Source organism: Pseudoalteromonas sp. FUC4 (assembly GCF_008370255.1).
Classification (GTDB): Bacteria; Pseudomonadota; Gammaproteobacteria; order Enterobacterales; family Alteromonadaceae; genus Pseudoalteromonas.
This window is the reverse complement of record NZ_SEUI01000001.1, coordinates 346,029-403,699: the sequence shown is the minus strand read 5'-3', so window position 1 is coordinate 403,699 and position 57,671 is coordinate 346,029. Positions and strand designations below refer to the sequence as shown.

General features: G+C 38.8%; 47 protein-coding genes and 1 pseudogene (2 of these 48 cut by a window edge). 15 read left to right on the top strand and 33 right to left on the bottom strand.

Annotated features, from left to right (window positions below; genetic code table 11):
* Both recN and EU510_RS01820 read left to right on the top strand, forming a co-directional pair.
* Positions 1 to 784 carry the final stretch of a DNA repair protein RecN gene (gene recN, locus EU510_RS01825; RefSeq protein ID WP_149592001.1) on the top strand. Its footprint begins 905 nt before the window's first position, so only the last 784 of its 1,689 coding nucleotides appear in the window; its start codon lies beyond the left edge, outside the window; it ends in the stop codon at positions 782 to 784.
* Between the two features lie 19 nt (positions 785 to 803).
* Entirely contained in the window at positions 804 to 1,127 is a 324-nt protein-coding gene (locus EU510_RS01820; protein ID WP_149592000.1) for a hypothetical protein, read from the top strand.
* A gap of 12 nt (positions 1,128 to 1,139) precedes the next feature.
* On the opposite strand, the gene EU510_RS01815 is transcribed toward EU510_RS01820, so the two are convergent.
* The 3 genes from EU510_RS01815 to gltB form a co-directional block, all read right to left on the bottom strand.
* Positions 1,140 to 2,081, bottom strand: a complete 942-nt coding sequence (locus tag EU510_RS01815) for a GGDEF domain-containing protein (RefSeq protein ID WP_149591999.1) — start codon at positions 2,079 to 2,081, stop codon at positions 1,140 to 1,142.
* A 447-nt stretch (positions 2,082 to 2,528) separates the two neighbouring features.
* Positions 2,529 to 3,944 carry an FAD-dependent oxidoreductase gene (locus tag EU510_RS01810; RefSeq protein ID WP_149591998.1) on the bottom strand — a complete coding sequence of 472 codons (1,416 nt, stop codon included), beginning with the start codon at positions 3,942 to 3,944 and terminating at the stop codon, positions 2,529 to 2,531.
* Between the two features lie 9 nt (positions 3,945 to 3,953).
* Complete coding sequence (gene gltB / locus EU510_RS01805) at positions 3,954 to 8,411, bottom strand: glutamate synthase large subunit (RefSeq protein ID WP_149591997.1); 4,458 nt, start codon at positions 8,409 to 8,411, stop codon at positions 3,954 to 3,956.
* 617 nt (positions 8,412 to 9,028) lie between these two features.
* Here gltB and EU510_RS01800 point away from each other — a divergent pair.
* Positions 9,029 to 9,652, top strand: a pseudogene (locus EU510_RS01800) (sensor histidine kinase); the annotation flags it as partial.
* A 90-nt stretch (positions 9,653 to 9,742) separates the two neighbouring features.
* Here the strand turns inward: EU510_RS01800 and EU510_RS01795 are convergent.
* A complete protein-coding gene (locus tag EU510_RS01795) occupies positions 9,743 to 10,081 on the bottom strand; it encodes a Grx4 family monothiol glutaredoxin (protein ID WP_004335359.1) in 339 nt (112 codons plus the stop codon).
* A gap of 266 nt (positions 10,082 to 10,347) precedes the next feature.
* Here EU510_RS01795 and EU510_RS01790 point away from each other — a divergent pair, with 266 nt between their 5' ends.
* The 4 genes from EU510_RS01790 (at position 10,348) to EU510_RS01775 (ending at position 15,911) form a co-directional block, all read left to right on the top strand.
* Complete coding sequence (locus EU510_RS01790; RefSeq protein ID WP_002960323.1) at positions 10,348 to 10,929, top strand: superoxide dismutase; 582 nt, start codon at positions 10,348 to 10,350, stop codon at positions 10,927 to 10,929.
* 210 nt (positions 10,930 to 11,139) lie between these two features.
* Positions 11,140 to 13,062, top strand: a complete 1,923-nt coding sequence (locus tag EU510_RS01785) for a PrkA family serine protein kinase (protein ID WP_149591996.1) — start codon at positions 11,140 to 11,142, stop codon at positions 13,060 to 13,062.
* Between the two features lie 31 nt (positions 13,063 to 13,093).
* A complete protein-coding gene (locus tag EU510_RS01780) occupies positions 13,094 to 14,377 on the top strand; it encodes a YeaH/YhbH family protein (RefSeq protein WP_149591995.1) in 1,284 nt (427 codons plus the stop codon).
* A gap of 19 nt (positions 14,378 to 14,396) precedes the next feature.
* A complete protein-coding gene (locus EU510_RS01775; RefSeq protein ID WP_149591994.1) occupies positions 14,397 to 15,911 on the top strand; it encodes a SpoVR family protein in 1,515 nt (504 codons plus the stop codon).
* 115 nt (positions 15,912 to 16,026) lie between these two features.
* Here EU510_RS01775 and EU510_RS01770 read toward each other — a convergent pair whose 3' ends face one another.
* Together EU510_RS01770 and EU510_RS01765 are read right to left on the bottom strand one after the other, a co-directional pair.
* Entirely contained in the window at positions 16,027 to 16,998 is a 972-nt protein-coding gene (locus EU510_RS01770) for a diguanylate cyclase (protein ID WP_149591993.1), read from the bottom strand.
* A 3-nt stretch (positions 16,999 to 17,001) separates the two neighbouring features.
* On the bottom strand, positions 17,002 to 18,006 hold the full coding sequence (locus tag EU510_RS01765; protein WP_010553397.1) for a response regulator: 1,005 nt from the start codon (positions 18,004 to 18,006) through the stop codon (positions 17,002 to 17,004).
* A gap of 232 nt (positions 18,007 to 18,238) precedes the next feature.
* On the opposite strand from EU510_RS01765, the gene tpx reads away from it, so the two are divergent.
* Positions 18,239 to 18,820: a thiol peroxidase gene (gene tpx / locus EU510_RS01760; protein WP_149591992.1), complete on the top strand. Its 582-nt coding sequence runs from the start codon at positions 18,239 to 18,241 to the stop codon at positions 18,818 to 18,820.
* Positions 18,821 to 18,906: 86 nt separating this feature from the next.
* Here the strand turns inward: tpx and adk are convergent, their stop codons facing one another.
* The 12 genes from adk to EU510_RS01705 form a co-directional block, all read right to left on the bottom strand.
* A complete protein-coding gene (adk, locus tag EU510_RS01755; protein ID WP_149591991.1) occupies positions 18,907 to 19,551 on the bottom strand; it encodes an adenylate kinase in 645 nt (214 codons plus the stop codon).
* 191 nt (positions 19,552 to 19,742) lie between these two features.
* The gene (gene htpG, locus EU510_RS01750; RefSeq protein WP_149591990.1) at positions 19,743 to 21,656 is read right to left on the bottom strand and encodes a molecular chaperone HtpG; all 1,914 of its coding nucleotides are present in this window, start codon (positions 21,654 to 21,656) and stop codon (positions 19,743 to 19,745) included.
* A 118-nt stretch (positions 21,657 to 21,774) separates the two neighbouring features.
* The gene (locus EU510_RS01745) at positions 21,775 to 22,512 is read right to left on the bottom strand and encodes an RluA family pseudouridine synthase (RefSeq protein ID WP_149591989.1); all 738 of its coding nucleotides are present in this window, start codon (positions 22,510 to 22,512) and stop codon (positions 21,775 to 21,777) included.
* A 4-nt stretch (positions 22,513 to 22,516) separates the two neighbouring features.
* Entirely contained in the window at positions 22,517 to 24,418 is a 1,902-nt protein-coding gene (locus EU510_RS01740; RefSeq protein ID WP_149591988.1) for an MFS transporter, read from the bottom strand.
* A 406-nt stretch (positions 24,419 to 24,824) separates the two neighbouring features.
* On the bottom strand, positions 24,825 to 25,433 hold the full coding sequence (gene recR, locus EU510_RS01735) for a recombination mediator RecR (RefSeq protein ID WP_149591987.1): 609 nt from the start codon (positions 25,431 to 25,433) through the stop codon (positions 24,825 to 24,827).
* Between the two features lie 7 nt (positions 25,434 to 25,440).
* Positions 25,441 to 25,767 (bottom strand): YbaB/EbfC family nucleoid-associated protein, encoded by a 327-nt coding sequence (locus EU510_RS01730; RefSeq protein WP_002962306.1) that lies wholly within the window; start codon positions 25,765 to 25,767, stop codon positions 25,441 to 25,443.
* A gap of 60 nt (positions 25,768 to 25,827) precedes the next feature.
* Complete coding sequence (gene dnaX / locus EU510_RS01725; protein WP_149591986.1) at positions 25,828 to 28,353, bottom strand: DNA polymerase III subunit gamma/tau; 2,526 nt, start codon at positions 28,351 to 28,353, stop codon at positions 25,828 to 25,830.
* Positions 28,354 to 28,356: 3 nt separating this feature from the next.
* A complete protein-coding gene (apt, locus tag EU510_RS01720) occupies positions 28,357 to 28,902 on the bottom strand; it encodes an adenine phosphoribosyltransferase (RefSeq protein ID WP_007375861.1) in 546 nt (181 codons plus the stop codon).
* 171 nt (positions 28,903 to 29,073) lie between these two features.
* Positions 29,074 to 29,196 carry a hypothetical protein gene (locus tag EU510_RS19965; protein WP_002962301.1) on the bottom strand — a complete coding sequence of 41 codons (123 nt, stop codon included), beginning with the start codon at positions 29,194 to 29,196 and terminating at the stop codon, positions 29,074 to 29,076.
* Positions 29,197 to 29,268: 72 nt separating this feature from the next.
* Positions 29,269 to 30,021 (bottom strand): DUF2063 domain-containing protein, encoded by a 753-nt coding sequence (locus EU510_RS01715; protein WP_149591985.1) that lies wholly within the window; start codon positions 30,019 to 30,021, stop codon positions 29,269 to 29,271.
* A 36-nt stretch (positions 30,022 to 30,057) separates the two neighbouring features.
* Positions 30,058 to 30,915 (bottom strand): DUF692 domain-containing protein, encoded by an 858-nt coding sequence (locus EU510_RS01710; protein ID WP_149591984.1) that lies wholly within the window; start codon positions 30,913 to 30,915, stop codon positions 30,058 to 30,060.
* Positions 30,916 to 30,982: 67 nt separating this feature from the next.
* On the bottom strand, positions 30,983 to 31,480 hold the full coding sequence (locus tag EU510_RS01705) for a hypothetical protein (protein ID WP_149591983.1): 498 nt from the start codon (positions 31,478 to 31,480) through the stop codon (positions 30,983 to 30,985).
* A gap of 226 nt (positions 31,481 to 31,706) precedes the next feature.
* Here EU510_RS01705 and EU510_RS01700 point away from each other — a divergent pair, with 226 nt between their 5' ends.
* Complete coding sequence (locus EU510_RS01700) at positions 31,707 to 32,687, top strand: tRNA-dihydrouridine synthase (RefSeq protein WP_149591982.1); 981 nt, start codon at positions 31,707 to 31,709, stop codon at positions 32,685 to 32,687.
* Positions 32,688 to 32,748: 61 nt separating this feature from the next.
* Positions 32,749 to 33,075, top strand: coding sequence for a TraR/DksA family transcriptional regulator (locus EU510_RS01695; protein ID WP_149591981.1), 327 nt, complete (start codon positions 32,749 to 32,751; stop codon positions 33,073 to 33,075).
* 16 nt (positions 33,076 to 33,091) lie between these two features.
* Here EU510_RS01695 and EU510_RS01690 read toward each other — a convergent pair whose 3' ends face one another.
* From EU510_RS01690 to pyrC, 9 genes are all read right to left on the bottom strand, one after another.
* Positions 33,092 to 34,135, bottom strand: coding sequence for a hypothetical protein (locus EU510_RS01690; RefSeq protein ID WP_149591980.1), 1,044 nt, complete (start codon positions 34,133 to 34,135; stop codon positions 33,092 to 33,094).
* A 61-nt stretch (positions 34,136 to 34,196) separates the two neighbouring features.
* Positions 34,197 to 35,456 carry a tetratricopeptide repeat protein gene (locus EU510_RS01685; RefSeq protein ID WP_149591979.1) on the bottom strand — a complete coding sequence of 420 codons (1,260 nt, stop codon included), beginning with the start codon at positions 35,454 to 35,456 and terminating at the stop codon, positions 34,197 to 34,199.
* Between the two features lie 11 nt (positions 35,457 to 35,467).
* On the bottom strand, positions 35,468 to 36,085 hold the full coding sequence (locus EU510_RS01680) for an energy transducer TonB (protein WP_007583869.1): 618 nt from the start codon (positions 36,083 to 36,085) through the stop codon (positions 35,468 to 35,470).
* The gene (locus EU510_RS01675) at positions 36,085 to 36,489 is read right to left on the bottom strand and encodes an ExbD/TolR family protein (protein WP_002961710.1); all 405 of its coding nucleotides are present in this window, start codon (positions 36,487 to 36,489) and stop codon (positions 36,085 to 36,087) included. Before EU510_RS01675 ends, EU510_RS01680 begins: the two co-directional genes overlap by 1 nt.
* A 14-nt stretch (positions 36,490 to 36,503) precedes the next feature.
* Positions 36,504 to 37,028: a MotA/TolQ/ExbB proton channel family protein gene (locus EU510_RS01670; protein WP_002961709.1), complete on the bottom strand. Its 525-nt coding sequence runs from the start codon at positions 37,026 to 37,028 to the stop codon at positions 36,504 to 36,506.
* Positions 37,028 to 38,392 carry a MotA/TolQ/ExbB proton channel family protein gene (locus tag EU510_RS01665; protein ID WP_149591978.1) on the bottom strand — a complete coding sequence of 455 codons (1,365 nt, stop codon included), beginning with the start codon at positions 38,390 to 38,392 and terminating at the stop codon, positions 37,028 to 37,030. Before EU510_RS01665 ends, EU510_RS01670 begins: the two co-directional genes overlap by 1 nt.
* A 6-nt stretch (positions 38,393 to 38,398) precedes the next feature.
* Positions 38,399 to 39,169, bottom strand: coding sequence for a DUF3450 domain-containing protein (locus tag EU510_RS01660; protein ID WP_024590812.1), 771 nt, complete (start codon positions 39,167 to 39,169; stop codon positions 38,399 to 38,401).
* A gap of 1,230 nt (positions 39,170 to 40,399) precedes the next feature.
* Positions 40,400 to 40,603 (bottom strand): cold-shock protein, encoded by a 204-nt coding sequence (locus EU510_RS01655; RefSeq protein ID WP_002961702.1) that lies wholly within the window; start codon positions 40,601 to 40,603, stop codon positions 40,400 to 40,402.
* Positions 40,604 to 41,045: 442 nt separating this feature from the next.
* Complete coding sequence (gene pyrC / locus EU510_RS01650) at positions 41,046 to 42,098, bottom strand: dihydroorotase (protein ID WP_149591977.1); 1,053 nt, start codon at positions 42,096 to 42,098, stop codon at positions 41,046 to 41,048.
* A gap of 294 nt (positions 42,099 to 42,392) precedes the next feature.
* Between pyrC and EU510_RS01645 the strand changes: the two genes are divergently transcribed.
* From EU510_RS01645 to EU510_RS01635, 3 genes are all read left to right on the top strand, one after another.
* A complete protein-coding gene (locus EU510_RS01645; RefSeq protein WP_149591976.1) occupies positions 42,393 to 44,762 on the top strand; it encodes an EAL domain-containing protein in 2,370 nt (789 codons plus the stop codon).
* A 614-nt stretch (positions 44,763 to 45,376) separates the two neighbouring features.
* Positions 45,377 to 46,264 carry a LysR family transcriptional regulator gene (locus EU510_RS01640; RefSeq protein ID WP_002961689.1) on the top strand — a complete coding sequence of 296 codons (888 nt, stop codon included), beginning with the start codon at positions 45,377 to 45,379 and terminating at the stop codon, positions 46,262 to 46,264.
* Positions 46,265 to 46,318: 54 nt separating this feature from the next.
* A complete protein-coding gene (locus EU510_RS01635) occupies positions 46,319 to 47,083 on the top strand; it encodes a YdcF family protein (RefSeq protein ID WP_149591975.1) in 765 nt (254 codons plus the stop codon).
* Between the two features lie 80 nt (positions 47,084 to 47,163).
* On the opposite strand, the gene EU510_RS01630 is transcribed toward EU510_RS01635, so the two are convergent.
* Complete coding sequence (locus tag EU510_RS01630; protein ID WP_024598325.1) at positions 47,164 to 47,916, bottom strand: Nif3-like dinuclear metal center hexameric protein; 753 nt, start codon at positions 47,914 to 47,916, stop codon at positions 47,164 to 47,166.
* Positions 47,917 to 48,066: 150 nt separating this feature from the next.
* On the opposite strand from EU510_RS01630, the gene EU510_RS01625 reads away from it, so the two are divergent.
* Complete coding sequence (locus tag EU510_RS01625) at positions 48,067 to 48,408, top strand: hypothetical protein (protein ID WP_002961684.1); 342 nt, start codon at positions 48,067 to 48,069, stop codon at positions 48,406 to 48,408.
* A gap of 138 nt (positions 48,409 to 48,546) precedes the next feature.
* Here EU510_RS01625 and EU510_RS01620 read toward each other — a convergent pair whose 3' ends face one another.
* The 5 genes from EU510_RS01620 to EU510_RS01600 all read right to left on the bottom strand — a co-directional run bounded on the left by EU510_RS01620 (position 48,547) and on the right by EU510_RS01600 (position 56,654).
* Positions 48,547 to 51,726 carry an amidohydrolase family protein gene (locus EU510_RS01620; RefSeq protein WP_149591974.1) on the bottom strand — a complete coding sequence of 1,060 codons (3,180 nt, stop codon included), beginning with the start codon at positions 51,724 to 51,726 and terminating at the stop codon, positions 48,547 to 48,549.
* 105 nt (positions 51,727 to 51,831) lie between these two features.
* On the bottom strand, positions 51,832 to 52,656 hold the full coding sequence (locus EU510_RS01615; protein ID WP_149591973.1) for a M90 family metallopeptidase: 825 nt from the start codon (positions 52,654 to 52,656) through the stop codon (positions 51,832 to 51,834).
* A 176-nt stretch (positions 52,657 to 52,832) separates the two neighbouring features.
* On the bottom strand, positions 52,833 to 53,471 hold the full coding sequence (locus tag EU510_RS01610; protein WP_149592675.1) for a chloramphenicol acetyltransferase: 639 nt from the start codon (positions 53,469 to 53,471) through the stop codon (positions 52,833 to 52,835).
* A 185-nt stretch (positions 53,472 to 53,656) separates the two neighbouring features.
* Positions 53,657 to 54,697, bottom strand: a complete 1,041-nt coding sequence (locus EU510_RS01605) for a Leu/Phe/Val dehydrogenase (protein ID WP_149591972.1) — start codon at positions 54,695 to 54,697, stop codon at positions 53,657 to 53,659.
* A 430-nt stretch (positions 54,698 to 55,127) separates the two neighbouring features.
* Complete coding sequence (locus tag EU510_RS01600) at positions 55,128 to 56,654, bottom strand: fumarate hydratase (RefSeq protein WP_007375888.1); 1,527 nt, start codon at positions 56,652 to 56,654, stop codon at positions 55,128 to 55,130.
* A gap of 155 nt (positions 56,655 to 56,809) precedes the next feature.
* Between EU510_RS01600 and pabB the strand changes: the two genes are divergently transcribed.
* On the top strand, positions 56,810 to 57,671 hold the 5' portion of the coding sequence (gene pabB / locus EU510_RS01595; RefSeq protein ID WP_149591971.1) for an aminodeoxychorismate synthase component I. 497 nt of this gene lie beyond the right edge of the window; the window shows 862 of its 1,359 coding nt (coding positions 1-862); its start codon is at positions 56,810 to 56,812; the stop codon falls past the right edge of the window.

Genomic DNA, 57,671 nt, shown 5'->3' with positions numbered 1-57,671 from the left:
AGAGAATAGGTTAAGTGGTGCGATGGATTTAGCACGCAAGCACCATATAAAGCCACAGCAATTGGTTGAATTTCATCAATCAATTGCTCAAGAGCTAGAGTCGATAAGTAATAATAGTAATCGCTTAGAGCAACTAGAGTCAGAAATAGAAAACGCGTTACTTACTTATAAGCAAGCGGCTGATCAGCTAAGTAAAAGCCGCTGCGAGTATGCTAATACACTTAACACACTAATAAGTGAAAGCATGGCTAATTTATCAATGGAAAACGGTGTTTTTGAAATATCCCTAACTCAAGAAAGTAATCGTACACCAAACTGCTTAGGCTTTGATAACGTCTCGTTTTTAGTATCAACTAATCCGGGGCAGCCACTTCAACCATTAGCTAAAGTAGCATCAGGTGGTGAGCTTTCTCGTATAAGCCTTGCTATACAGGTAATTATTGCTCAAAAAGTAACAACTCCAACACTTATTTTTGATGAGGTTGATGTCGGTATATCAGGCCCTACTGCATCAGCTGTAGGTAAATTATTACGCCAGTTAGGTAAATCTACCCAAGTGATTTGTGTTACTCATTTACCACAAGTAGCTAGTAGTGCGCATCAGCAGTTTTTTGTAGCTAAAGAAATATCACAAGGGGAGACGTTTACTCATATGCTGCCTTTGAATAAAGATGGCCGTATTAATGAAATAGCCCGTTTACTTGGTGGCGACAATGTAAGCAAAACCGCTAAAGCAAATGCTAAAGAACTAATAATGGCTCACGCTCAATGTGTTAGTAAATAACGTCTTCAAGGATTAAATAATGCACAATATCTTAGTTGATTTTTGTATAATTTTAAGCTGGTTGTTATTAGTACTAAGCACCTGTTTAATTATATTTAGTAAATATAAACATACTTGTTTTAAACAACGTTTATTTAGCTTTTTAAATAGCTTTTTAGTTTTTCAACTAGCCGTTGTGGCCTATTACTTTTCTAACGAAAAGGTAAGTGGGCTAAGTGATTTAAGCATTAGTTATTGGGCTTTAATAACAATGCAAGTTACGTGTAATGTAGTTTGTTATTTGAGCGTAAAACGCAGAAAAGCTAAAATAAAGCCATCCCTTGATTCGTTTTCAATGGACTAATTCGCATAACAATTAAGAGGAGCAAGTTCTATTTTTTCCTTGCTCTTTTGCTTTATAAAGTAGTTCATCAGCTAACTTAATATCTAGGTCGATAGAACGCTCAACGCCCGCTGAGATTGCACCAATACTTATTGTTAACTTTACACTATGTGAAAGCTGTTTCACTGCTGAACTTTTAAGAGAATGATGGATTTTTTCTGCAATTTTTTCTGCATCTTCAATGGCTGCATTTGGGATAGCAATTAAAAACTCTTCACCGCCCCATCGTGAAGCAATCGCATCTTTGGGGATACTTCTCTCAAACGTTTTAGCTAAGTGAATAAGTGCTTCATCTCCAAAATCATGACCAAATTGATCATTAATTTTTTTAAAATTATCTACATCAGCTAATAAAATAACGAATGGAATATGATTTTTTGTTAGTTCAGTTTTAAAAGTAACCAGTTTATTCATAGCATAACGGCGGTTTGGCAGATTTGTGAGTGGATCTATAGTGGCTAGAAATTCATTTTTTTTACTTAAAGCGATTAATTTACTGCTGTACTTTTCTCTTGAGAACTCATAGTAACCACTCAGCGATGCGACAATTATAAAAGCGAGTATAATTCTAATCGGAAACTGTTCAGGGTTATAGTCGTATATATTAAATGTATCAGCGCAATAGAAACCGAGAACAATCGCCGATAAAAATAAAACAATATCAAACGTCCCTCGTTTAAGCCCTCGAATTGAGTAAGTAACAGGAGAAACTACAAATATCCATATAGGCCCTGTACCTTGTGCTCCTCCTGTAAGTACCAGATAAAACATCAATGCATATAGGTTATATAAAACTACAGTTGCAGACTTCTCTACACCTCTGCCTATATTAAACGCCGATAAGTAAACAAACGAAGAAACAACCAAAGTAAATGCTAATAAATAGCTGTTGTTAATAGATGCCAAGCTAGCCATCGAAAATGTAGCTATAAACCCTGTCGAAGAGAAAAATCGAACAATGAGCTTCCTTTCTGAATTGTTTGAGTATTCGTACATAATTTCTATTTATTTTATTTATATATAAAAGCCAACTTATAGATAAAAAGTAAGCAAACCGTAAACAGCATGGGATAATGAACCTACTTTATATTTAAATCAACTACTAAGATTGTTATTTAGGCTGATAACTGTATGTATATTATACATCTCTTATCCTCTGTTTTGTATAAATACTGATATTGTGGTGTAGAAACCAAAAATGTTTAAAATTCACTTAGGAGTGATAGGTACTATATGGAAGCAACAGATGATATTAATATAGTACCGTTTGTTACTCATTACGTTGATATTACATTCTAATAAAACAAATAAAAAAGCAAGCCACATGGCTTGCTTCTAAAATTTTTTATACAAAATAAACAATTAAACTTTTAAGTAATCCATAATACCTTCTGCAGCATTACGTCCTTCAAAAATAGCGGTTACCACTAAATCTGAACCACGCACAATATCGCCACCAGCAAATATTTTAGGGTTCGTTGTTTGATGTGTAAATTCACCTTGTTCTGGTGCATTAATGCCGCCCCAGTGGTTTATTTCTACATCGTATTTTTCTAACCAACCCATTTTGTGAGGCTGGAAACCAAATGCCATAATAACTTGGTCAGCTTCTATCACATGCTCTGAACCAGGTACTTCTTCAGCACGACTTCTGCCTTTTGCGTCAGGTTCACCTAATTTAGTTTTAACCATTTTAACGCCGGTTACTTTACCTTTATCGTTCAATACAATGCCTTTAGGCTGAACGTTATAGGTAAATATAACGCCTTCTTCTTTGGCGTTTTTAACTTCGCGTTTAGAACCTGGCATATTTTCTTTATCACGGCGATAAGCACACGTTACTTTTGCTGCATTTTGACGAATAGACGTACGTACACAGTCCATCGCCGTATCACCACCACCAAGTACAACTACTTTTTGGTTAGCCATATCAATACACGGCTGCTTAGTCTCGTCATAGCCCATCACACGGTTAGTGTTACCAATCAAGAATGGGAGTGCATCGTGAACACCTGGTGCATCTTCATTTTCTAGACCTGCACGCATACTTTGATACGTGCCAACTCCTAAAAACACGGCGTCGTAATCAGCTAAAATTTGATCAAGCGTAATATCAACACCTACTTCAACATTTAACTTAAACTCCACGCCCATTTCAGTGAAAATTTCACGGCGCTTTTGCATCACTTCTTTTTCAAGTTTAAAAGAAGGAATACCAAACGTGAGTAGTCCACCAATTTCTGGATGACGATCAAACACGACTGGTTTTACGCCGTTACGAACTAAAATATCAGCACACCCTAAGCCAGCTGGGCCTGCACCAATAATAGCCACTTTTTTGTCGGTCCAAGTTACATAAGACATATCAGGCTTCCAGCCCATTTTAAATGCCTCATCGGTAATATACTTCTCAATATTACCAATTGTTACAGCACCAAACTCTTCATCTAATGTACACGAGCCTTCACACAAGCGGTCTTGTGGGCAAACGCGACCACACACTTCTGGTAAACTGTTTGTACGATGTGAAAGCTCAGCTGCTTCTATAATGCGACCTGTGCGTATTAACTTTAACCATTGTGGAATGTAGTTATGTACTGGACATTTCCACTCACAGTATGGGTTACCACAATCTAAACAACGGTCAGCTTGTGAGTTAACCTGATTCTCTGAAAAGGGTTCGTAAATTTCTACGAAAGATTTTTTACGTGACGAGATTGGTTTTTTGCGTGGGTCTACACGCTGCACGTCTATAAATTGATATACATTTTCGCTCATACTGCCCCCTTATTGCGCCTGAACACGTAGTTCGGCACTACTGCGAGCGCGATGCCCGAGTAAACTTTTTACGTCGCTTGATTTTGGTTTTACTAATTTGAACATCGGTAAGTACAGTTCAAAGTTAGCTAAAATGCTTTCTGCTCTGCACGAACCCGTAAGCTCTAAATGCTCAGCAATTAAGCCTCGTAAATGCTCTTGATGCGACGTTAATTCGTCTAGTGTTACTATTTCAACAAGCTCTGGATTGATGCGTTTTTCAAAATCATTTCGCTCATCTAAAATATAAGCAAAACCACCAGTCATGCCCGCGCCAAAGTTAACACCTACATTACCAAGTACACACACAACGCCACCGGTCATGTATTCACAACCGTTGTCACCTACACCTTCAACAACCGCTTGCACACCTGAGTTACGTACTGCAAAGCGCTCACCGGCACAACCCGCTGCAAACAGTTTTCCGCCTGTAGCGCCGTACAAACATGTGTTTCCAGCAATGGTTGCTTTATGGCTTTCAAAAGATGAGCCAAGTGGTGGACGAATCACTAACTTACCACCAGCCATGCCTTTACCTACGTAATCGTTAGCATCGCCAACCAATGTCATTTCAAGACCACCGGCATTCCAAACACCAAACGATTGACCCGCAGTACCGTATAGTTCAATTGCTACAGGGTCTGCCGCCATACCTTGATTACCGTGTTTATCAGCAATATAACCCGAAAGCATTGCACCTACAGAACGGTCAGTATTGCAAATACGACTCACAAGCGAGATACCGCTAGACGTATCGATTGCCTCTTGCGCTTTAGCTAATAAACTTTCGTTTAACTTACCTAGGTAATGCGAACTGTTAGGCACACTACAATAAAGCGTTTCGCCTGTTGGGTTGTTCGGCTGAGCAATAACAGACGATAAATCAATTTTCTTCTGCTTCGCAGTTTTGCCTTCAATTTCTTCTAATAAATCTAAACGGCCAATTAAGTCAGTTAAATTTGCAACGCCTAGGCTAGCCATAATTTCACGCGCTTCTTGCGCTATAAACTTAAAGTAGTTCATCGCCATTTCTGGTAAACCGTGATAATGCTTTTGACGAAGTGTTTCGTCTTGTGTAGCAACACCGGTCGCACAGTTATTTAAGTGACAAATACGTAAATATTTACACCCAAGGGCGACCATTGGACCAGTACCAAAGCCAAAGCTTTCAGCACCTAAAATTGCCGCTTTAATAATATCTAAACCTGTTTTTAAACCACCATCTGTTTGCAGACGAATGCGATGACGAAGGCCATTTTCAACTAGTGCTTGCTGTGTTTCAGCAAGTCCAAGCTCCCATGGGCTACCTGCATATTTAACAGAAGTAAGTGGGCTTGCACCTGTACCGCCGTCGTAGCCAGAAATAGTAATTAAATCGGCATATGCTTTAGCAACACCTGTTGCAATGGTTCCCACACCTGGTTCTGAAACCAATTTTACAGAAATAAGTGCTTTAGGGTTTACTTGTTTTAAATCAAAAATTAGCTGTGCTAAATCTTCAATTGAGTAAATATCGTGATGAGGTGGTGGCGAAATTAACGTAACACCTGGTACCGAATAACGAAGCTTAGCAATATACGGCGTTACTTTTTCACCTGGTAATTGTCCACCTTCGCCTGGTTTTGCACCTTGCGCTACTTTAATCTGAATAACGTCAGCACTGCGTAAGTAATGAGGCGTTACACCAAATCGACCTGAAGCGACTTGCTTAATACGCGAGTTTTTCTCTGTACCGTAGCGCAGTTTATCTTCACCGCCTTCACCCGAGTTTGAACAACCACCTAAGCGGTTCATTGCAATTGCTAGCGCCTCATGCGCTTCTGGTGATAACGCACCAATACTCATAGCTGCTGAGTCAAAACGCTTGTATAGGTTTTCTGCAGACTCTACTTCATCAATGCTTATACCTTGCTCTGGTAATTTAAGCGCTAACATATCGCGCAAAGTCGCAATTGGACGATTATTAACTAAATCAGCGTACGCACTGTAGTCTTTATAATCACCTGATCGAACCGCTTTTTGCAGGGTTTGAATAACATCTGGATTATAAGCATGATACTCACCACCGTGAACGTACTTAAATAAACCACCGTGGCTTAATAATTTACGCTTACTTAAAGCAAGTTTGTGCAAACTTTGCTGATCGTCATCAAAGTCGGTAAAGCATGCACCTTGTATACGACTTGCAACGCCTTTAAAGCACATTTCAATAATCGCATCAGATAATCCCACCGCTTCAAACAACATTGAACAACGATAAGACGCAACCGTACTTATGCCCATTTTAGACATAATTTTGTATAAGCCTTTATTAATGGCTTTACGATAAGCAAGGGTCACTTCGCAATACGACTTATCAATAATTTTGCTGTCGCTCATCGCAACTAACGATTCATACGCAAGGTATGGATAAATTGCCGTAGCACCAAAACCTAATAGCACAGCAAACTGGTGCGCATCTCGCACGCTGCCAGTTTCAATGATAATGTTTGATTCACAGCGCAAGTTGTTATCAACTAAGCGTTTTTGTACCGCACCTACAGCCATAGCTGCTGGAATTGGTAAATTTGTTTCATCAAAGTTACGGTCAGTTAAAATTAGCATGATACAGCCCGCATCTGCTTTTTCTTGTGCTTGGTCACAAATACGCGTAACCGCGTTTTCTAAACCTTCTTCAACTGTGTAGGTAATATCAATTTTACAGTAGCTGTAATGCGCTTCATCAGCATTTAATAGCTGCTGCATGTCTGCGTACATTAAAATTGGCGTATCAAACTGTAGGCGCTTAGCATGGCCTGTTGTTTCGTTAAATACGTTTTGCTCACTACCAATACAGGTTGCAAGCGACATTACATGGTTTTCACGTAGTGGATCGATAGGTGGGTTTGTTACTTGCGCAAATTTTTGGCGGAAGTAATCATAAAGTGAACGATGCCCTTCACTAAGCACAGCAAATGGCGTGTCATCACCCATTGAGCCTGTCGCTTCTTGGCCGTTTTCACCCATTACACGAATAACGCTATCAAGCTCTTCGTTGGTATAACCAAACATTTTTTGATATTTAGCTAGCGTTTCGTCATCAAATGAGCGATTACCAGCGTCTTGCTCAGTAAGATCTTCAAATGGAACTAAACGTTTAACATTTTCTTCAAGCCATGACTTGTAAGGATGGCGAGATTTTAAATCTTGATCGATTTCATCTGAATGCCAAATTTTACCAAGTTTAGTATCAATAACTAATAATTCACCAGGACCAACACGGCCTTTTTCGACTACTTCATCGGCAGTGTAATCCCAAATACCCACTTCTGATGCGAGGGTAATAAAACCATCTTGCGTAATTACATAACGTGCTGGGCGAAGTCCATTACGGTCAAGGTTACACGCCGCAAAACGACCATCCGACATAACAATACCTGCCGGGCCATCCCATGGTTCCATATGCATAGAGTTAAAGTCGTAAAATGCACGTAAATCATCATCCATTGCACGGTTTTTCTGCCATGCAGGCGGAACGAGCATACGCATAGCGCGGAATAAATCCATGCCACCAGCTAAAAATAGCTCAAGCATATTATCTAGGCTTGATGAATCAGAACCGGTTTCGTTTACAAACGGCGCTGCGCTTTGTAAATCAGGAATAAGCGGTGACGCAAACTTATAAGAACGTGCGCGTGCCCACTGGCGGTTACCTTCAATAGTATTAATTTCACCATTGTGTGCTAAATAGCGGAAAGGTTGAGCTAAAGGCCAACGCGGCTGAGTATTAGTAGAAAAGCGCTGATGGAAAACACAAATCGCACTCGTCATACGAATATCAGCTAAATCTAGGTAAAAATTAGGTAAATCCGCAGGCATCATTAAGCCTTTATAGATAGTTACCAAACCAGATAGACTTGCGATATAGAAAGCTTCATCATCAACAATGCGCTTTTCAGCGCGGCGGCGTGCTACATATAAGCGACGCTCTAAGTCTTTAGAACGCCAACCTTCTGGCGCGCTAACAAAAATTTGTTCAAAACCTGGTAATTGCTGTACAGCAATAGGACCGAGCATTGATGGGTCGGTTGGCACAACACGCCAACCTAAAATATTTAGCGTTTCTTTTTCTAATTCTTCGCTAAGTATTTGTTTTGCAGCTTGTGCTAAAACAGGGTCTGAATTTAAAAATATCATACCCACTGCGTAGTTTTTACCTAAGTGCCAATTATGTTCACTGGCAATTGCACGGAAAAAACTATCTGGTTTTTGTAATAATAAACCACAGCCATCACCTGTTTTACCATCGGCAGATATACCGCCACGGTGCTGCATGCGATCAAGCCCCGTAATAGCAGTACGAATAAGCCTATGACTAGCCTGACCATTAACTTGGGCTATTAAGCCAAAGCCACAATTTTCTTTTTCTAACTTTGAGTCGTATAACATAGACCCTCCCCTTGCTGCACTGTTAGCGTGGATGAACTGCTCGACGATTTGCTAACAGACGGACAAAACTAGCCTCTATCTTAAATAGAGTCAATAGCACTTTGAATACATATTCACATTCTTGAATATTTCTCACTTCATAGCAAGATTTCTTTTTATCATTATTTTTAACATTTAGCGTTATTTTAACCACTATTTTTTCATGACACTGGTGTCAAGTTTAACATATTGTAAAAAACACAGGCGTTAAAGACTGCAGCTTACGTAAACGTAAAGGCAAGCGAGAGTGAATAAGTATTCAGCGCATGAAAGTCTATTCAGTTAACATTTAGATAGTTTTATACTATTTCATTACTTTAATGGCTTAACATCCCCGATTATTGCTGCTCATTAGTATAGTTATGAAAGTTCATGTCCTTTTTTGTACATTAATAGTGAATTTTTATTTAAAGCGGTGTCCGATGTAGGCACAAACTTTAAAGCCTAGAAACCAAAACGCTTTAAACATATAGCCCATAAAGAGGTTACAAATCTAAAAGTAAAGACTGAAGACATGCTTGCCCTATTATAAAATATTGAGTTGATAAAAGGATTAAAGTAACAGAAGCTTCTACTTTATATATAAAAAAGTAATACGCATTGTTAGCCACGAATTAAATAATTCACTCGGCCCTATGTCATCCATGCTACACAGCGCACAATTGCTCGCAAATAAAGTTGATGAGCCTCGTCTTGCCCGTGTATTTGCAACTATTGATGAGCGAATTAGTCACTTAACTGAATTTGTACAAGGCTATGGCAAGTTTGCTAAATTACCTCAGCCACAAAAAACACAGGTTAACTGGCAAAACACCCTCTATAATTTAAAAAACCACTGGCAATTTAGCTACGAAATAAAAAATTCACACAATGAATTACAAGCTGATCAAACACAACTCGAGCAGCTACTCATAAACCTATTAAAAAATTCACACGAGTCAGGCTCCAACGCCAATGAAATACATATTCAGGTCGAGTTTGTACCCCAAGCATGTGTTATAAATGTAAGTGACTGCGGCAAAGGAATGAGCGAGCAAGTAATGGCAAACGCTTTAATGCCCTTCTATTCAACAAAAAGTACGGGGAGTGGTTTAGGGCTAGCTTTATGCAGAGAAATAGCAGAAGCGCACCAAGGGCATATAAGTTTACATAACAAAATAGAGGGCGGCTTAAACGTACAAGTGAGCCTTCCCTATTCGTAAATTCACAAAAATTAAAAACAACAAAGCCACTTAAAAAGTGGCTTTGTGCTTAAAGAGCTTAATAACCTGATAGCAGGTTGAGTAATAAAATTACTCTGCGTCAGCTTCTTTATATTTTGCAGCAGTTTCTGTAATTAACGGCTGTAATTCACCGCGTTGAAACATTTCGATAATAATGTCACAACCACCGACTAATTCGCCATCTACCCAAAGTTGTGGGAATGTTGGCCAATTTGCGTATGCTGGAAGCTCAGCACGAATGTCTGGATTAAGTAAAATATCAACGTATGCAAATGGTTCACCACATGACATTAACGCTTGCGATGCTTGTGAAGAAAAACCACAATTTGGTAATTTTGGCGACCCTTTCATGAAAAGGATTATTGGATTTTCTGAAATTTGCTGTTTAATTTTATCAATGGTTTCCATCTACAACCTCAAAGTAACGATAGCTAAATATATTTAGGTCTTGAAAATAACTCATCGTGACCACAAATATATAACTTAAAATGGGCAAATAAAGCCGCAATTGAAATAGTCTTTCGCAATAGCATTGCTGTTTGCTTAAACTTGAGTAAAATACTCAACAATTATAGTAACACTATATTACCGCTTGGTATAGGTAACTGGTCTGTTTCAACGGGCATTACGTATTACCAAATGGACTATCAACCAAAGAAGATGGAGATAAAAAAATGGCATTTGAACTACCGTCACTACCATATGCAATCGACGCACTTGAGCCACATATTTCAAAAGAAACGCTAGAGTTTCACCATGGCAAACACCACAACACATACGTGGTTAAGCTTAATGGTTTAATCCCTGGTACTGAGTTTGAAAACAAATCTCTAGAAGAGATCGTATGTTCATCAGAAGGCGGTGTATTTAACAACGCAGCACAAATCTGGAACCATACTTTTTACTGGAACAGCTTATCTCCAAACGGCGGCGGCGAGCCTACTGGCGCAGTTGCTGATGCAATCAACGCTAAATGGGGTTCTTTTGATGCGTTTAAAGATGCATTAAATGACAAAGCAGTAAATAACTTTGGTTCAAGCTGGACGTGGTTAGTTAAGCTTGCTGATGGTTCACTAGACATCGTTAATACATCTAACGCTGCTACACCATTAACTGATGATGGCGTTACTCCAATCCTTACAGTGGATTTATGGGAACACGCTTACTACATCGATTACCGTAACGTTCGTCCAGATTACCTTAAAGGTTTTTGGTCGCTTGTTAACTGGGAATTCGCGAACGCTAACTTCGCTTAATTAGCCTTTAAACGCTAATGTAAAAAAGACGCTTAGGCGTCTTTTTTTGTTTCTTGTTTATCACACCTAAGCGCCTCATCATTTAATAAAACGCTTTTAGTAACATGATCTTTTTTCACTTAAATTTTTAATTTTATTGCACAAAAATACACATTCGTGACTAGACTTTAAAAGGTAAGCACCTTTTTACAGCGGGTTTCGGAGGTTATTATGACGATTTTTGAGCATTACCAAGCACGATACGAAGCGGCACAGGAAGAAGAATACAGTATCGCTGAATTTCTTGAGATTTGTAAAACCGATAAGTCTGCCTACGCCAGCGCACCAGAACGCCTACTCATGGCAATTGGCGAACCACACATGGTAGATACCGCAACGGATGCACGACTAAGTCGATTATTTTCAAATAGAGTAGTTGCGCGCTACCCTGCCTTTGCTGATTTTTATGGTATGGAAGACGCCATTGAGCAAATAGTCTCTTATTTAAAACATGCAGCTCAAGGGCTTGAAGAATGCAAACAAGTGCTTTATTTACTTGGACCTGTTGGTGGAGGTAAATCATCCATTGCCGAAAAACTAAAATATTTAATGCAACAAGTGCCTATTTATTCAATTAAAGGCTCTCCTGTAAACGACCATCCTCTCTCCTTGTTTGATCCTATCGAAGATGCCGACGTGCTCAGCAAAGAATACGGTATTAAACCACGCTACTTAAAAACCATTATGTCGCCTTGGGCTGGCAAACGCTTAAAAGAGTTCAATGGTGATATTAGCCAGTTTAGAGTGGTTAAGCGCTACCCTTCTATTTTAAACCAAATAGGCATTGCCAAAACCGAACCAGGAGATGAAAACAACCAAGATATTTCAGCACTGGTTGGTAAGGTCGATATTCGTCAGCTTGAGCACTTTGCCCAAAACGATCCTGATGCATACGCCTACTCTGGCTCTTTATGTTTAGCTAACCAAGGGCTGATGGAATTTGTAGAAATGTTTAAAGCGCCTATTAAAGTGCTGCATCCTTTACTTACCGCAACCCAAGAAGGTAACTACAACGGCACAGAAGGCATTAGTGCCCTGCCCTTTAATGGCATGATCCTCGCTCACTCGAATGAGTCTGAGTGGCAAACCTTTAAAAACAATAAAAACAACGAAGCATTTTTAGACCGTGTTTATATTGTAAAAGTCCCTTATTGCTTACGTGTAACTGAAGAAATTAAAATTTACGACAAATTACTTGAGCACAGCGAGCTATACAACGCGCCATGCGCACCGGGTACACTTAAAACATTAGCGCAATTCACGACGCTATCACGTTTAAAAGAGCCAGAAAATTCAAGTATCTACTCAAAAATGCGGGTATACGATGGCGAAACGCTAAAAGACACCGACCCTAAAGCAAAATCGTATCAAGAGTATCGTGATTACGCAGGTGTTGATGAAGGCATGACAGGGCTCTCTACCCGCTTTGCGTTTAAAATACTATCAAGAGTATTTAATTTTGACACAACTGAAGTTGCAGCTAATCCTGTACATTTATTTTATGTACTAGAGCAACAAATTGAACGAGAGCAATTTAGTAGCGAAGTTGAAGAGCGCTACTTAAGCTTTTTAAAAGGCTATTTAATACCACAATATGTAGAATTTATTGGCAAAGAACTGCAAACCGCATATTTAGAGTCTTATTCTGAATACGGACAAAATATTTTTGACCGTTATGTTATTTATGCAGATTTTTGGATTCAAGACCAAGAATACCGTGACCCAGATACAGGACAGCTATTTGACCGCGCAGCGCTAAACGCTGAACTTGAAAAAATAGAAAAGCCAGCGGGTATTTCTAATCCTAAAGATTTTCGTAATGAAATAGTGAACTTTGTACTGCGTGCCCGCGCACACAACAACGGTAAAAACCCACTATGGACAAGCTACGAAAAACTACGCACGGTGATTGAGAAAAAAATGTTCTCTAATACCGAAGATTTACTCCCTGTTATTTCGTTTAATACTAAAACGTCTGCAGAGGATCAGCAAAAGCACGAAGACTTTGTGAACCGTATGGTCGAAAAAGGCTATACACAAAAACAAGTTCGCTTGCTTTCTGAGTGGTATTTACGGGTTAGAAAATCGCAATAACCTTCATAGTCGTAGTATATAGGAGGTCAATATGGCGCATTTTATAGATAGGCGTTTAAACGGAAAAAATAAAAGTACGCTTAATCGCCAGCGCTTTATTAGGCGCTATAAAAAACAAATTAAAGAAGCGGTTTCAGATGCGATTAACAAACGCAGCGTTACCGATTCAAGCTCTGGTGAGAGTATTTCTATTCCACAACGCGATATCAGCGAACCTACATTTCATCAAGGGCAAGGCGGTAATAGAGAACAAATTCACCCTGGTAACGATCAGTTTTCTACAGGTGATAAAATTGAGCGCCCTAAAGGCGGACAAGGCGGTGGTGCTGGTGAAGGTGACGCCAGCGATTCGGGCGAAGGACAAGATGAGTTTGTATTTTCAATATCAAAAGATGAATACCTTGATTTACTGTTTGAAGATTTAGAACTTCCTAACTTACAAGAAAACCAACTTGATAAGTTAGTGCAAATGAAAACCCATCGCGCAGGATTTTGTAGCGACGGCATGCCAAGTAATATTGACATTGTCCGCTCTCTTCAAGGCTCGCTTGCCCGCCGTGTGGCAATGAGTGCAGGTAAAAAACGTCGACTAGTCGAGCTTGAAAAACAACTTGATGCGTTGCTTGCTGGTCCACATAACGATAAAGCGGCAATTGCTTTATTGCAAAAAGAAATCGCCGCATTAAAACTACAAATAAAATCGGTTCCGTTTATTGATAACTACGATTTACGTTTTCGTAATTACGAAAAGCGCCCTCACCCCACCAGCAAAGCGGTGATGTTTTGTATTATGGATGTGTCAGGCTCAATGGATCAGCCAACAAAAGACATGGCAAAGCGTTTTTATATTTTGCTCTATCAATTTTTAACGCGCAGTTATAAAGACATAGAAGTTGTTTATATTCGCCACCACACACAAGCAAAAGAAGTAGACGAACAAGAGTTTTTTTACTCTCAAGAAACTGGCGGTACCATTGTTTCGAGCGCTCTTAAATTAATGAACGAAATAATAAAAGAGCGTTACCATGCAAATGAGTGGAATGTATACGCGGCACAAGCCTCTGATGGCGATAATTGGGCGGACGACACCCCGCAGTGTGGTGAAATTTTACGTAATAAGATCTTAAGTGCAGTACGCTATTTTGCTTATATTGAAATAACCACTCGTGCTCATCAAAGCCTATGGCGCGAATATGAATCTATAACACACAGCCATAATAATTTCGCCGTACAGCATATTCAAAGCGTTGAAGATATTTACCCAATTTTTAGGGAGCTATTTAAAAAAGGTCGTCAACAGCAAAACTCTGCATAGCCAAAAGCGAGGTAGCATTATGAATGATAAACGATTGAGTGATGGCCCAGATTGGACCTTTGATTTATTAGATGAGTACCAAAGTGAAATTGCCCGTGTTGCAGCTCACTACAGGTTAGACACCTACCCTAATCAAATTGAAGTTATAACCGCAGAGCAAATGATGGACGCTTATTCAAGCGTTGGTATGCCTATCGGCTACAGTCATTGGTCTTATGGTAAAAAGTTTATTCAAACAGAGCAAAATTATAAGCGCGGACAAATGGGTCTCGCTTACGAAATAGTGATAAATTCAGACCCTTGTATTGCGTACTTAATGGAAGAAAATACCCTACCTATGCAAGCGCTTGTAATGGCGCATGCATGTTACGGACATAACTCATTTTTTAAAGGTAATTACTTATTTAAAACCTGGACCGATGCTGGCTCAATTATTGATTACTTGGTATTTGCTAAAAACTACATAAGTCGCTGTGAAGAAAAGCACGGTATTACACAAGTAGAAGCCCTGCTCGACTCATGTCATGCATTAATGAACTACGGGGTCGATCGCTACAAACGTCCACAACAAATATCATTATTTGAAGAGCAAAAACGCCAACAAGAGCGTGAAGACTATCTTCAATCGCAAGTAAATGAATTATGGCGGACTATTCCTGAGCAACAGCAAGAAACCAAAAAGAAAGTACGCCATTTTCCTTCTGAACCCCAAGAAAATATTTTGTATTTTATTGAAAAAAACGCCCCATTACTCGACTCTTGGCAACGTGAAGTGATACGTATTGTTCGTAAAATTTCGCAATACTTTTACCCACAAAAGCAAACTCAAGTAATGAACGAAGGTTGGGCAACATTTTGGCACTACACCATCCTTAATCACTTATATGATGAAGGGAAGCTCACCGACTCATTCATGTTAGAGTTTTTACAAAGTCACACCAACGTAGTTTATCAGCCATCTTATAACAGTAAGTATTATTCAGGTATTAACCCATATGCTTTAGGCTTTAATATGATGGTTGATATTCGCAGAATATGTGAACACCCAACTGAAGAAGATAAACGCTGGTTTCCTGAATATGCAGGTAGTAACTGGCTTGATACACTGCACTTTGCAATGGAAAACTTTAAGGATGAGAGTTTTATTAGCCAGTTTTTATCGCCTAAGTTAATTCGTGATTTTAAATTATTTACTATTATTGACCATACTAATAATCCCCATTTAGAGATTGGCGCAATACATAACGACAATGGCTATAAAGCAGTAAGAGAAGCACTCTCAGCGCAGTATAATTTAAGTAATCATGAACCTAATATTCAAGTGTATGATGTTGATATTAGAGGTGACCGTTCGCTAACCCTACGCTATGTGCCTCATAACAATATTCCTTTAGCAAACTCGCACGAAGAAGTACTCAAGCATCTTTATAGGCTATGGGGCTTTAAAGTAAAACTAGAACAGGAGTCAAGTTCTGGTGAAGACTCTATAATTGGTCAGTGTCCAGTCGATGACTCTCGCCATACAACACAATAGTAAGGGACAATAAGGCTTTTCATATTGATTGGTTTCCATACTGATTGGATTGGCTCATCAAACTATACAAATACAGTATTGTTTACTCCTAAATTCTAGATATAAAAAATGACGCTTAAGCGTCATTTTTTATATCTGTATAGGCTGTCACCTTGTTTCGGCCTGTATTTTTTGAGTGATATAACGCTTTATCGGCAGCTTCTATCCAACGCTCATGATTTTTAAAATCATTACTATTGCCAGCAAAGCCGATGCTCACCGTCATTTTTATTTCAAAATGTTTATACTTAACTGGATTTGATTCTATATGTACTCTTAAACGTTCAGCAAATATAGTCGCCCCCTCTTGATCAGTATCAAGTAAAGTTACTACAAACTCTTCACCACCGTAACGGCCAGCTATATCTGTTTCGCGTAGCGTTGTACGTAATAAGTTTGATAGATGACGGAGCGCTTCATCGCCGCAACTATGCCCATATTCATCATTTATTTTTTTAAAGTGATCAATATCAAACATTAATAATGTACTACAGCTACCACTTCGCTTAACCCTCAAAAACTCTTGGCGTAGCGTACCTTCCCAATGCCCACGATTTGCAAGCTGCGTTAAACTATCTGTTTGACTAACTTGTTCTAATTTTTTATTTAACTCTTCAAGCTCTTTTTTATTTACCGCAACATCGGTCACATCGTACAAAATAATACAAATGTGGCTCACTTCTCCTACTGTATTAGTAAGTGGAATAAAGGTCGCATTTTGGTACATGTAATCAGCTTTACCGGTAATCGGTCTATAATTTTTAAACCTGAAAATATAGGGCTGTTGCTCCCAAATAGTAAAAGAGCGGTTTTTTAAAACAAAAACTGACTCAGATTTACTTCTAAACCATTTTTCGTCTATTGCTGGAAATAAGTCAAATAGGTCTTTATCTTTTACTGTGCTTGGTAAAAGCCCTGAATGGTTTTCCATAAAACCATTCCATACACACACTTTATAGTCTCTATTTAGTACAACAAGGCCTACATCTACGGTATTAAACATATCCATTAACCAATGGATCTCAGTCATCTCTAAATCAGCAGCCATAACTTAATCTTCTAATAGGTAAGCAACTTTGTACTTCAAAGTTTTAAGTGAATCTTCAGTAAATAACAGCATGAGATCGCAATTTATATCATGGTTTTCAATACCGTAACTAATCTCTATAGCAAGCGTGCGCTGCCAACGTGATTTATTCGATTTTACCAGCTCAGATACGTCTCTGTGTTGACCAAGTACAATCGGGTGCCCTTGGCTAAATGACATATCGAGCTGTTTTGAAAGGCCTGTTAAAATAGCGCCTATCAAAATATTACTAATATCCATTAGCAGTTCAAGTTCAACCTTGTCGTTTAACTCGCCATCATAATTCATCAATGAAGCGATTTCTTTAAAGCTTGAATCATTTAAAAGTAATAGGGCTTCACCAGAAATACCACCGCCAATAAAGCCTTGGCACACCCCCGATGTAGCTGCGTTATTATCTATAGAGCGCAGCGCCATATCGAGTTCGTTAACTTCTAAAATATTTACATTCGGAATTGGAAGCTTTACAAACACATTAAGCAGACGTGCAAGTAAATCCCCTGCTTGGCCCATAGCAACGTTAGTGAGCTCTTGGTATATGTCACGTACATCAGGGTCAACTTGCTCTCCTAATGAATGAGAGAGACGTTCACGCATGGCTTTATCTTTAATTCCATGGTGTTCAATTATGCTGGCTAGTTTTTCTGGGGAACATGGCTTTTGAATAAAATCGATAGCACCCAGCTCAAGCACTCTTTGGTGTGCACTTGGTTGTATATCACCAGAGACAACAACAGTAAGTATATTAAGCCCTTGTTCTTTCATAGCTATTAATACTTCATAGCCATCCATTTCTGGCATGTTTAAATCGAGAAAAAGTATCTCTGGTTCAATTAATTTTATTTGCTTTATGCAGTCAACGCCGTCAAGTGCAAATTCAACTTTAATGTCCCAATCTTCAGGTAATGAACGAGCTAACTGACGCCTAGCTAATTTTGAGTCATCACATATTAATACTGATGTTGACATATTATCTCTCTGTTTCTAAACCCGTCATGAGCATTAAAATCATTGTATAAAGGTTTTTATTTTTATTATTAAAGATATCTTTTGTAACTCCATGTTAATCAAAGTTTAGCCCAGTTACAATTTTTATATCGCAGAGCTTATACCTACTCTATTAGCAGGTTTAATCACTTGGTAACTATAGCCCAGTATAATACACTGACGCCCATTGCGTTAATTTAAAAGGAAATACTTCATGTTACGTTCACTTGCCTTTGCTTTGAGTGCATTTTGTTCTGTGGCTATTGCAGCCGACTATCCAGAAAACACGCTTGATGCAGGAAAAGTATCCGCCCAAGGCAAACCTGTCACTTTATTAGGCCAAGGTATCTCAATGGGAGATAGTGCGCCAAACTTTAAAGTTGTTGATGACAACTTTATTCCAGTGACACTTGAGGATTACAAAGGCCAAGCTGTATTAATAAGTGTAGTACCCAGCCTAGATACCGGCATTTGTAGCCTGCAAACTAAGCATTTTAATGAAAAGGTAGCCTCACAATTCCCGGGTGTAGTTATGCTAACAATTAGTGCTGATTTACCTTTTGCTCAAAAGCGTTTTTGCAAAGCTGAAAATATCGATAAAATCACTACGTTATCAGATTCTGTTTGGCGTGATTTTGGTCAAAAATACGGATTGATTATTAAAGATATGGGCTTACTAACGCGAACGGTATTTATTTTAGATGAAAGCCATAACGTCATTTATAAACAGTTAGTTAGTAGCCTTTCAACTGAACCAGAATACAACAGCGTAATTGAGAAACTTAAAACACTATAAAGTCCATTAAGTAGCATTAACTAAGCAATGCTAAATAGCCTTAAAAAAAAACCGCCAATTGGCGGTTTTTTAGTGTGCTTTTATAATTAACCTAAAAGTTCACCAAGTTGTTGACTAACAGTTTCAACAGCTTGCGTACCATCTAGTTTATGGTATTGAGTATTACCAGCAGCCGCTTCTGCTTGATAGTAATCAACCAATGGCATAGTTTGCTCATGGTAAATACCTAAACGTTTACGTACTGTCTCTTCAGTATCATCAGCGCGAACAATTAAGTCTTCGCCGGTTTCGTTGTCTTTACCTTCCACTTTTGGTGGATTATAAACAACGTGGTAAACACGGCCAGAACCAGGATGAACGCGACGTCCGCTCATGCGCTCAACAATGACTTCATCAGCCACGTCAAATTCAATAACGTGATCAACCACCACGCCATTTTCTTTCATTGCATCAGCTTGCGGGATTGTACGCGGGAAGCCATCAAGTAAAAAACCTTTCTCACAATCCGCTTTAGTAATACGCTCTTTAACTAAACCAATAATAATATCGTCAGAAATTAGTTGACCAGCATCCATTACTTTTTTTGCTTCTAGACCCAGTGGCGTGCCTTCTTTTATTGCCGCACGTAACATATCGCCAGTAGAAATTTGTGGAATACCGTATTTGTCCATTAAAAACTGAGCTTGAGTACCTTTACCTGCACCCGGCGCGCCCAAAAGAATAATGCGCATATTATTGTCCCCTAGTATGGATATTTATTTTAAAGCCTGAATTCTTCCACAAGCGCCGCCGATACTCAAGCAACTTATACTAATTGATGAGCCGTTGGGCTGTTTACAGGGCATTAAAAAAGGGAACTGACGTTCCCTTTTATTTAAAGTACATAATTTATACTTTATTAACTGAGTAAATAGCTACTTGCTTATTTACTTAGTTCAAGCATCAATTTATTTAAGCGAGTAACAAATCCTGTTGGATCTTTAAGTGTACCGCGCTCTGCAAGTAGTGCTTGATCTAGTAAAACGTGTGACCACTGCGCAAACTTATCTTCATCTTGTTCATCATTTAAGTGCTTAACAAGTTGGTGCTCTGGGTTTAGCTCAAATACAGGTTTAGCTTCTGGCGCTGCTTGACCAACAGACTCCATTAGCTTTTGCATTTGTGAGCTCATGTCGTTGTCGTCGCTTACAACACATGCTGGAGAATCTGTTAAGCGGTGCGTAAAGCGCACTTCTTTAACATCTTCACCTAGTGCTGTTTTAATGCGCTCAACAAGCCCAGCCATTTCTTTTTCAGACTCTTCTTGCGCTTTTTTAGTTTCTTCGTCGTCAAGCTTACCTAAATCTAAGTCACCACGTGTAATTGACTGTAGCTGCTTATCAGCAAACTCAGTTAGGTGACTCATCATCCACTCGTCAACACGGTCACTTAGTAGTAATACTTCAATGCCTTTTTTGCGGAAAATCTCTAAATGCGGTGAGTTTTTCGCAGCAGTGAATGTATCAGCTACTACGTAGTAAATTTTGTCTTGGCCTTCGTTCATGCGTTCAACATATTGCTCAAGCGACACATCTTGTGTTTCTGAGTCAGTATGTGTCGAAGAAAAACGAAGTAGCTTACAAATAGCTTCTTTATTTGCAGCATCTTCAGCTGGGCCTTCTTTCATTACTTGACCAAACTCATTCCAAAATACTTGGTAATCGTCAGCTTTGTTTTTAGCCATACGCTCAAGCATTTTAATAATACGCGATGTACACCCTTTACGAATAGCTTGCGTTACTTTGTTATCTTGTAGAATTTCACGAGATACGTTTAATGGTAAATCGTTTGAATCTAGTAAGCCTTTTACAAAGCGAAGGTAGCTTGGCATGAATTGCTCAGCATCATCCATTACAAATACACGTTGTACGTAAAGTTTTAAACCACTTTGACGTTCACGGTTCCATAAGTCGAAAGGTGCTTTTTTAGGAATATATAAAAGGCTCGTGTATTCAGTTTTACCTTCAACCTTATTATGTGCCCAGCTAAGTGGCTCTTCCCAATCATGGCTTACATGCTTGTAAAACTCTTTGTATTCATCATCAGAAAGCTCTGATTTATCGCGAGTCCACAATGCAGTTGCACGGTTAATGCTTTCCCACTCACCTGGTACTGCTGGAATTTTTTCGCCGTCTTCGCCTTCAGATTCTGGCACTTCTGCTTTAAACATTTGTACTGGCGTTGAAATATGGTCTGAGTATTTTGTAACAATGCTACGCAGGCGGTAATCGTCAGCAAATTCTTTTTCTTCATCGCGAAGATGTAAAATAATGTCGGTACCACGGCCTTCTTTTTCAATTTCTTGAAGCGTGTATTCGCCTTCACCTTGAGATTCCCACTCGTAAGCTGTTGTTTCACCCGCTTTACGTGTACGAACAGTCACTAAATCAGCAACAATAAATGCTGAGTAAAAACCAACACCAAATTGACCAATCAGCTGTGAATCTTTACTTTGATCACCGGTTAAGTTTTTGAAAAACTCAGCAGTACCCGACTTTGCAATAGTACCTAATGAGCTAATGATTTCATCGCGCGTCATACCAATACCATTATCTGAAATGGTAATTGTATTTGCTTCTTTATCTGCACTAATACGTACTCGTAAGTCGGCATCACCTTGGTAAAGGTCGCCTTGAGATAGCGCTAAAAAGCGTAACTTGTCTGCCGCATCTGATGCGTTTGACACAAGTTCGCGTAAAAATATTTCTTTATTAGAATAAAGAGAATGAATCATTAAGTTTAATAATTGTTTTACTTCTGTTTGAAAGCCTAATGTTTCTTTTTGTGCTGCAGTCATTTATATATCTCCAATTTGCAAAGTGTCTGCGTTATGCACTTAATATGGGGTGAGGTGTTAGAACTTCAAGGGAAAAATTTAAAAAAGGTGAAACGAAAACAAAGAACCATTAATTTATTTAAAACGAATGCGGGCAGTTAATATGGATTCTCTCGCCGCTGCTGGGGTGCTCAAAATATAAATCGCTTGCGTGTAATTGTAACCGCCCTGCCATATGTTCACTTTGCGCACTTTTATATAAATCACAGCCTAAAATTGGATGCCCTATAAACTGGCTGTGTATCCTTAATTGATGAGTTCGCCCAGTAATAGGTGTAAATTGCACTAAAGTTCTATTTGGGCTATGCAGTTTTTCAAGCACCTTGTATTCAGTCACTGCAGCTTTGCCAGTAGATTGGCAAATTTTAACACGCGGAAAAAGCAGTTTATCTTTTGCTATTGGTGCAGTAATTTGTCCCTCACTAACAGCCAAGCACCCTTCAAGCATAGCTACATAACGCTTTTGAATAGTACGCGCCTGAAATTGCCTATTAAGGTGCTTTGACGCAATCGCGTTTAATCCAACAATCATAATGCCCGATGTGCCCAAATCTAGCCGATGCGGTAACTTAGCTTCTGCAAATGCAGTTGTTAAGCCCTTTTGTCCATTTACTAAGCGGTGATGCACTGAGTCCCAATTAAGCGGGTTTTTACCTGATAAACTTAATAGCCCACTGGGTTTATTGATCAGTAAAATATCGTCATCTTGATATAATATTTCAATAAACCCATCGCATCTAGGCGCTACAAAGTCATCAATAATCATGTGTGATTCTGAAGATGTATGCGATGTTGGGCCTGCCATTAAGTTAATCATTAAATTAGTCACTGTCTTTTGAATGAAGCGCTTTTAAAGCTAAAACCTGCTCGCGTAAATCATCAGCAGCCACTTTATCAGCGGCAATAGCTTCACCAACGGCAACCGACACCAAAGACCATTTTAATCGTGGTAGTTGCCACTTAGCTTTTCGGCTAAACATACTTCCCCACAAGCCCCCTAAATGCACAGGAATAACGGGCACAGGTGAGCGCTCAATAATGCGCTCGATTCCACGGCGAAAAATATCGATAGAGCCGTCACCCGTAAGCTTTCCTTCAGGGAAAACACCTACAAGCTCGCCTTTATTAAGCGCAGCAGCTACTTCATCAAAGGCTTTTTTAAATGCTTCTGGATTGGTTTTTTCACTGTTAATAGGAATAGCCTTAGCCATTTTAAATAACCAATGTAGGGCCGGCGAATAATAAATAGGGGCAAATACCATAAATCGGATAGGCCTTGGTGATGCTGCTAAAATAAACATCCAATCAACAAAGCTGACATGATTACACACAACAACCGCAGCGCCTTCGCTGGGAATATTACTTTCACCTTTTGTACGCACTCTGTACATACAAATAGCCAAAATATAAATAACAAACCGTAAAAAGAACTCTGGTACCTTGGTATAAATATAAACAGAAATAAGCAGGTTTAGCCCAGCAAGTAATAGTAGCAGCTCTGAAATACTCCACTGAAAAACAGACAGCGTTACAATACTTAAAACAGCACTGCCCACCATAAACAGTGCATTTAGTACATTGTTAGCCGCTATAACTCGTGAGCGACTCGACTCTTCAGTACGCTGTTGAATAAGCGCATACAGCGGTACAGTGTAAAAACCAGAGCCAATACCAATGCCTGCCATCCATATAAAATGCCACATCATATCGCCTGTTTTTAATAGATCCTGAAGTGTCAATAATTCAGGGTTTTGAGGTAAATAAGAGCTAATGGCTGGCTCTTGGCTCAATAAGTATAAAAACAAGGTAATTAAGATAGCGCCAAAAGGCACAATTCCTAATTCTATTCGAGAGCGAGAGAGCTTTTCACACAGTAACGAACCAATAGCAATACTTAGTGAAAACACAACTAGCGCGCTAGTTACAACCAGTTCATCGCCGCCCATGGTGTGTTTTACATAATTTGGTAGGGACGTTAAAACGATGGCGCCAATTAACCAAAACCAACTGATCCCAAGTACGGATTTACCAACCGATTCTGTTTGCGAATTAAGCGCTGAAAATACATTTTTTGTGGATGAAAATATATTAAAGGTAAATTTTAAGTTAGGCTCGTTTGCTTCACTAGTGGGTATAAAGCGACTGCTCACATAACCCATCACGGCCAATACTAATACGGCAATACTTATAAGCGTAGGCCCTACTGATTGAGTAATATAATAAGTGCCAAAAATTGTACCAATTAGTATCGCCACAAACGTGCCTGATTCAACCAAGCCATTCGCTTTTGTTAATTCATTAGGTGCTACGTGCTGCGGTAAAATAGAATATTTTAGTGGACCAAAAAACGTACTTTGCACACCCATTAAAAATACGGTCGCTAACATTAGCCACACATACTGAGTTAAAATAGAAACGGCCCCTACAACCATAATAGGAATTTCACATAGTTTTACGATTCTAATCAATTTTGATTTTTCTGTTTTTTCTGCAAGCTGCCCTGCCATCCCTGAAAATAAAAAGAACGGAAGAATAAATAACCCAGCAGCAATATTTGAATAAAGTGCGCCATCGGCGAGCGTCGCGGCCTGAAATATCAATAGAATAAGCACTGATTGCTTATACACGTTATCGTTTATTGCTGAGAAAAACTGCGTAATAAAAAGCGGTAAAAAACGCTTACTGGTCAGTAATGCACCTTGATAGGATTGATTATCTTTCATTGTGTTCCTTACTAATTAGATAGATAGCCTACAAAAATAAAACATAACAGGCCACTTCTAAGCTTACCTTAAAAACAAAAAAGCCTACATAATTTAATCATGCAGGCTTTTATAACATCTTTTCAAATAGTAACTTAGAGCTTGGCCGTGCTGACCTTTCGTGGTTGAATTTACAGCAGCATGTTTGGTTTTTAGACAAGGCAGAGCTTATGTAGTGTGGTTATTCCCCATTAATAGGCGATAACGCAGCATAAATACCAAACATGCGCTGCCCTTTGAGTTCTTTCTAGGGACGATTAACTCTTTGTTGCTCGATTTTTACTTAGCCCACTAGGTTACAAACCTCGCGCCGCGATTAAACCGCCCCTAGGTTGAACAAATTTTAACCTACAAAGATCAACGCGCCCTAGTCTTGTGTAACTAGGCGCCTGCCGCTAAAGGCATGCATAAGTGTTCTACCATCTACTAAATCAAGCTCACCTCCCACAGGAATACCATGGGCAATACGTGAAGCGCCTACTTTGTATTTATGACAAAGCTGAGCAATATAATGTGCGGTAGTATCGCCTTCAACGGTAGGGTTAGTCGCTAAAATAACCTCATTAATATCGCCTTGGGCAAGCTTTTGCTCTAAAATATCTAAGCCAATCTCTTTTGGACCAATACCGTCAATTGGCGATAAGTGGCCCATTAATACAAAGTATAGACCTAAATACTGACCTGTTTGCTCGATGGCAAGTACGTCAGTAGGCGATTCAACAACACATAATATACCGCTGTCTTGGCGTTTTGTACTTAAACAAATATCGCACTGAGTTTGTTCGCAAAAAGTACGACAAGACTGACAGTGCCCTATGGCTGTCATTGCTTTAGTGAGTGCATTGCCCAGCTGAGTGCCTCCCTTTCGGTCGCGCTCAAGCAAGTGAAAAGCAATACGCTGCGCTGACTTTGGACCAATGCCCGGTTGACAGCGCAGTGCTTCTATAAGCTGATTTAAACTATCTGAAAGTTGCATTATTTACTTAAAACGGCATTTTCATACCTGGTGGTAATTGCATACCGCCAGTTACTTTACCCATGCGCTCTTGTGTTTCTTCTGCAACACGGCGAACAGCATCGTTACATGCCGCTGCAAGTAAGTCTTCAATCATGTCTTTGTCGTCTTCCATCAAGCTCTCATCAAGCTGAACACGACGTACATTGTGGTTACCAAGCATAGTTACTTTAACTAAACCTGCACCGGCTTCACCAACAACTTCAAGAGTTGCGATTTCGTCTTGGGCTTTTTGCATGCGATCTTGCATTTGCTGCGCTTGCTTCATCATGTTGCCCATTCCACCTTTAAACATAACTTTCTCTCTTTCTTTTAATACATTAATTAACATGAACATAAGGGCGATTGTATGTAATTACAATGCCTGAATACTGTTTTCGTCAATTTCGGCGCTAAATACTTGCTGAAATTGTACTATGTTTTCATCCGATGTGATCACATCGATTGCTTGTTGATGACGTCCTGCATCTATTTTTTGCTGAATAAGATAAGGAGAATCAATAACTCCCTTAGCAAAATTAATACTTAACGACACATTATGCTCATAAATACTCGACAATGCGGCATCTAACCTTTGGCGAAGCATCGGTGTATCTAAATGCTTTTGTGATTCATCAACGTCTATATGTAAACTGTTGCCTTGCTTGGTAAATATTGAATGCAACGCAAATTGGCGCATACGACCGCCCAGTCCCATACGTTTAATTAAATAAGCCCATTCATCTTGTTGATGTGCAAATCTAATTTCACTAATTGGACTTTGAAAATCATCAGGCACAGGAATGCTAATTTCCTCGGGCGCTGCTTCAGGTACTTTTTGAGGATTTATTTGCTCAAGTAGCTCTGGCGCTAGATTTTCAGTAATTGTTTGGTGCTTTTCTTTAAAATCAACTTTTCGTGCTGGTTTTGTATTAGCGTGACCATGTGCCTGGCTTTCGCTCCCTGTTAGTGGGAGCTCATGCTTTTTTTCACTTGCACCTGCACTATCAGTCACCCAAGGAGGGGGATCGCTAGGTGCTACACTTGAAACGCTGTTGAGCTCGTTTGTATTTTCAGCGGTGCTATCTTGGTTAACACTTTGAGCTTTAGGCATTCTTGGGTGGAGTTCTGGCTTTATAGCGGGCGCTTGGTTTGGCTGCACTGCTACATTATTTGCAGAGGTACTTGTACTCTTGCTTGATAGCCTACCCGCACCGGATATATTTCTGTCACGTAAAATACGAGCAATGGCAGATTGCGCCTGTGCTTCTTGTTCAGCTATTGGCGTACTTGCATTGTGATTTGTTAAGGGCTCTGGTGAAGACTCTGAGTTTGCATTAGGTGCAGGTTTAAAACCCTGATCTACAGCACTACTCATTATATCGTCAAACTGAGAGGCTAGGGTTTGTTCAGCATCACTATGTTGCATGTAAGCTTCATCTTCACTTTGGCGCTGGGCTTGAGCATCTGACACAACATTGGTTTGTGGTTGCTCATTATCTGAAGCCTGTTGCTTTGAAGCGTTTTCACTTTGTTGAACCGGTTGCTCTGCTGCAACTTGGGCAGGCCCATTATTACTTTGTACGACGTCATTGTTCGATGTCTGAGCGTCAACATTTGGCAAAGGTTCTATCTCAGCTTTTTTAGGCTGCTCTGCATTGTTAACTGGCTTAATATTATTTACTGGAGCACTGCTTTGGCCAGCTACGGTGTTTTGCGATGTTTTATTTTTATTTAATATATCTCGCAGTGCGCTTGCCCGACCTTGTTTATTTGGAGCCGGCTCTTCGTTTGCTATGTGTACAGTTTGTTGAGCGTCTGAAGGCTTGAATGCTAATAATCTTAGCATTATCATTTCAAAACCTAAGCGAGGCTCTGGTGCCCATTGTAAATCTTTTTTACCATTTAACAGTAATTGATAATAAATTTGAATTTGTTGTGGGCTCGTATGCTGTGCAACATGAGCAATATAATCTACATTTTTTTCATCTAGCCCTGCCGCTTCTGGGACTAACTGGGTTAATTGGGTCAAATGCGTAAGTGCAATTAAATCATCAAGCAATGCCACATAATTAGGATTACGACTTGCCACCTGCGCAATTTCATCCATTAGCGCAGCGCCATCTTGTGCAAGTAACGCTGCAAGCAAGCTTTGGCTATAATGAGTATCCATTAAACCAAGCATTGTTTGTACTGCTTGATTATTAATATCACCATTTGTTTGTGCGATAGCTTGGTCGGTTAAGCTAAGCGCATCACGCATACTGCCATCAGCTGCTTTTGAAATAATACTAAGTGCATCGGTATCAAAGCTAAGCTGCTCTTGAGTAAGTACGTGTTCAAGCTGTGTTTTAATTTCACTTTGCGACAAGGCATTTAAGTTAAATTGTAAACAGCGAGATAATATAGTAACTGGTAATTTTTGAGGATCGGTGGTCGCTAATAAAAATTTCACATGCTCTGGTGGCTCTTCAAGCGTTTTTAAAAGCGCATTAAAGCTGTGCTTAGAAAGCATGTGAACTTCATCGATTAGATATACTTTATAACGTCCACGCGTTGGTGCATATTGAACGTTATCAAGTATTTCGCGAGTGTCTTCTACTTTTGTACGAGAAGCCGCATCTATTTCGAGTAGGTCAATGTAGCGCCCTGCTTCTATATCTACACAACTACTACATTGGCCACACGGATTTGCAGATATACCTTCATCGCAATTTAAGCTTTTAGCAAAAATACGTGCAATGGTGGTTTTACCTACACCGCGGGTTCCAGTGAATAAATAAGCGTGATGCAGTCTATTTTGCGTAAGCGCATTTACCAGCGCCTGCTTAACATGAGACTGCCCAACCAATTCATGAAAGGTTTGAGGACGCCATTTTCTCGCTAGAACCTGATAACTCATCGATTACTCGCCTTCGAATTCAACCAATTTTAGGATTTTAATACCCATTTTTTTGATGCGCTGCTCGCCACCAAGTTCTGGTAGTGATACAACAAATGCTGCATCTGTGGCTTCGCCACCTAGTTTATGAACCAATTTAGCAGTGGCTTCAATTGTGCCGCCAGTTGCTAATAAGTCATCAACTAATAGTACTTTGTCGCCAGGTACAATTGCATCTACATGCAGTTCTAGCGTATCTTCACCGTACTCAAGTAAGTAGTCTTGACGAATAACTTCGCGTGGTAACTTACCTGGTTTACGTACTGGAATAAACGGAATGCCTAACGCGTAAGACAATGGCGCACCAAAAATAAAACCACGTGACTCCGTGCCTATGATTTTAGTAAAGCCCTGATCTTTATATTCTGCGATAAACGCGTCAATAGTTGCTTTAAAGGCTTCTGGATTTGCCATTAAAGTGGTTACATCGCGAAACATGATGCCCGCTTTTGGATAATCAGCAATTGTAGTTATGCTGTTTTTGATAATTGCTGGTGTTACTTGAGTCATAATTTTAACTGCTCAATTGTTTATATTACAAAGCAGGTGATTATAACCTTAACTAACCTTTAATTGCGAGTTTGGCGTTATTATAAAAGAAGTATTAAATATGAACGGGGTAATTAAAATAAAGTGGTTCAAGGCTGAAGTTAGCAACAGCCTTAATAAACGCTATACATTTTACGTTAAGCTAGTGATCCAGCCCAATATTGCATTTAAACAACCAATCCCTGCAAATACAGCTAAAAAAGCAAGAAAGTAAGTAGCGTTGAACGGATCTTTAAAGTCTTTATCATCTGACATTGGTACAACCTTTTATTAAGCACGGCAAATAAGGCTGCCATAATAGACGATGTAAAATCATCAATAAAGACCTTAGTCTTGATTTTTTGTCACAATAACACCGCGTTCAACCATAGCATTAAGAGTAACCAGTGCACCTTGAGCAATTTGCTCTGCATTAAATTGTGGCGCATGAGCTAATACCTGTTGGCAGACGTTGTCAAATGTCGCGCCTTCGCTTGCCTCTATGATTGACAATAGCAAAGCTGTCATCGCATTCGTAGCTAAAAATTGAACGTCATCATCTTCATCTCTATATACAACAAAATAATTAGGCTGAGGCGATGGCTCTTTTGGTTTAAAGCGATTGCTAATATTTTGAACCGGAAATTGATAACTTAAATTTCTTGCCGTTTTCGATAAATACAACGCTGAACTAGTAAGCGCTGTTGTTTGTAATTTTTTTTCTTGCTCATCTTCGTGTGCAATGGATACATCTAGCTCTACCCATTCATAATGGGCAAGCTCTAGCATAAACACGGGATCGTATTTTTTCATTTTATAATCACTTGATAAGTAATTAATAAACTCCCCTGCTATGTCTAAAAAGTACGGCGAATGACAATCATATTCGCTAAAAAATTGGCGTACAAGGGCTTGCCATTGCTTCTGGGTATATAACGTTTTTAATACCGGAAAACCTGATGATATAAAACCTTCAATGTTATTAAAAAATAGGTCGCGATAAATTGCCATACGCCTGTCTTCGATACCGCTGGGCTTTTTATTTTTTTGAGGCTCGCGAATATACGCCATAAATTCGTTTTGTATTTCAATAAAGCTCATAACTAGGCACTCTTTTAATGTTGATAAAGGCTTATATTAAGCTCGTTGTTTTGAAACAGTTGAATCAAAATGTTTAGCTTGCAACCCATGAATTATATCTAACTCTTTGGTTAAAACATTCATGGTAGGAATATTAAAATCGCGCTCAAGCAAGGTTGGAAATACGCCATGCACTTCGTATGCTTTATCGAGTAGCTCCCAAACAGGGTTAATAACATCAGCGCCATGTGTATCAACAATTAAGTCATCAGCCTCATTATAATGGCCAGCAACATGCCCATAGGCTATACGATTAGAAGGTAACCCAGTTAAAAATGCTTGCGCGTTGTAGCCATGATTTATCGAATTAACATAAATGTTATTCACATCAAGTAAAAGTTTGCAGTCAGCTTGCTCTAAAATAGTATTCGTAAATTCAAGCTCGGATAATTGCTGTCCAGGAGCGCCATAATAGGAAACATTCTCTATCGCAATTTGCTGCTCTAGTATGTCTTGAACTTGTTTAATACGAGGGGCAACATGTGCTATGGCATCTTGCGTAAACGGAATGGGCATTAAGTCATACATATGCCCTGTACCTGAGCAGTAACTTAAGTGCTCACTAAAAATTTTTATATTGTGCTCTTCAAAAAACACTTTTAAAGACTTAATAAATTCAACATCAAGAGGTTCTGGAGAACCGATAGACAGTGATAATCCATGACACACAAAATTATTAGCATCGGTTAATGTTTTAAATTGTTTTTTAAAGCGTCCACCTAATTTTAACCAGTTCTCTGGCGCAACTTCTAAAAAATCTACTTGATTAGGTACATGCTCAAGCAGCTCATCAAGCATTTCTCGTCGTAGGCCAAGGCCCACCATCCCAAAATCTTTACTTTGAGTTTGTATCATAACTACCTCTAACTTAACAAAAAAGGGCCTTAGGGCCCTTTTAGCATAACTTATTTAGAATAAGATATTAACGGCCACCGCATTTACCTTCGCCGCACTTACCTTCTTTTTTAGTTTTTTTAGCGTCGCCACCACATTTACCTTCACCACATTTGCCTTCTGTTTTAGCTTTTGCGTCTTTTGCATCGCCGCCACATTTACCTTCGCCGCATTTACCTTCTTTTTTACCTTTTGCGTCGCCACCACATTTACCTTCGCCGCATTTACCTTCTTTTTTACCTTTTGCATCGCCGCCACATTTGCCTTCGCCGCATTTACCTTCTTTTTTATCTTTTGCGTCGCCGCCACATTTGCCTTCGCCGCATTTACCTTCTTTTTTACCTTTTGCGTCACCGCCACATTTACCTTCACCGCACTTACCTTCTGCAGCATCTAATTGGTAACCTGTTACTAGTTGTTGAAACTCAAATGGGTTAGCTTGTACATCTGCAGATACAAAACTTGCAGAGCCAACTACTACTGCACCTAAAGTTAACGCGATTGTATTTTTTTTAACTGTGTTCATTTTATGACTCTCTTTAATCAAGGATTGTAAATCTCAGCAATAAAAATGTATTTTTAAATTGCTTGTATGCTTAAGTAGACCCGTACAAAAATAAAAACTTTCATTTATTTTCATAATATTTACTTTTGCAATTTCTACATTAAATATGGTCGGTAATTACAGATTTATCAATGTGTGATTTACAGGTAAACTATGCCTCCAGTTTTTTATCAAAATTTATCTCCTTATGAAACTTGTTTTAGCACCTATGGAAGGTGTCGTTGATTTTAAAATGCGCCAATTACTCACAGACATTGGTGGGTTCAATTTGTGCGTTACAGAGTTTGTAAGAGTGGTTGAAACATGCTTACCTGACAAAGTTTTTCATCGATTTTGCCCTGAACTACATAATAATGGATTTACACGAGCAGGTACTCCTGTGCGTGTTCAATTACTCGGTCAAGAAGCAAATCCGTTAGCCGAAAATGCAATAAGAGCAATAGCCTTAGGGTCTCATGGGGTCGATCTAAATTTTGGTTGCCCAGCAAAAACCGTTAATCGTAGCCGAGGGGGGGCAGTACTGCTTAAAGACCCTGACCATATGTATACGATTATCAAAGCAGTCCGGGATGCTGTAGATGATGAACATGAAGTAAGTGCAAAAATTCGCTTAGGCTTTGATGATGACGGTAACAGTCAAGAAATTGTTGATGCTGTGGTAAGCGCAGGTGCAAATAGTGTAGCTATTCACGCCAGAACCAAACGTGATGGTTATAACCCGCCAGCTTATTGGGAAAAAATTCCACCAATAATAAAAGGTAAAAATATTGCCGTTGTTGCCAATGGTGAAATTTGGCAAGTAGAGGACGCAATGCTTTGTCAAAAACGAAGTGGGTGCACTGATTTAATGCTTGGTCGTGGTGCCCTTTCGCACCCTGATTTAGCAAAAAAAATCAAAGCTCATGTAAATAATGAGCAATATGATGGTCTTGAGTGGGAGCATATTATTTATCACTTAATTCACTCAGCTATTCATCAAGACCCCGCGAAGGATGAAAAGTATTTTGCTTCACGTACTAAACAATGGCTTGGTTACTTAAAACGCCAATACCCGCAAGCTATCAATTTGTTTGATGAAATCAGACGGTTAAAAAGTAAAGAAGATGTGGCGAGCGTATTAAATAAATATGCCAAAGCACCGCAACTTGATTCAAATCATAACGACTAACTTAAAGACTCTAGATAATATCAGTATAACGTAAAGCACATTTAATAAGGTTGTACTGATAATGTATCATCAAAGAAGACTTAACGATGAAATAGCACAAGTTAAATTAAATATATTAACCATGCTTTCTGAATCAGCCTACCCTGCACATCACCATTTAATACAAGTTTTAGCAGATACAGCAAATAATGAATGGTTAGACTGTGCAGCAGAGAAGTTAGGCCCTGAGTATGCACTTTTGATTAGTCGTATGACTAAACTAGAAGCCGCACTAAGCCAAATAGAAATTGGCCAGTATGGCTACTGCTGTGATTGTGAAGAAAAAATATCAGCTAAGTCACTGGAACTAGACCCTGCAACTCAACGTTGTACAAAGTGCGCACAATAAGCGCACTTTCAACTCATTATATAATGAGTTGTATAAAGCTAAATGATTGGCCTGGGTAGAGAATTATATCTTCGACCAAATACTGGGCCTCTTCTGAGCTTATTTTTAAGCGCTTTATAAGGTTCACCTTTGCTTGAGGCAAAGTCCACGCATGGTAGTGAATACCTATATCTGATTCCATTATCGCAAGCATCAATGTTTTATCTTTATCAGACATTCTCATATTGCTAGCCATTGCAGGTAAATCTTGATAATTAGCCTGCCAATCAAGCCCTTCAATTAATTTTTCATCAGATAAATACTGAACTAAAAACGATTTTTGGTGAGAAGTTGGTAGCTTACTGTCGAATGCAACACGATCTAGTACTTTTATTTTTTCGTTTAAAATAGTAACCCACTCTAACGGTGAATGTACTTCGCCACTAAAGTAGTTAAGTTTGCTCTGATACCACTGAGTGCCATTTGGCAGCCCTCTTAGACCCACACTTCCTCTTGGCTTATAACTAGCTAAATAATCGCTAAAAGCTCTTATATGGCTTTTAAGCGCTGATTGAACATCGTTATTTGCTATCGCACTTAATATATAGCTTTGTAACAATGTAAGTTCAACCTTGTTCAGCTTTAAATTGCTTTGTTGAGCACTGTCTAGGGTATCTTGGGTTAACTTGAGCCAAGTAATAACATTATCCGGTGTGTTTTTTGAGCCTTCAAAAGCGAGCATGTTTTTTAAAACATTTACTTGGGCCGGCCAATTAAAGTAGCGTTCAGGGAAACGCTCTGCAATTACCAAATAGTTTACTTGCGCAATTTGATTTAGATTAAGCTCCATGCCCATTAGATTCTGATAAATAGTATGACGCTCTGCCAAATATGCATTTGAGAAAACCAATTGTTCTTTAGTGATTTTATCGGTTTTTTTAACATCATCTTGTACAAGTGCCATGTTTAAAGTTTTTAAAGCAACTTGTGCCTCTTCAAATGACTCATAAGGTTGAGGCTGCTTTGAGCATGCCCCTAAAAAAAGACATAGTAATAATGAAAAAGAGAGCTTTTTATACATAGTAGTTCCAATAAAAAAAGCCCCAGAGGGGCTTTTTATAAGTTGCATTAGCTAATTAAAATTAAATTTTAACACCGTTGCGAGCGGCTTTATCTTTAATATATGTAGACCAACCTTTTGCAAACTTGCGTGTGCGAGGGTCATCCATAGCTTTAGTAATTGCAGCATATGCTTGCTTATACTTACCTTGATAGTAATACGCTTCAGCTAAATCTGAGTAAATAGTACCCTTTTTATCAGAGCCAAGCTCTAATGCTTTGTTCAAACGAACAACAGCGGCACTAAATTTCTCAGATTGTAAAAGTAACGAACCAGCTTTACGGTAAAGTTCAGCGTCGTCATCAAATTTAGCCGCTTCTTCGTAGTATTTAGCAGCTTTTTCTAAATCTTTAGAGCGATGGTAGTTACTAGCAATCGCGCTAACATTCTGCTTTGTACGTTTTACTTTTTCTGCTTTAACGGCCTTTTCTAGCGTTACCGCTGCTCTAAAAGGGATCTCGTTTAAAGAGTAAAAGTTAGATAAGACTTTATACTCAACTTCATTTTCAAAGTAACCATTCTTGTAAGCAACTTCCATCGTTGCCAGGCCTTTAGAATAATCCTCGGTTTGTAGGTAATACTTACCTAAGCTAACCCAAGCTTTTTTATCATCAGGCCATACACGAACAATTTCTTCGCCAATTTTAACCATGTTTGCATAATCTTTAAGTTCAAAGTATGCACCCAGTTTTAATTGGTAAGGACCTTTATTAGGTTCTTTTTGAAGTTTTATTGCCTTATCTGCTGGTTCAAAAACATCACGATATTGCTCTAACTGATAGTTAGCTTGAGCAATACGTGTATAAACCGTAGGATCTTCTTGGCCAGTGAAGTCCATCCAAGCTAGATACGCTTTTTTGGCTTCTTTGTACTTTTCAGTACCGGCGTATAAATCACCTAACAGTTTTAGAGTTTGTTCTTGATCAGCAAAGTTTAAAACATCAGGGGCAACTGCTTGTTTAGAATATTTAATTGCTTCGTCATACTTTTCTTTTTGAGCGTACATGCTACCTAAGTAACGATTTACGGTCGCTTTATCAAAGTCGTTCGAAGGTTCAATCTCTCTAAGCAAAACAATTGCTTCATCAACTTTTTCTTCGTTGTACAAATCAAATGCTTTAATTACTTTTTTACCAGTACGCTCGCCCATGATTTTAGTTTTTGCTTTCTTACGCTCTTCAATCTTTGCGTAATCTGGCGCCGCTAAAACAGATGCACTTAAAGTAGCACCAGTCACAGACATAAGAATTGCAAGAGCAGTTACTTTAGAAAAATTTCTCATTACTCGCCTCCTTAGTTGCCTTGGTTAAGTTTAAAGTCTAATTGAACTTGTAAACCTGGTTGTTTTTGTGGTTTTCCGTCAATGATCTTAGGACGGTACTTCCACTTACGCAGTGCACGCTTAGCTTCACGGTCAAAGATACGTTTTGGATCTGCGTCAATTACTTCAACGTCAGTTACTCCACCTAACTCATCAATTGTGAACGAAAGTTGTACCCAACCTTCTTTGCCATCACGTGCTGCTTGCGTTGGATATTTTGGTTCTATACGAACGATAGGTGTCGCATCACCATCTCGTCCAAATGCACCAGGACCACTTAGTCCACCAGCTGAACTACCAACATCAATGCTACCCATGTTAAATGACATAGCACCAGGATTTGGATTATTATTTTCCGGCTGTGGCGGCTGCGGTTTAGGCGGCTGCTTTGGCGGTGGCGGAGGAGGAGGCGGTACACGCTTCCTCTCCTGCACCTTAGATTCAGGCGGATTCGTCATTATTTCGACTATGATCTGCTCTTTTTGTTCCGTATTACGGTCAGCCCCACCAGAGATGAGGAATGCCATGAAGTAGAACAAGCCGAAAGTAACTGCCCCACCTGCAATCAGTGAAAACAGAAAACGAATCATTACTGATCTCCAGCTATTGAAATTCTCAGGTTATCACCCGTCGCTTTAATCTGGTCCATAACTTTAACCACTACGCCATGTTTTGCTTCTTTGTCAGCCTGCAAAATTACAACTTCAGTAGGTTGTTCTGCTAATAAACTTTCGATTTTTGCTGAAATACGTTCAACATCAACCTGCTGTTTATCAATCCAGATCTCGCCGTTACTACGAATAGCAATAAAAATGTTAGCATTTTTTTGCTTAGTAGCTTGAGCCGCTTTAGGTTTATTGACCTCGATACCAGCCTCTTTAACGAACGATGTAGTTACGATAAAGAAAATAAGCATGATAAATACGATGTCAAGCATTGGCGTCATATCAACCGCTGCTTCTTCTTCTTCACGAAAACGTTGTTTACGTGCCATATTTAATTCTCTCTCTAGTGATGAGGCATACTATCAATAAGTTTGGCTTTCACCATTTTAGCTTTTGTCTCAAGACGTGAGCTAAAAAATACTCCAGATAGTGCCGCAACCATTCCAGCCATTGTTGGGATTGTTGCCATTGAAATACCTGATGCCATTAAACGTGCGTTACCCGTACCCTGGTTGGCCATGGTTTCAAAAACCGAGATCATACCAGTAACAGTACCGAGTAAACCTATTAAAGGACAAACAGCTACCAATGTCTTAATCAACAACATACGCTGATCTAATTTTTCAGACGCTTCAGAAATCCATGCTTCACGGATTCTGTGTGCGTACCAAGACGTAGTGTCTTGGCGGGCATCCCACTTTGCTACAATTTCTTTCGCTGTGCGAGGAAACTCTGCAAGTAGAAACCAATAGCGCTCAATCATTAAAACCCACATCAGAAAGAGTGCTATCGCGACCACGTATAAAACCTGGCCGCCTGTGCCAACAAAATCCCTGATAGATTCCCATATCTCCATCAGGACTAGCATTAGGCTTTCTCCTTCTCCGCGTGAGTAGCAACGATACCCGCGCTTTGCTCATCAAGGATGTGTAATACCGACTTACTACGACCAGCTACTAGAGCATGAAGTAGAATTAGTGGTAATGCAGCAATTAGACCTAGCGCTGTAGTTACAAGTGCTAGAGAGATGTTACCTGCCATGATCTTCGGATCACCCGTACCGAACAATGTGATTGTTTGGAACGTTAAGATCATACCGATTACTGTACCTAGTAGACCTAGTAACGGTGCGATTGCAGCAAGAATCTTAATTATATTGATACCAGCTTCGATGCGTGGCGTTTCACGTAGAATCGCTTCATCAAGTTTAAGCTCAAGGTTTTCAACATCTTGGTTCTTGTTGTCATGGTACACTTTAAGAATACGACCCAGTGGGTTATTTGTATTCGGTGTAGCAACATTTTTAAGTTGGCTCTTAATCTTACCTGTAGTAAGTGTAAGGTCAACAAAACGAATTAGAGTAATTAGCATACCTAAAGCTAGTAAAGCTGTAATGATATAACCAACTACGCCACCTTGATGGAAGTATTCCATAAGTGTCGCTTTTTGAGTGTTGATACGTAAGATAGCGCCACGAGTCGGATCGATATAAACACCAGCGTAGTTATCTGGTGATGTATTTTCAAGAGCCGTGATACCGTCTAAGATATAACCGTCTGGTTGCTTACCTAGAGGCTGAATAGACTTAGTTTCTGGTGAATAAATTAAGTAACCATCGTCTGTAACTAAGTTAAAGTTACCGATACGCGTTACTTTCTTCATTGACGGGTTGCCGTCAAGACCAGCAACTTCAGTTTCAAAAGTTGAAACTTTAGCTGATTCAGTCATTTCTGTTTGAAGTGAAATCCAAAGTTCTTCAAGTTCACGAACAGTTGGAAGTTCTTTAGCCGCAGCTAATGAACGTAAGATTTCAGCACGGCCTGGTTTCTCAGCACTAACTAGTGATGCTTCGATAGAACCAATAGCGTCTTGGGCTGCACGACGTACAACACCAAACATCTCACCTAAAGTACCTTGGGCACTTTGAAGAGCTGCTTCCTTTTCTGCTAACGTATTTTCATTTTGAGCATATTGCTTAGTTAAGCGTTCACCACGAGACTTCTCAGAAGCAAGTTGGCTTTTAGCTTTATTAAGTAATGCTTGTTTGTCAGCACGTTCTGATAAGAACTCTTGTTCACGTTTCTTATCGATTTTACCTTCAGAGATACGCTCTTGCTTTACTTGCTCAAGAATTTTATCAAGAGCTCCAGTATTTGCATGTGCATTTAACGCGGTACCTGCAGAAACAGTTAGTACTGCGGCAACAGCAAAACCTTTAAATAGTTTCTTCATTATTGATTACTCCGCGCCAAAGATAGGTAGTTTAACAAGTTCTAATGTCGCTTGCTTACGCGCCATACGAATAACTTCTTTAACAGGTTTTAGGTATTCTTCACCTAATTCTTTCCACTGTTTAGTGTTGTTATCCCACACCCAAGCATGTTTCAAGTCAAAAGACTGAGCAACGTAAGTGATACGACCTAACTGACCGATATCAACGTTAATGCTCTTGCCATCAACTTCTAATGTACCTTGTGAAGCAGATACAAGAGAGCTGTATGCTGTTTCAATAGTGTAAGCTTCAAGTACTTGACGGAATTTTTCAGACGTCGTTACAGACGCAGAAACCATGATTTCACGTAGTCTTTCAACACGTCCTAAACGCGTTTCTAGATTAAATGGAACGTCCGCTTTGATGAATTGCTCAAGCGTATCGATCATGCGATACATCAAAGGCACAACGTTTTGTTTAGTGTTATCAATAGTCGCGATTTGACGATCAAACGATTCAATTGAAGCGTTTTGGCTATCAACCAAGCGCGACACGTGATCGTTATACACTTTCATAAGTTCAGTCTCATCAACAACGCTACGGTACTCAGCGATTAGCTCCTGAGTTTGACCATATACATTGTCAATTTTAGTTTGAGACTTAACCGCAGCCTTTTGAATTTGTTGACCTGCTTTTTGCACGTCATTCAAAGGATCTGCAATCACATTGCTGCTTGCAAATGCAAATGCGCCAACCAACGCAGTTGCTACAAGACTCTTTCTGATTTTAACAGACATAGTTCCCAACCAATTAAGTAATGTTACTTTTATAATTTAATTATCCTCCGAGGAGAACAACCCTGATATCTTTTAATAGATATCAACCTTCCAATAATGCTAAATGCAATTAGCGCTGTCAACTTGATGTTTACTAATCGCAGTAAATAAATAGCTAAGTTGGTGCTTAAACAAAAGTACCAGCGCACAAACGTTAACATTATTGCAACCAAGCTTTCTCTTAATATTTCTATTAAAGCCTTTTAATGGGTGTATTTATTCGCATTACACTGACATAAAACAACATTATTGCAACATTTAGCTAAGCCTGAATTCGCACTGAAAAAAAACGAAAAAAAATACAGATAGATATAACAAAAGTTATTTTTTAGACGATTTCGACACATTTTATCTCTTCGCTAACACTTCATCTGAGAAAACAAACCGTTTGCCGCACAAAAAAACAACACTAGATTACCTTAAATACTGCAAACACTCACTTTATGGGTTCATTCACAAAGATTTTTTTGAAATGTATTTCCCATAAATAGTAATAATAATCTTAATAATGAGTTCACTTAAGCAAGCCCAAACCAGCCAATCACTCTCGATAATGAGGCTAGCTTTATTTAGCGCTTTAAATTAGTTTTTAACTCTCTTAAATTTATCTAAATTAGACTATTCAAAAAAGTCGCTCTACTGTACAAAAATATACCGAGAATGAGCCTTAGTTCTAATCATCTAACACAGTAGAAGCCTATAAAAGCAATCCCTCATTTCTAGTTGTACCAATCTGCTTAAATTGATCTCATATATAATATCAACCCGCAATAGACTTATACCAACCTGCATAAATTTTTGATCAATTTAACGAATTAAATTGCACTATAACGTCGTTAAAAATTTTTATTTAGAACAACTAGATACAAAAATTTTTGCCTAGTTCTAGCGTAATTTTCTTAACGTTTAATAGACCCCATATATAAGCAGATTGGTATAATTTGATACTAGTTTAATAAACTATAGAAAATGATTTAACAGCGTTAGAGGGTGGCGAAGTTATTGAATTATTCAAGGAATAAATACTTTGGAAGATCACGTTAAAATAAGAAATTTACGTAGATATGGGGAGATAGTTTTGAATTTAAAATTAAGGTATTTCTGGGTGATGAAGAAAGGATATGTTGAAAGAGGAATTATGGTGAAACAGAAAACTGCTTCACCAAGATGAACTAGAGTTCACATAATAAATTATGCTGCTTCTACGTTCTCAGCTTCAGGGCCTTTTTGACCTTGTTTGATGCTGAATGTCACTGCTTGACCTTCGCTAAGAGTGCGAAAACCAGAACCAGTGATTGCGCTGAAATGTACAAACACGTCAGGACCATTTTCTTGTTCAATGAAACCAAAGCCTTTAGCTTCGTTGAAAAACTTTACTTTACCAGTAACCGACATACTAAATTTTCCTGTAAGTCAATAATTAAAATTCAGCCATATTATTATGGCAATATCCTCCCTGAGTCAATGCTCAAAAATATGGAGGTACAGTACAGGAACAAGTAATAACCTAACCGGTAACCTTAAACGCAGCACAATATCCGTAAATTCAATACATAAAAACTCAAAGCAAGGTTAGATTAACACATTATATTTTTTTTCGCTCTATTAATTATAAATTATTTCTTAAAAATATAAATTTGTTTTAGATCGCCTTTAACTGACTAATTTACAAGCAGAAACTATAAAGTATTATTGTAATATATATTGCTATAAGCGTATGAAAAASCCCCCTACAACCGCCACATTACCCAAATTACACTCCTATAATACCAATAACACAAACAAAAAAGCCGCATTAAAAATTTATGCGGCTTTTAGTTTGAATATAAATTATTAACTATTTAACAAACCAATCAATAGTATCTTCAGCTTTTATAGGTACAACCTCAGAATCGCCTAAAGTGTAGCTTGCAGGTACTTCCCATGGTTTTCTTTCTAATGTAACTGTATCGGTATTACGCGGCAACTCATAAAAGTCAGGGCCAAAGTGGCTTGCAAACCCTTCAAGCATATCCAAAGCTCCTGCATCCTCAAATGCTTCAGCATATAATTCAATAGCGGCATGAGCCGTGTATGCACCAGCACACCCACAAGCTGCTTCTTTTTTATCTTTATAATGTGGTGCAGAGTCAGTCCCTAAGAAGAATTTTTTATTTCCACTTATTGCTGCAGCCATTAATGCTTGCTGGTGAATGTTACGCTTGAGGATTGGCAAACAGTAATAATGTGGGCGAATTCCACCCGCTAACATATGATTGCGGTTGTAAAGCAAATGATGCGCTGTAATTGTTGCCGCTACATTGCTAGGTGCATTAACTACAAACTCTACAGCATCTTTAGTCGTAATATGCTCGAGTACAATTTTAAGCTCAGGAAAGTCATTTACTACATCACCTAGAACAGTCTCTAAAAAAACTTTTTCACGGTCAAAAATATCAATAGATGAATCGGTTACTTCTCCATGTACTAGTAACAGCATGCCAACTTCTTGCATTGCTTTTAAAACAGGATAAATATTTTTTACTGACGTAACCCCTGAATCGGAGTTTGTTGTAGCGCCAGCTGGATATAGTTTTGCTGCAACTATTTTGCCCGTTGCTTTTGCTTTTTTTATTTCGTCCGCCGTTGTTTGTTCTGTAAGATATAGCACCATTAAAGGCTCAAAACTACCTTGTGGTTTAGCAGCCATGATTCTTTCTCTGTATGCTAATGCCATATCTGTACAAGTTGCAGGCGGCACTAAATTAGGCATAATTATTGCTCTACCCATATAACGACTAATATCACGTACAGTATCTTTTAATTGATCGCCATCACGTAAATGTACGTGCCAATCATCAGGGCGAGTTATTGTTAATGTTGTTGCTGAGTTTGAAGGTATGCTAGTCATTACTTTGTTCCACGGCTGAATTTATTCGATCATAGGCATATGATGTTTTCGAGTAAAGATTTTATTAAAAAATAATATTTTATATTGATGACACTACCTAGATGTGTAATTAAAGCGCAATGAGTTAACTTAGCTGTATTGCCTTATTGCAATAATTTACAATCGCTTAAAGCTACTTAATCATAACTTTTAATTAAAAATTAAAACCACTCATCGCTTTATTTTGTACAAGAATACGAGATTAGGTTAACTTAAACCTGTATTTAAAAATAAAAAGAATAATATAAATTGCCTATGTCTTACAAAACTGATGCTACTAAAGCACTTGAAATAAAAACAGATCAACTGAGTATTATAAATCAGTTTTCATCTAGCTTATTACAACTCGACACACTCGATGAGCTATTTGAGTACGTTACAACACATGTAGTCAACCGCTTAGGATTTGTTGATTGCGTTATTTACCTTGCAGATCGAGACACTAATACATTAAATCAAGTCGCCTCTATGGGTATTGCTCATGCACGGGATAAATACCAAGCTGGGCGTAAAATAATTCGCTTTAGTGAGGGCATTACGGGTGCAGTTGCAAGTACAAGTAAAGCAGTCATTATTGATGATGTAACTAAAGACAGTCGCTATATTGCAGATAATCGCCCTGCTCAATCAGAACTCTGTGTTCCTCTTATATATAAGGAACAAGTTTTAGGTGTTATCGATTGTGAGCATCCAGTCAAAAATTACTTTACTAATGCTCACCTTGAAATATTAACAACGGTTGCTCATTTACTTAGTGCAAAAATAAACCAAGTAAATACGGTAAATAACTTACAGCAAACAGTTGAGCAGCTTAACAATGCTCAAAAGTTAGAAAATAGCCTATTACAAATAGCTAACCTCACCTACAAAGCCAGTGATTTAGACACTTTTTTTGAAGCACTCCATAACATCATAAACAGCTTACTCCCTGCTGATAACTTCTTTATCGCTTTGTACGATAAACAAGTTGATATTCTTGATCTGGTTTATATAGTTGAAGAAGGGATTCAAAGTCATGCCCATAAAAAAATCTCAAAAGAGCAGCTAAAAGATACGGCTTCTTACTATTTATTAAAATCAGATCGTGTTTTATTACTTAACCAATCACAATATCAGCAACACATTAATGCTGGCGACTTTAAACTTGTTGGTAGGTTATCTCAATCCTGGCTTGGCGTTCCATTTAAAACAAATGAAAGAATAAGTGGTGTAATTGTTGTTCAAAGCTACGATAAAAATTTGCAATATAACGAACACGATAGCGCTCTATTAACCTATGTTAGCCGCCAAATAAGCATGGCAATAGACAGGCAATTAGCCCGTCAAGAGCTAGAGCATAAAGCACTTCATGATGAACTAACAGGCCTTGCTAACCGCTCTTTACTTATTGAGCGGATACAACACGCTATCTTACGTTTATCCCGTGCTAAAAAAAGCACAAGCCATGCACTTTTATATTTAGATTTTGATCGATTTAAAAGTATAAATGACGCTTTAGGCCACGAGGTAGGTGACCACTTTTTAATTAAAATTTGTGAACTCATTAAAAACACCGTCCGTAATACCGATACTTTTGCACGTTTAGGGGGTGACGAATTTGCTATATTCATGGAAAATATCACCCATAAAAATCAGGTCAGTGAAGCATTGAAACGCATACAAATGGCACTTTCTAAACCCTTAAATGTAGATGGTCATTTATTACAAGCTTCAACAAGTATTGGCATAGCTTACAGCGATAATATTGACGATAAAGCCTATATATTATTACAACAAGCTGATGCTGCTATGTACGAAGCTAAGTCGACCGGACGTGGCCAGGTTAAGTTTTTTAATAACATGATGCGTAAAAAACTTAAAACCCATGCCGATATCGAAAACGACTTACAACACGGTATTGAACACAACGAGTTTGAACTTTATTTTCAGCCAATTTTCACAATTACTACCAGTGAAGTTGTAGGCTTTGAAGCACTTGTTCGTTGGCATCACCCTACAAAAGGGTTTGTATCCCCTAATGACTTTATACCGATCGCTGAAACTACAGGGCAAATTATAAATCTTGATTTACATTTACTTGATTTAGCAGCCCAGCATATTTCAAATTGGCATAAACAAGGGCACCGTTTTTTAAAAGTCACCGTTAATGTATCGTCACGACACTTTGCAAGCCTCGATTTTGTAGCGCAAATACATTCCATTTATAATAAATACCAATTACCTCTAGGCTCTTTATGCTTAGAAATTACCGAATCTGGCTTAATAGAAAATCTAGAACTCGCCACTCAAATAATTGAAGGTCTCTCACCTTTAAAAGTAAAATTATGTCTTGATGATTTTGGAACAGGTTATTCGGCACTAGGCTACTTACATCAACTGCCTATTCATATTTTAAAAATAGATAAAAGCTTTATTGACCATCTACAAGATTCCACTAACCCACTTGTTGAAGCCATTTTATCACTTGCACAATCATTAAAGCTTGAAGTTGTTGCTGAAGGAATAGAAACAGTTGATCAATTAACCATTTTACAATCCACCGCGTGCGACTATGGCCAAGGCTTCTTAAAATCAAAACCTGTTACTGCCAAAGAAGCCATATTACTAATTAATAAACCCTTATAAAAAGAGCCAGCGAGTGGGTCGCTGGCTTAGATACTACGCATATACTCACCCATTGGGCTAAACTAAAAGGCAAAACGACTCTAGCTTTTAAACCACAATCTAAATTATGCATTCAACAAACCTCACCTCATACCGTTATCAGCATGGTTAATACTAATCAGCAATAATACTTAATCATTTTGCAGGGCTAAATGTGTTGCTACCGGCGTTAAAAAGTTCTCATTTACGACTGTATGGATGCAGAAGGTAGAGCAATGCATGAACAATTACCGAGAACAAATAAATAGCGAATTTTTTGCCTAGCTATTATCACGTTTTTCCACCCTCAAAATAGATCACTTAATTAAGAAGATTGATATAAAACTCACGCTGAGCTAAAACACACAGCAATCGTTATATTTAAAATACAACATGAAGCAAACTCATCTAAAACTCATCAAACCAGTTTTCAAATGACTTTTATCATTATTAACTCTAATATTTTCACGATTCATAGCGATAAACTGCAATAAAGCGCATAACTTTAGCCATCTAGACGTTGAAACGTTTTTTATATAGGCGTAGTATGTAATTAATCTGAGCTGAACTCACTTTTCCCATGAGAATTTTTAAAGATGATTGGTATTAAACACTTAAAAACCATAGCAACCCTAAAAGAAACAGGATCTTTGGTTAATACAGCACGAGAATTATTTTTAACGCAGTCTGCTTTATCTCATCAAATCAAAGATTTAGAGAATAAATTGGATTGCCAATTATTTGAGCGTAAAACTCAACCAGTCCGCTTTACCCCTCAGGGAATGCTATTACTTGAATTAGCTCACGAAATATTACCAAAAATGGAAGCGACTAAATGTCGTTTAAAAGAAAGTTTAAACCAGCCTATTTCTCAACTACGTTTGAGCGTGGAATGCCATGCATGTTTTCATTGGTTATTACCTACTATTAAAGAATTTAATAACTTTTGGCCTGATATAAAAATTGATTATGAACGTGGCTTTAGTTACGACGCTATTCCTGACTTACTAAGCGATGAACTCGATTTAGTTTTAACGTCTGACATACGCGAACCCGACACATTAGAATACGCGCACCTATTTGATTTTAAATTGAAGCTTATTGTGGCGCCGGATCATGAACTTGCTAAAAAAGCGTATGTAACAGCGCTTGATTTAAAAAATGAAACTATTATTTCATACCCTATCCCGCGTGAACGCCAAGATATATTTAAGCATTTCATTCAAAATGCTCGTTTTGACGGTACGTTAAAAACGGTTGACCAAGGGCTACTTATTTTTCAACTAGTGAGTGCTGGAATGGGCGTTGCTGCTTTGCCCGATTGGCTAGTTACACCTTATGAAAGCCAAGGCTTAATTAAATCAATTCCTTTAGGCGCTCTTGGTCTTACTCGCCCTATGTATTTAGCGATGAAAAAAGACATGAAAGATAACCCTGTATATCGTCATTTTTTAAATACGTGTAAGCTAAATAACGGTCGATAATCATCAATATAATAAGTAATATCGCTGTAATTAACTCTACAGCGTTTAACTCTTATGTTTGTTATTAAAAAAATGATTGGTGGCTTACTTATGCCACTGCCTCTATTTGGTTTATTTGCGTGTCTGATGCTCATACTGGTGTTTAAAGGCCGAAAATCAGCTCTCTTATTATCTACTTTAAGCTTAATTGTGTTGCTTGCATTGAGCACACCCTTTATCGCCAATTTAATTATCCAAAATAATGAACCTGCGTCGCTTGCATTTAATACTTTAAAGCATCCAAAAATAGACAAAATAGTTGTACTAGGTTGCGATATAAACCCAAATTCGGCTTTAAGTTCAAATAATCAATTAGGTAATTGTGCGCTAACGCGCTTAGTAGAAGGTGTAAAACTGGCGAAACACTACCCTAATGCAGAGCTTATAGTTTCAGGCGGGGGTTATAAAAATACAACTAATAGCGGACTTATGTATCAAACGGCAATTAGTTTAGGCGTTAATAAGAGCCGTATTTTCCAAAATCCAAAAGCAATGGATACAGGTGAAGAAGCTAAATTACTGGCATCAAAATTAGTCGACTTTAAAGTTGCACTAGTAACATCTGTACTGCACATGCCCCGTGCCAAAGACTTATTTAATGCTCAAGGTATTGAAGTCATAACCGCAGCCACAGATTATCATAATTTTGCAGCACTGCCGTGGAGCAAGCAGTTTATTCCAAATGCTCATGCCTTACTTGTAGTTACGCAATACAGTCACGAAGTAGTAGGAAATATATGGATAAGTTTGCGCCGCTGGATAGATCCAGAGGCACTGTAACTCATTTCGTCTAACTAACCTGAACTCTAGATAATAAATCTATCTCAAGTAGGGTTCAGGCTAACTAATAGATAGCCTAGTTAAACTGGGTTATCTATATCTATAAATGTCACATCAAAACCATGCTCTTGAGCAAGTAACTCACCTAGTGCTTTTACGCCATAGCGCTCTGTTGCATGATGCCCTGCTGCAAAAAAATCAATGTTTTGCTCACGAGAACTATGAATTGTTTGCTCCGATGCCTCACCCGTTAAATAAGCATCAATACCTTGCTCTGCAGCTAAATCAATATACCCTTGCCCACCACCAGTACACAGTGCAATGGTTTCAATTTTAGCTGAACGTACTAAACTTGTGAGTGGGGTTCGATTTAGCACTTTTGCAATTTTATCTGCAAAATCTTCACCACTTAATGGTGTTTTTAAACGCCCTTTCATTGCTACGCTATTTGAAGTTGGCTCTAGCCCTGTTTCAATTTCAATATCCAATAACTTTGCTAGTTGCGCGTTATTGCCAACTGCTGGATGAATATCGAGTGGTAAGTGATAGCCAAATAAATTAATATCGTGTGCTAATAACGCACCTATACGACGCTTTTTCATTCCTGTTATTGGTTGGGATTCCCCTTTCCAAAAAAATCCATGGTGAACTAAAATAGCATCTGCTTGTTGCTCAATGGCAGCATCTATTAATGCTTGACTTGCGGTTACACCCGTCACAATTTTTTTAATTTCGTTTTTACCTTCAACTTGTAAGCCATTTGGGCAAAAATCTTTAATTAATTGAGGTTTTAAAATGTCATTTAGGAGTTGGTTAAATTCTCTACGTTGCATATAACTTACCTTACTTAGCACTGAATTTTGTGCAAATTTTGGCGTTTATAGGTCTAAAATGGAAGGAAAATCGCAAAAAATTGAAAAACTGTTTTAAAATAGGTATAAATACGGCTTCTTTATCTGTGTTCACAACGTATAGGGTCTCTGATGAGCAAACTAGACAAAACAGAAGTGTTATCTGCCTTTGAAGCAGCGTACGAAACTGCCAATGGTAAAAAACCTGAAATCACAACCAAACCTGGTTGGTACAGCATTGATGGCGGTAAAAATTTACGCCTAGCTGACGTAGCAGAGCTTACTAAAAAATTAAACTCTGGTAAAACAACTAAAACGAAAAAACCAAAAGCAGCTGCTCCTGTTAAAGCACAGAAAAAAGCGCCATTCACTGTTGTTACCGAAAATGAAGAAGGTTACACAGCGGAAGAACTTTGGATTGTAATTTTAGCTCGTAAAGATCATGACTGTCGCTTACCGCGCGGTGTTGTTTAATCAACATTTATGATTTTTAAAAGAAACCGCGTTAAGCGGTTTTTTTATATCCGTTATTTGCCAAAAACATAAAGCTTTATAAATTGTGTAAGGCTAAAAAAGCGGCTATGTAGCCGCTTTAACAAAGTTTAAAATAAATTACAGTTTTTCAAAATAAAGTGGTTCGCGCTCTTCTTTACCCACTTCACTCATTGTCTCAGCATTGAATAATCGACCATTGATCATGGTGTAATCTACTTTATCCGAATCTCGAATGTTTTTAAGCGGATCGCCATCTATAATCATTAAATCAGCCAGTTTTCCCACTTTAAGCGAGCCTACGTTTTTATCAAGCCCTAAATACTTAGCCGGGTCGAGTGTTGAAGCACGTATAGCCTCAAGCGGTGTCATTCCGCCTTGTGCAAACATCCACATCTCCCAGTGTGCACCTAAGCCTTCACGCTGACCGTGAGCACCTAAGTTAACTAGTACACCTAGGTCTTGCAGCTCCGCAGCAACGCGTGCGTTATTAAAGTGATTATAGTGATGATCGGGCGCTTTAATGCGGCGCATAGAGCGTGGTAATAATTGATTTTTTGGCACAAATTTACTTAAACGCGGATGATTCCACACATCAGTTTTATCGTACCAGTAATTTTCACCCCAAATGCCACCATAAGCCACTACAAGTGTTGGTGTGTAACCTACATCACTTTGCGACCATAACTGCTTTATATCGTCATATATGTGCTCTACAGGGATTGAATGCTCAATACCTGTGTGTCCATCTACAATCATACTTAAGTTATGTTGTAATAATGAGCCGCCTTCAGGGACAACCATCATTTCAAGCATCCGGCCTGCTTCAATAACTTGTTGGCGCTGCTCACGGCGTGGCTGGTTATACGATTTAACACTAAACGCCCCTACTTTTTTAAGGCGCTCTAAATGAAACTTTGCATCGTCTAACGAGTCAATATGCGACGTATAACCTGGCATATTTGCGCCATATAGAATAGTACCGGTTGAGAAAATACGCGGGCCAACAATCATGCCTGCCTTTTGCATTTCGCTTGCGGTAAATATTTCAGAGGTATCGTTTGATGGATCGTGAATTGTAGTGACACCCAGCGCTAAACCTGCAAAGTTTTTCCAGTTTTGCTCAGGTATAATTTCGTCACTTGCTTGCGAGCCATGTGCATGAGCATCAACAATACCAGGCATAATAGTTTTACCTGTTACATCAATAACCTCAGCACCTTTAGGGATGCTTATCTCGCTGGCTGAACCAATTGCTTTAATATGCTTGCCATCAGTGATAATTACACCATTTTCAATAACCTTTTCGCCGTCCATAGTTATAATTTTTGCACCAGTAAGCGCAATCATACCTTTAGGCTCTGCCATTTTTTTACTGAAACCGATATTATCGCCACTTTTCACTTTAAAGTCGGCATCTTCGGCTTTGTTAATGGCAAACATCCCTTCAAGGCTTGCATGATAAAGCTCAGGCCCTAATGTCCAGTAAAGTTTGTTGCTCTTAGCATTCCAGCTAATGTTTTCACCAGCACGCACTGATAACTGTTCTATTGGGAATTGACTGTCTTTAGGCCCAATATTAATTGTTTTACCACTTTGAACAAACGGCGTTACAAATACTTTAAATCGCTCAGCAAAAGCGAGGTATTGCCCATCTGGTGAGACTCTAAATTCAGTAGCATGTTCTGACTCATACAATTTGCGAACTTTTTTACTTTCAAGCTCAACTACGCTAAGCGTTGGTTTTGGCCAAGGACTCATAATGAAAACACGATCGTTTGCATCTCCAAATTGAGGCTGATAACCACTTTTTGAAATAAGCTCACTTTTACCGCCTTTTGCGCTTACACTATAAACCCCCGGATTAAGTGACCACTTAGGGTTTAAAATACTCCCCCCCGTGGCTTTTCGATAAACAACCGTTTTACCATTTGGACTAAACGTAGGCTCTACGTACTTACCTGGCTGCGTTGTAATGGTATCACCACGTCCACTGCGCGCAGAAACCACTCTTACAGACCCTTGCTTGTTATCATCCCATGTGGTGTAAACTATTTTTTTACCATCACGAGAGTACTGCGGAAATAATTCGTAATGATCAGTTTGCTTTGTTAAACGCTTAATTTTACCTGACTCTAAATCGCGTTTATAAATGTGCCCAAGTGCTTCAAAAATAGCCGTTTCGCCATCGGGGCTTACTTGCACGTTACGCAGCATTTTTACATCAAACTCATCAGTATCTAAGTTTTGTGTAAAGCGCACCGCTTTTTGAATTTTTTTAGTAGTTTGTACTTTAAAAGGAATGGTTTTAACGGATTTGTCTGCAACATCTAGCTTGTGAATTGTACCACCAGCCCAAAATACCAATTCTTCGTTATCGGGTGTCCATGCAATGGTTGGGTAAACCCCGTGAATAGCCCATGTTTCTTGCATATCACGTTCAAGTTTATCGTAAAGCTTAGTGTGCTCACCACTGGTTAAGTCATATAAATAGAGGCTTGTTTGAAAGTCATCACGCTTTATATACGCCAATTTTTTTCCATCTGGTGATGGTGTAGGCCTAATCGCGCCACCCATCGTATCGATTACTGTTTCAATTTCACCCGTTTCACGGTCGTAGCGCTTAATTTTATAAATACCCGCTACAGAATCTTTTGAGTAATGAAATGTTTTACCCGGTGTTGCATCATGCGAAAAATAAACATAACGACCATCAGGTGAAAACATAGGCTCACCTAAATCTTTTTGATCGTTCTCTCGTTTTGTAAGCTGTACGCCCTTACCACCCGCTTTATGATACAGCCACACTTCACCCGCACCGAGTGAACGACTCGCCGTAAAGTGCTTACGTGCAACTAAGTAGTCGCCATCAGGGCTCCATGCAGGGCTATTTAGCAATCGGAAGGTTTCGTCAGTTACAGCGTGTTGATTTTCGCCATCTAAGTCCATTATCCAAATATTATCGCCGCCACCTTGATCTGACGTAAACGCAATACTTTTGCCGTTAGGACTAAAACGAGGTTGCATTTGCCATGCAATATCAGAGGTGAGCTTTGTAGCTGTACCGCCACTCATTGGCATAGTATAAATATCGCCAAGTAAGTCAAATACCACTGTTTTACCATCTGGGCTTACATCGATATTCATCCATGTACCTTGCTCAACACTTATTGCAGCGTCAACAAATTGCCCTTTAGGTGAATCTACTTGCCATTTTTGCTCTTCTTTTTCAGCAGCATTCACTTGCCCTATCGCTAATGACACTGATAGCGCCAATACTGTATGAAGCATTTTTTTCATGCGTTTCTCGCTTGTTATTGTTGCAGTAAAAACTATTTTACATGATTGCAACAAAAACAAACGCAACTTGCCAGCGTTATATGATAAAGCGCGGTTTATATAGGTTTAATGCCAAACAATAGGGTCAAATTGATAGTAATTAACCAGCATACTGTAAATTTCAGGATCGTAACGGCGCAGCTCCGCAGGCTTTTCAAGAAAGGTTTCGGTTATGACAGCAAAAAACTCAGCTTCATTAGTCGCACCATAGCTGTGAATAACATGCGGCATGCTATAGGCAACATGACTTTTTAACTGAGTAAATGCGCGGCTAAATACTCGGCCCCACTCTTTGTAATCTGCTGAGCTTTTTAAAAGTGGCGTGCCTGTTGTTTTTCCTGTTTCTTGATCGAGTTGATGCGCAAATTCATGAAAAACTAAATTATGTCCATCACTTGGCAAGCGATTACCTTCAAGCACGTCATGCCAGCTTAAAACGAGCGTGCCGCCAGGCCATGACTCGCCTAGTCTTACCGTATTATGGTAACTCACAAGTCCTGCACTATCGCGAGTTGATTGCGGAGCATAATAAGCACTTGGGTATAATAAAATTTCTTTTACATTTCTATATAACGGCCAAGGCTTATTAAGCACTAATACACACGCATCAGCGGCTACAATTAACTTCATTGCAGACGTTAACCTTAAGCCATCACAACCGACGAAGCGTTTTTCATTTAAAAACCACGTTATGTGTCGCTCTAACTTTTCTCTGTCGGCATCGGTCATTTTTTTATAGATGGGCATGCAACGCAGTAAAATATCTTTTTGCTGCGAATTTAAAGCAAAGTCTTTATATTTACTACGCCATAATCGGTTTTGAATTGATGGCCAACGCCAGAAAATCACCACAAAAAGAATTAAAACAACAATTAACAGTCCATTTATCATGGGGATTTCCTGAGCTAAGGTATGGTAAATAAATATGTCCAGCACACGTGTTTTTCAAGCATACAAGGTTATCTATTTGAATATAAAGTAATTTACATCGCATTACTTATAGATTGCTTATAGATTACTTATAAATTGTTTACTGCTTTGCACTGCCGTTACTGATGTGTTTAAAGTTAACCTTTGCAAAAGGTATCAAATGTACCCTGTAATGTGTTTATAAATTTCGCTACGTGCAAACCATCCATTAATGAGTGGTGTACATCGATAGCTAAAGGCATTGTACCTGTGTGTTTATCAAACTGACCAAATACAAATTTAGGAATGCCTAAACTTTCCCCTTCACTAAATGCATGCGAAAACGCACTAAAATTCAGCCACGGCAAAACTGATATATGAATTAAATCTGCCTGCCCTTCTGTTTGGGCAAATGCATCAGAAAATAATGGCTGTTGTTTCGCTTTTTTACTCACGTCACTTGCATGATTTGCAAACTCTTTAAAATCGCTTGTACTATTAAAATAACTAAAAACAAACGTATCGTTTTCAGATAGTTCAACCACACTTGCGCGAACACTGTTAAGTAGCCATGGCTTACTATCTATTATACGTAGCATCATTGAATCGTACTCATGGCACGCTTTTAAGGTGCAATATACATACGCTTGAAAAAAAGAAAATTGATTGGTTTTGCAATAGTCGTAAAGTGCTTGAGCATCTAAACGCACACACACATTAAAATAAGGCTGAGAAAAGTGTTTAAATAATTCAAAGTGTTGCTTTCTAGGCCAATTATCTAAATCGATGGGCTGCATGAGAGAAGTTGAGGGAGTCATAATTTGCCGCACAAAATTAAAAATAAAGTGTACCGCTGTTCAGTAATAATTGCATTAGGGTCTGTTGATCTTTTAAGGTTAAATCTGCAAAACTCAACCCCCCTTAACTTATAGATAAACAAAAGGTGTGCAATTGCACACCTTTATGTAAATTAGAACTTAAATTACAGACCGTTTTTAATGATCTCTTGCGCTAATTCGTCAGCAATTAAATGCGTTGATTTTTGCTCTTTTTCGCTGCGAGCAAAAATTTCAGTTAACGTATTAAAAATACCTTCAACATGTTTATTAGACGCTGCTGCACTGTAACCTTCTGGCGCTGTTTCGTAATAAACATTAATAATACCACCGGCGTTAATTACGTAATCTGGTGCATATAAAATACCTTTTTCACGAATAACTTCACCGTGGCGAGATTCTGCCAGCTGATTATTAGCACAGCCTGCAATAATAGTCGCTTTTAAACGTGGTATCGTTGAATCGTTAACGGTTGCGCCTAATGCACACGGTGCATAAACATCAACATCTAAGTCGTAAATGTCATCAATGCCAACCGCAGTTGCACCAAAATCACTTACTACACGCTCAATGGCAGCTTGGTTAATGTCAGTTACAAACAACTCAGCACCCGCATCATGTAAATGTTTACATAAACCATAAGCAACAGCACCTAAACCTTGAACTGCTACTTTCACACCTGCAAAATTTTGATGACCACGTTGATGCTGTAGCGCTGCTTTAATTCCTAAAAACGTACCGTATGCAGTAAATGGCGATGGGTTACCGCTTTTACCTTCAAGACCGAGTACGTAATTAGTTTCTTTATTCATAATAGCTACATCAGCACATGTGATGTTTACATCTTCTGCTGAGTAATAGCTGCCATTTAATCGCTCTAACTGGCGACCAAATGCACGGAATAATTGCTCAGATTTAATTTCTTTCGCATTACCTATAATTACAGATTTACCGCCACCAAATGGTAAGCGCGCAACTGCATTTTTATAAGTCATGCCCTTTGATAAACGTAGCACGTCGTAAACAGCATCTTCGTCGTTTGCATAGTCCCACATTCTACATCCGCCAACTGCGGGACCTAGGTTGGTATTATGTACAGCAATAATTGCTTTTAAACCCGACTCTTCATCAGAACAAAAAACCACTTGTTCATGGTTATCAAATTCAACTCGATTAAACACAGCCACTTAAAATACTCCGAAATAGTTAACCCGTGAGAGGGTATGCGCGCAGGAAATTGCCGAGACTTTATCACTTCATATACGTGTTCGCTATACTCACAGATGATAAAACCAATGAAAACATTAAGCTTAAATTAAATAACCAAATTAAAACTTTTATATAGATAAAAAATTCACAAAACCGTCATTTGTAAGTTTTAAATACTATAAATATAAGAACCTCACTAACTTACGTTTACGTACACGTAATACAGCGATTGCATGTAAAGTTTAATATACAAGTGCTACTTGCCCGACACGTACTGCTGCCTATAGGTTTTCAGTAAAAAGTGAGCTTTTTCGCAAACTGGTCAGAGCTGTAAACTTACTAATAACTCTATTTAAAAAAACAAAAAAGCGAGCACTAGGCTCGCTTTTTAAAAATACAAAACGTACGTTATTTTAGCTTGCTATCAAGCTCTTCAATTTTAGCTTTCCAGATAGCAGGGCCTTGTGTATGCGCATTGGCGCCTTCACTGTCTACTGCAACAGTCACTGGCATATCTTCTACTTCAAATTCGTAAATAGCTTCCATACCTAAATCTTCAAAAGCTACAACACGCGCTTTTTTAATCGCTTTAGATACTAAGTAAGCTGCACCGCCTACAGCCATTAAATAAACAGATTTATGCTCTTTAATAGACTCAACCGTTGCAGGGCCACGTTCAGCTTTACCAATCATGCCTACAATGCCTGTTTTTTCTAGCATCATATCGGTAAATTTATCCATGCGAGTGGCTGTTGTAGGGCCAGCAGGACCTACTGCTTCATCGCGTACCGCATCCACAGGGCCTACGTAATAAATAAATTTATTATCAAAGTCTACGCCCTCAGGTAAACCTTCACCTGAGTTGATCATATCTTGCAAACGTTTATGCGCTGCATCACGACCTGTTAAAATAGTGCCCGAAAGTAAAACGGTTTCACCCATTTTCCATTCTTGAACATCTTTTTTAGTCAGTGTATTTAAATCAACACGACGTGTGCCTTCACCCACTTCAAATGTTACTTGTGGCCAATCTTCTAGTTTAGGTGCTTTTAAATTAGCAGGGCCAGAACCGTCAAGCGTAAAATGTACATGGCGAGTTGCCGCACAATTTGGGATCATTACTACAGGTTTTGAAGCTGCATGCGTTGGTGCTGTTTTAATTTTAACATCAACAACCGTTGTTAAACCGCCTAAACCTTGTGCGCCAATACCTAATTTATTAGCACGGTCAAAAATTTCTAAACGCAGTTTTTCTTCAGTTGTCTCTGCGCCGCGTTCCATTAATTCATGGATATCAACCGGATCCATTAACGACTCTTTAGCCATTACTGCTGCTTTTTCAGCCGTACCACCAATACCTATTCCTAGCATGCCTGGCGGACACCAACCAGCACCCATTGTTGGTAGTGTTTTTTCTACCCATGCAGCAACATCATCTGATGGGTTTAGCATAACCATTTTACTTTTGTTTTCAGAGCCGCCGCCTTTAGCCGCAACCATTACTTCTACTTTTCCACCCGCTACTAAATCAATATGCACAACCGAAGGCGTATTATCTTTAGTATTTTTACGCGTACCAGCAGGATCTGCAACAATAGATGCACGTAAAGGGTTATCTGGGTTCAAATACGCACGACGAGTACCTTCATCAACCATTTGTTGAACGGTTAAATCTGTTTTATCCCACTTAACATCCATACCTACTTTAACAAAACAGGTAATAATACCGGTGTCTTGGCAAAGTGGACGCTTGCCTTCAGCCGACATGCGTGAGTTAATTAAAATTTGTGCAATGGCGTCTTTAGCCGCTTTACTTTGTTCTTTGTTGTACGCTTTTTCGAGTGCTTGAACAAAATCAAGTGGGTGATAGAACGAAATATATTGCAATGCATCTTCAATGCTATCAATAAAGTCTTGCTGACAAATTGTACTCATAGTGGTTCCTTAAGTTACCGTTACGCGTTGTCGCGTAATCTAAATCAAACCGGTGACGGTGGTTTGCACTGTTTTTTGCAGCTTAGTGCTGCCAAAAAATTTGACTTATGATACCCTCCCAGCCCGTTTCGAGCCAGTTCTTAAAGGGGCAGTAAATGCTAAACAATAAAAAAAATTGTATTAAATTAGGCATAACACAAAACTGCATTGACGTTTTTGCGCATTTTTCACATTTGCCCTATGCAATTCTATTAGATTCTGCAAATAGTAATCATATAAACAGTCGTTTTGATATTGTTGCCATTGAGCCACAAAGTACCCTTGAAGTAAAAAATAATAAAAGCCTTTTAAATAATATAGAAAGTAGTGATAACTGCTTTGAAATTATGAATAATGAGCTTTCACGCCTTGACAAAACAAAAGCCGATTACGATTTACCCTTTAACGGCGGCTGGCTTGGCTACTTTGGCTACGACTTAGGGCGTACAATTGAAAACATCCCCACTCATGCTATTGAAGACATTAATCTTCCCCAAATGGCTATTGGCCTTTACTTAGATGCCCTTATTTACGACAAGAAGCAACAAAGCTGGTTTTATGTATCGCAGCCAAACACCGATCGACTAGCGCTTTATGAGCAATATTTAAATACGCACGTTAACTCCCAAGTTAATACGCAGTCCTTTGCCCTAAACAGCGACTGGCAATCAAATATGAGCGAAACGGAGTACGCTGCAAAGTTTGCCCAAATTGAGGAGTATTTAAAAAGTGGCGATTGTTACCAAATTAATTTAGCGCAGCGCTTTAACGCTCAGTTTGAAGGCTCACCTTGGACAGCTTATATTAAATTGCGTGAAGCAAATAAAGCGCCGTTTTCAAGCTTTATAAATCACCCTCAAGGGGCTATTTTATCAATTTCCCCTGAGCGCTTTATATCTGTAAATAATAACGTTGTAGAAACCAAACCTATTAAAGGCACACTGCCGCGAAAAGCGGATGCACTGGAGGATCAACGCC

Bases quoted from the DNA above. Each gene is read 5' to 3' on its own strand.
- EU510_RS01780 (WP_149591995.1), top strand. From the start codon at position 13,094: ATGGCGCATTTTATAGATAGGCGTTTAAACGGAAAAAATAAAAGTACG.
- EU510_RS01705 (WP_149591983.1), bottom strand. From the start codon at position 31,480: ATGAACACAGTTAAAAAAAATACAATCGCGTTAACTTTAGGTGCAGTA.
- EU510_RS01675 (WP_002961710.1), bottom strand. From the start codon at position 36,489: ATGGCACGTAAACAACGTTTTCGTGAAGAAGAAGAAGCAGCGGTTGAT.
- EU510_RS01695 (WP_149591981.1), top strand. From the start codon at position 32,749: ATGTATCATCAAAGAAGACTTAACGATGAAATAGCACAAGTTAAATTA.
- adk (WP_149591991.1), bottom strand. From the start codon at position 19,551: ATGCGCATTATTCTTTTGGGCGCGCCGGGTGCAGGTAAAGGTACTCAA.
- EU510_RS01765 (WP_010553397.1), bottom strand. From the start codon at position 18,006: ATGTCAACATCAGTATTAATATGTGATGACTCAAAATTAGCTAGGCGT.
- EU510_RS01775 (WP_149591994.1), top strand. From the start codon at position 14,397: ATGAATGATAAACGATTGAGTGATGGCCCAGATTGGACCTTTGATTTA.
- EU510_RS01645 (WP_149591976.1), top strand. From the start codon at position 42,393: ATGTCTTACAAAACTGATGCTACTAAAGCACTTGAAATAAAAACAGAT.
- EU510_RS01810 (WP_149591998.1), bottom strand. From the start codon at position 3,944: ATGAGCGAAAATGTATATCAATTTATAGACGTGCAGCGTGTAGACCCA.
- EU510_RS01785 (WP_149591996.1), top strand. From the start codon at position 11,140: ATGACGATTTTTGAGCATTACCAAGCACGATACGAAGCGGCACAGGAA.
- dnaX (WP_149591986.1), bottom strand. From the start codon at position 28,353: ATGAGTTATCAGGTTCTAGCGAGAAAATGGCGTCCTCAAACCTTTCAT.
- EU510_RS01610 (WP_149592675.1), bottom strand. From the start codon at position 53,471: ATGCAGCCCATCGATTTAGATAATTGGCCTAGAAAGCAACACTTTGAA.
- htpG (WP_149591990.1), bottom strand. From the start codon at position 21,656: ATGACTGCAGCACAAAAAGAAACATTAGGCTTTCAAACAGAAGTAAAA.
- EU510_RS01665 (WP_149591978.1), bottom strand. From the start codon at position 38,392: ATGAAGAAACTATTTAAAGGTTTTGCTGTTGCCGCAGTACTAACTGTT.
- EU510_RS01710 (WP_149591984.1), bottom strand. From the start codon at position 30,915: ATGATACAAACTCAAAGTAAAGATTTTGGGATGGTGGGCCTTGGCCTA.
- EU510_RS19965 (WP_002962301.1), bottom strand. From the start codon at position 29,196: ATGTCAGATGATAAAGACTTTAAAGATCCGTTCAACGCTACTTACTTT.
- EU510_RS01655 (WP_002961702.1), bottom strand. From the start codon at position 40,603: ATGTCGGTTACTGGTAAAGTAAAGTTTTTCAACGAAGCTAAAGGCTTT.
- pyrC (WP_149591977.1), bottom strand. From the start codon at position 42,098: ATGACTAGCATACCTTCAAACTCAGCAACAACATTAACAATAACTCGC.
- EU510_RS01685 (WP_149591979.1), bottom strand. From the start codon at position 35,456: ATGAGAAATTTTTCTAAAGTAACTGCTCTTGCAATTCTTATGTCTGTG.
- EU510_RS01730 (WP_002962306.1), bottom strand. From the start codon at position 25,767: ATGTTTAAAGGTGGAATGGGCAACATGATGAAGCAAGCGCAGCAAATG.
- EU510_RS01600 (WP_007375888.1), bottom strand. From the start codon at position 56,654: ATGAGTACAATTTGTCAGCAAGACTTTATTGATAGCATTGAAGATGCA.
- EU510_RS01820 (WP_149592000.1), top strand. From the start codon at position 804: ATGCACAATATCTTAGTTGATTTTTGTATAATTTTAAGCTGGTTGTTA.
- EU510_RS01620 (WP_149591974.1), bottom strand. From the start codon at position 51,726: ATGAAAAAAATGCTTCATACAGTATTGGCGCTATCAGTGTCATTAGCG.
- EU510_RS01625 (WP_002961684.1), top strand. From the start codon at position 48,067: ATGAGCAAACTAGACAAAACAGAAGTGTTATCTGCCTTTGAAGCAGCG.
- EU510_RS01630 (WP_024598325.1), bottom strand. From the start codon at position 47,916: ATGCAACGTAGAGAATTTAACCAACTCCTAAATGACATTTTAAAACCT.
- EU510_RS01635 (WP_149591975.1), top strand. From the start codon at position 46,319: ATGTTTGTTATTAAAAAAATGATTGGTGGCTTACTTATGCCACTGCCT.
- EU510_RS01640 (WP_002961689.1), top strand. From the start codon at position 45,377: ATGATTGGTATTAAACACTTAAAAACCATAGCAACCCTAAAAGAAACA.
- EU510_RS01690 (WP_149591980.1), bottom strand. From the start codon at position 34,135: ATGTATAAAAAGCTCTCTTTTTCATTATTACTATGTCTTTTTTTAGGG.
- EU510_RS01795 (WP_004335359.1), bottom strand. From the start codon at position 10,081: ATGGAAACCATTGATAAAATTAAACAGCAAATTTCAGAAAATCCAATA.
- EU510_RS01745 (WP_149591989.1), bottom strand. From the start codon at position 22,512: ATGATTAACTTAATGGCAGGCCCAACATCGCATACATCTTCAGAATCA.
- tpx (WP_149591992.1), top strand. From the start codon at position 18,239: ATGTTACGTTCACTTGCCTTTGCTTTGAGTGCATTTTGTTCTGTGGCT.
- EU510_RS01670 (WP_002961709.1), bottom strand. From the start codon at position 37,028: ATGCTAGTCCTGATGGAGATATGGGAATCTATCAGGGATTTTGTTGGC.
- EU510_RS01770 (WP_149591993.1), bottom strand. From the start codon at position 16,998: ATGGCTGCTGATTTAGAGATGACTGAGATCCATTGGTTAATGGATATG.
- EU510_RS01615 (WP_149591973.1), bottom strand. From the start codon at position 52,656: ATGATAAATGGACTGTTAATTGTTGTTTTAATTCTTTTTGTGGTGATT.
- EU510_RS01715 (WP_149591985.1), bottom strand. From the start codon at position 30,021: ATGAGCTTTATTGAAATACAAAACGAATTTATGGCGTATATTCGCGAG.
- EU510_RS01660 (WP_024590812.1), bottom strand. From the start codon at position 39,169: ATGTCTGTTAAAATCAGAAAGAGTCTTGTAGCAACTGCGTTGGTTGGC.
- EU510_RS01680 (WP_007583869.1), bottom strand. From the start codon at position 36,085: ATGATTCGTTTTCTGTTTTCACTGATTGCAGGTGGGGCAGTTACTTTC.
- EU510_RS01700 (WP_149591982.1), top strand. From the start codon at position 31,707: ATGAAACTTGTTTTAGCACCTATGGAAGGTGTCGTTGATTTTAAAATG.
- EU510_RS01815 (WP_149591999.1), bottom strand. From the start codon at position 2,081: ATGGCTAGCTTGGCATCTATTAACAACAGCTATTTATTAGCATTTACT.
- recR (WP_149591987.1), bottom strand. From the start codon at position 25,433: ATGCAACTTTCAGATAGTTTAAATCAGCTTATAGAAGCACTGCGCTGT.
- EU510_RS01790 (WP_002960323.1), top strand. From the start codon at position 10,348: ATGGCATTTGAACTACCGTCACTACCATATGCAATCGACGCACTTGAG.
- apt (WP_007375861.1), bottom strand. From the start codon at position 28,902: ATGACTCAAGTAACACCAGCAATTATCAAAAACAGCATAACTACAATT.
- gltB (WP_149591997.1), bottom strand. From the start codon at position 8,411: ATGTTATACGACTCAAAGTTAGAAAAAGAAAATTGTGGCTTTGGCTTA.
- EU510_RS01740 (WP_149591988.1), bottom strand. From the start codon at position 24,418: ATGAAAGATAATCAATCCTATCAAGGTGCATTACTGACCAGTAAGCGT.